The organism is Neobacillus sp. FW104-15D2, assembly GCF_058790155.1.
On the sequence record NZ_JBYTCJ010000006.1, the window covers coordinates 73,972 to 131,642 of the forward strand.

Consider the following 57,671-nt stretch of genomic DNA (forward strand, 5'->3'; position numbering starts at 1 on the left):
GCATTAAAGTAATGCTTTTTGCCGCTGATACTCTGCCAGCCCGTCACCATCATACCCGACGCATTAAAGTAATACTTCTTGCCGCTGATACTCTGCCAGCCCGTCACCATCATACCCGAAGCATTAAAGTAATACTTCCTGGCGCTGATACTCTGCCAGCCCGTCTGCATTTCTCCGTTTGCATTAAAGTAATGCTTTTTGCCGCTGATACTCTGCCACCCTGCCAGCATCACACCCGTTGAATTGAAGTAATACTTCTTACCACTTATAGTTTGCCAGCTCACCAGCATTTGACCCATATTATTAAAATAATATTTGACCCCTGAGATAGTTTGCCAGCCCGTTAGCATCACACCCGTTGAATTGAAATAGTGCTTTCTTCCCGCTATAAGCTGCCAGCCTGTCTGCATTTCTCCATCACTATTAAAGTAATACTTTAATCCAGATATAGTTTGCCAACCCGTTTGCATCGCCCCTGCAGAATTGAAGTAATACTTCTTTCTGTCTATAATTTGCCAGCCTGTCAGGCTTTTTCCATCATTATTAAAAAAATATTTTAACCCGTCTATAATTTGCCAGCCGTTTGGCTTAGTGCTTAATAAGCTACAAGAATATCTTCCGTTATTATCAGTAGCCAACCCAATTAATTTACCAGCCTTATAATAAATCTTTAGCCAGGTTAAATCCTTATCAATCGTATATAAATATTTATCTGAATTGTATTGGTATACATCAATCCCTTTGTCTTTCCGTGCAGCAAATGTCAGCTGATCTGGGAGACTAAAAGCATAATCTTTATAGCCAGCCTCTTCCTTTAAGCTAAATTTATAATGCATAGATAAATCAAAAACTACACCGCTGTTATTGAACAAGCTGGAACCATCCGGCGTAAATTTAGCATATGGTTCAAGAGAATAATCACCGTGGTAAGGAGAATCGCTGTGCTGCTTTAAAATACCGTCTTCAAACTGATATTCCTCTACGTCCCTAGGACTAAGATTAGTAGTAATGGCATAAATACTGGAAGTTTCACCATTATTATAAATGTAGGAATTATCATGGATATTAATGTCCATTGTATTAGGATTTGATATTTCTTCCCCTGTTGCCAGTGAGTACACTTTAAGGGGCCCATATTTTGATCCAGAGACAATATAAATATATCCCTGCTTTTCAATAGCGATATCAAATGGATCCGTATTAATATCTATTAATCTGGTTACTTTAAAAGTTTCCGTGTCGATCTCTGCAATTGCTCCGGTAAAAGATGATGCATAGGTATATCTGAGATGGGAGCTATTATGCTGAGTAACATAAAGTTTATTATTATAAGAATCGATTCGCTCTGCTGGATATGGCAAAGTTAATGTCTTAACCTCTCCTGTCGAAAAATTTACCGAATAGAGGTTCTTACTTCCAAACTTGGTAATATAGATAACAGGTTTTTCCGGATCCAAAACAGTATCATTCGGCTTAAATCCCAAATTTTCAAGAGATCCTAATGGGATTGTCTTCCCCGGTAAAGGGAAGTTAGCTGAAGGCTGGAAGTCTGTTTTGATTGGTTCAATAAAATATTTCCCACTGCTATCCTTATCAATGGTTATTAAGCTGCCATTTTGAAAGTGAAGCCTTTGAACATTTAAATCCTTTCTTAAGGAATATAAGAAATTAGTTGTCCCGTATTGATATACATCTATTCCACCCGTGGTATTTGCAGCAAAGGTTAATGATCCATCTGAGTTAAATTCAAAATCATTATAGGTCTTTCCTAAAGAAAAACTGAGTTCCATATCCCCTGACTGATAATTGGCAAGGCCAAATACAAGTCCGCTATTATTGTAATAAGTCAAACCTTCAGGAGACAATTTACCTGTTCCTTTTATCGTTTTATTCCAGACTGTGGGATATTGATAGTGATTCTTAATTGTACCGTTATTGATTTCATATGCTTCATAACCTAAAGAACCACCGTAATTAACATTCCCATATATTTTTGAGGTTGCTCCATCAAAAAGTATATTTGTTGATTCGAACATTTGAATCATATGGATATTTTTTACCGATTGTATTATCTCTTTATTTTCATCAATCGAGTATACTCTCAATTGTCCCCATTGTCCCGATCCAGGGGAAATATATATGTAGCCATTATCACCAACAGCTATATCATAGGGATCTTCATCAATATCCATGATTTTATTCAAGGTGAAACTATCAGTGTCTACCTCTGCAATCCCTCCAATATGTGAACCAAAGTTGTAATGGTCATGTTGTATTTTTTGCTGAGTAACATAAAGTCTATTATTCTTGATATCCAGTCTTTCTGCTGGGTAAGGCAAATTTAGAGAACTTATTTCTCCTGTAGAAAAATTAACAGCATAAATTGTTTTGCTGCCTAAACTTGTCATATAAACAACCGGCCTGTTGGGATCAATTGCTGTGTCATTTGGAGTAACGCCTAGACTGATAGGTGTTGTTGAAGCATGGACTTGATTGTTTTGAAAGAAAGGGTCGGAAAAAGATAACATTAAAAAAAGGATTAAGAGAGATTTTAAAAGCACCTTCAAGAATAGCCCACCTTTTAGTTTAATATCAAAATTTTACCAAATAATCCTTTAATATTACATGGGAATTTTAACCTATAAAATCACTGTACAAATATATTTAGCTATTAATTTACCTTATTTTGGTATCCCAGCCATATATTTTTCAGGACTTTTTCCCCTCTTTTTCATACCATTTATGGTTTATAGTGGTACTGTACTTAAAAACATACAAAATTAGACAAAAGGTGGGAAATGAGTGAAATTAGCATCATTGTTTAAGAGTTTCTTGTGTTTTCTTGTCCTATTTTCTCTTTTTATGGCATATGAGGGAAAGCCGGCAGAAGCTGCCTATTCGTATCAGGCAAAAGTGACTGCCTCAAATCTTAATGTTCGTTCTGGAGCTGGTACAGGATATTCCACTGTCGGCTCAGTTTCACAAGGAAAGATTGTTACAGTTGTTGCACAAAAAACTGGATGGTCCCAAATTGCCTATGGAACTTTAAAAGGGTGGGTATCCTCGCAGTATTTAACACTTTATACATGGACAGGCTATGTCAATGCTTCAAGTTTAAACTTACGACAATATGCAAGTGGCACAAGTAAAGTATTAGCTGCACTGCCGAGGAACACTGCTCTAACAGTTCAAGGATCAGATTCAAGCTGGCTTAAAGTATATGTGCCATCAAAAAGATTATTTGGATGGGTTTCATCCTCTTATGTATCAAAGAGTGCGATTATTACAACAAGCTCGGTTGTATATCCTCAAGTCGTATTAAAACAAGCTACGAGCATGAGGAAAGGCCCGGGGACTGGTTATGCTATCCTTTCCAATGAAACAGCTGGGACCACATACAGCAAAATTAGTGAAAATAATGGCTGGTTCCAAGTAAAAAAATCGAACGGGGTTACCGGATGGATTCTTGGAACACTGCTTAGGGATCCAGCTACAGTCCTTAAAGGTAAAGTGATTGTCCTTGATGCTGGTCACGGAGGTTACGACGTAGGAGCTGTAGGCCGCCTTTACTATGAAAAAAATCTAACCTTAAAAACAATTCTTCAGCTAGGTCCAGTATTACAAAAAGCTGGTGTTAAAGTTATTTACACAAGAAGTAATGATATATATCAAACCCTTGCATATCGCACTAATATCAGCAATGTAAACCTGGCCAATGCCTTTGTCAGTGTACACTATAATTCACTTAGCTCTACCAGTACAGGACTTATGACATTCTATTATAGTTCTTCAAAGGACCAGGCTCTGGCCTCATCCCTTCAAAAGGGAATTAGATCAAAAACAACAGCCCTTCCTGATAAAGGGGTTAAGTTCGGCGATTATCATGTTCTACGGGAAAATAAAAGACCGGCTGCCTTAATAGAACTGGGATTCCTTTCTAATCCTACAGAGGAAAAAGTCGTATCTTCTTCCTCGTTCCAGACAAACGCGGTAAATGGTATTTATAATGGTTTATTTAATTACTTTCTAACTCGATAATTAATTAAAGGGAGAATACCTTTCTATAGGATTCTCCCTTTTTCCGTATTATTTCGTTAATTCCTTCTGTTCGGCGTGTTCAAGGAATTGATCTTTCCTGTTTTTTTCAATTTTAATATTTGGAATTTCTGATATAAATAGGAGTCTGTTTTGCTTTTTGATCATAAAGCTCGAGAAGAGTTTCATGGCATCACTGGCAGTGAGATTTTGCTTTTCATCGTTTAGCTGGAGAGAACTATGCTGAAGTGTTAATTCAAGTTGTTTTTCGTGTATACAGAATGATTTTTCCTGCATGAGCGGGATATATTGATACGGAGAACAATTATGCGGAGCTTCTGGCTGTTTGGAAACACATAGAGCATCATAAAATACAGGTTTTCCGGTTAATATAATTTCCTTCTCGTTCGGCCTTTCGCCGATAAAGATGACGGAATCCGGAATGAAATTCCTTTTTGACATTCCTCTACCAACCCCTATATAACAATCTTTTACATATTTTTTTATTATTCGACATTATTTCAGAAAAACCTTTTTTTTAAAATTATAATTTATTAATTAAGACTGGCTAAGTATTTCTTCCAGATTAATTTTTTAACCAGGGGTCAAATAATTTTTCAGTAAAATAAAACAAGCGAAGCCGCTGATCGATTATCAGCGGCTTCTTATATTACAGGGGGGTTTTATATTAGTATTACCATTTTTCACTCTTATAAACATCATAAAGAAAAGTCCGGCGGGGGAAGCCGGAATCGACAATGAGGATATAAGAGGGTTTCATTGATTCTCTATAGGTGGATTTTGGGAGAAATTTTTTTGAGTGATTACACACTGACCATAAAGCGGCTGCCTGAAACAAGTTTTCCCGATTTTACACTGGGGGGAGTGTCCTGGAAATTTGCCAAACAGCATTCTTTTTTCTTTAGCTCCATTATTATGAATTCCATCTGTTCCACACGATTATTTAGGCTATCCACATGTTCATTGCTTTTGGCCACCATTCGAATAAGACTTTCAAGCAAGGCCTCCAGGCTATGGATGATATCTTTATTACTATCCAATTGGGATTTCCTCCTTCTTTGCAGGATCACTCCGTGCTTCCTGCGGCTTACCGCTCAGGAAGCGAACAGTCTCGGCGACTACGTCTGTGACATAGACCTTTTTGCCTTCCTGATTTTCATAGTTACGGGTTTGGATACGGCCCGTAATTCCGATTACAGATCCCTTTCGGCAATATTGTGCCGTATTTTCGGCCGTTTTTTTCCAAAGGGTACATTGGACAAAGTCAGCTTCAATTTCACCATGATGGTTCCGATAATGCCGATTGACAGCCAGAACTACATGGGTGACAGGGGTCCCTTCAGTTGTCATTCGGAGCTCGGGATCCTTTGTCAATCTTCCTACCAAGGTAACCTGATTGATCACTTTTTCTCATCTCCTCTCTTTGATGCTTTTATCATAGCCCTCTGGCTGCAGCTTTGTAAAAACGGCAAAATGCGATTTTAAAGTGCCTTTTTTCCTTAAAATTCGATTTTGCTTAGGTGAAAATTGAATTTTAAATCAAAAAATCATCTTTCTTTTCAAAAATGGCAGGTTGGGAAAAGATTTTTCGACAAACGGGTCATTGTTCTTGGAGAAGAAAAAGGGCTTCAGCCATTAGAAAAACTTGGCATTCGCCAAGTCCTTTTTGGCGGATGCGATAGTTTTGCTTATCACGCTCAAATCGGCACATCCTCGAAAAAGCGATGCTTTTTCTTCGTGCGAGGCAAAGCTGACGAAGCTTTCCTTGTCCTGTGCCTTTCGCCTGACTAGGACTTCCTCGGAAAAGCAGGTGCTTTTCCTTCGTGCGATGATAATGCTGACGAAGCCTTCCTTATCCTGTCCGTCGTGCGTTCAGAATTTATGGATATAAATTCTGATTAGCCAAAAAATCCGTACCGGAAATTCCGATACGGATCTTTTTTATGTGAGGCTGGCTGTTTCAGTCGGTGTTTCGTTCAAGTACTTTTTTACTTTACCTTTTAAGGACTGATCGAGTTGCAGTGCAGGTGCAATATAGGCGGTATCATAGCCAATCACGCTTTGATTGACTGCCTCTTTTATGGCAATAAACAGCGGCTGGCTGAATTCATAGATTGGCATAAGGGAAACAATTTTCTGATGCTGCTCCAGGGCAGTTTCATAATTGCCCTCTTTAAAGCTATTATAAAGCCTGACTGAGGCCTCCGGTGCAAAAATCGATGTTCCATTAATGCTGCCTGCTGCCCCTATTTGGAGTGCGGGGAATACCAATTCATCAAATGCTGCAAAAACAGCGAAGTCTTCTCTGACCTTTTTCGTCTCTGTTAACAGCTGCCTGATATGTGCCATGCTTTCAATAGTATCTTTTATGCCGACTATGTTTTCTCTGCTCTCAGCAAGCTTCGCAATGAGCTGCGGAGACAGGCTTTGTCCGGTCAGTAACGGGATATTGTAGATAATCACGGAGATATCGACACTGTCAGCAACTTGAGTGAAATATTCAAACAGCTGGTCATCACTAAACTTCCAATAGAACGGATTTACAACAAGAACTCCGTCTGCCCCGCTTTCCTGTGCATGCTTTGATAGATCAATAGTATCACTTGGCGAAGGGGTTCCGGTTCCGATCAGAACAGGGACTCTCCCATCTACATATTTAACCATTTGTTCTGTAAAGGTTTTGCGCTGTTCAATTGTTAGTGAAGAGAATTCACCTGTACTCCCCATAAATAAGATTCCATGAACGCCTTTTTTAATCAGAAAGTCGGTGAGTTTTTTATTAGCCTCCCAGTTAAAATCTCCATCTTCATTAAAGAGTGTTACAACAGGAGGAATTATGCCATGAAACTTGCATCCGTTTTGCTTCATTTTTCGTCATCCTTTCCTATGGTATTCTTATCCTTGAATTCTAGTTATCAGGGTTTCCAGGCTTCCCAAGCCCTCAATTTCCACCTTTATAACATCTCCAGCCTTCAGCCATTCCTTTTGGTCTTCTGGCAGCCCCATGATAACCCCTTCAGGTGTCCCTGTAAGGATTACATCACCAGGATAGAGTGTCATAAATTTAGAGATGTACGAAATGATTTCATCACAATAAAAGATCATGTCGGAAGTATTCGAATCTTGCCGAAGAACTCCATTATGATAGGTCCGAATTCCAAGTTTATTAGGATTCTTAATTTCGTCTGCTGTTACGAGATATGGACCTAAAGGGCAAAAGCCATCACTTGTTTTCCCTAAAAGCCATTGGGAGGTTTTAAACTGTAAATCTCTCGCTGAGAGATCATTGGCACATGAGTAGCCAAAAACATAGGATAGAGCGTCTTCCTTCTTAATATTTTTTCCTTCCTTGCCAATGACGATGGCTAGCTCTGCTTCATAGTCGCCCTGCTGGACCTCCTGCGGCAAATTCACATTTTCTTTATGTGCAGCAAGGGCATTGTTAAATTTATTAAACAATATCGGGGTTTCAGGCACAGCCATGCCGGACTCCTCTGCATGTTTGCGGTAATTAAGTCCCACGCATATAATTTTTCCAGGCTCCAGCACACTTGGTCCAAGTTCGAGCTCTTCCTCTTTTAAAAGCGCACCTTGAATTTCTTCCCTTAAAAGGACATCAACTGATTTTATGCTTTCATCCCCTCCGTTGATCAACTCAGTAATGGATGCAGTTGTATTGATTTCCAGTATGCCTTCCTCCCGCTTTACTCCCAGCACATATTTTCCATCCCTTTTAAAATTCAAAAACCTCACGTTTATTCCCCCTGCCTGTTTTTACACAAAATTCTCCCCTTGTTTAAAGGGGAGAAAAACAGCTTAAGCCTTTACAAAAACAGTTTTAATGGATGTGAAAAATTCAATCGCTGCCTGCCCCTGTTCTCTTGAATGAGAGCTTGACTGTTTCATTCCACCAAATGGCGCCTGCAGTTCAACGCCCGCTGTTTCTGCATTAACTCTTACCAGACCTGCTTCAATATCATTAACGAAGGCAAGGATTTTCCCAATATCCTTCGTATAAATGGCAGCACTAAGCCCAAATTCAGTATCGTTTGCAAGTTCTACTGCTTCTTCAAAGGAACGTACTTTAATCAAAGTAAGTACCGGGCCAAAAATTTCTTCTCTTGCAATGGCCATATTGATATCAACATTTTCGAAAATGGTCGGCTCAACATAAAATCCATTCTCCAGGCCATTTCCTGTACTTCTTTGTCCTCCGAAAATAAGATCGGCACCTTCAGCCTTTCCTTTTTCAATATAAGAAAGAACGGTGTTCAGCTGAGATTCACTTGCGCAAGGACCCATCCAAGATCCATTCTCCATTCCATGGCCAACCTTGATTTTCTTTGCCTGGGAGATCAGTTTTTCTTTAAAATCCTCGTAAATCTCTTCAGCAACAAATACTCTGCTTGTTGCTGTACACTTTTGCCCCGTAGACCTGAGTCCTCCGCTGATTGTTCCTTCGACGGCGAGGTCAAGGTCTGCGTCAGCTGCTATAATGACAGGGTTTTTCCCACCCATTTCCAGCTGATACTTGGCACCGCGTGCAAATGCGCCGGCCCCTACTCTTTTTCCTACATCATTGGAGCCTGTAAAGGTAATACCGTTAATATCGGGATGGTCAATAATGCCCTGGCCAATTACTGATCCTGATCCGGTTACCATGTTTACGACACCTTCAGGGAAACCAGCCTGATGGAAGCACTCAATTACTATAGCGGCTGTTACAGCTGTTTCGGTTGCAGGCTTTAGTACAACCGTATTTCCATAGATAAGAGCAGGGGCCATTTTCCAGATCGGAATGGCTACAGGAAAGTTCCATGGCGAAATAACTCCTACCACACCAAGAGGCGTTCTTGTCGTAAACATGAGCGCTTCACTGTCAGAGGAAGGAATTACATCTCCTACCTTGCGCATTCCTTCACCTGCATAATACCGAAGAATGGCAATACCACGGGCCGTTTCACCCTTTGCCTCTGGGAAGGTTTTCCCCATTTCCCTTGTCATGGACTCTGCAATTTCCTCTAGTCGCTGTTCCATAATATTGGCGGCCCGGTATAAAAACTCTCCCCTTGCTGCCCCGGAAAGCTTTCTCCAGTTTTTCTTAGCGTTTTTCGCCGCAGCAACGGCCTTATTGAGGTCTTCTTTTGAGGATTGCTGAATATAGCCCACTACTTCATTTCTATCAGCAGGATTTACACTTGCCGTTACATCATTGGTTTCTGATGCAACCCACTGTCCATTGATAAAATTTAAATAAGTTTTTGCCTGAGTCTGTACTGTCAATTTATTCTCCTCCTTCTACGCTTTTAAAAAGTAGGTCCAATTCGCCAGATTCCAAAGTCATGCTGCTTTAAAATTTCAGCCTTGGTCCATTTTCCAGAACTAACTCTCCCAATCTCTGAAAAAATTCTCCGGCCAACATCTTCGACTGATTCTTCTCCGTCTATGATGGTTCCAGCGTTGAGGTCCATATTATCTCTCATGTTATTAAACATTTGGGTATTGGTAGAAATTTTTATTACAGGGACAATCGGTGATCCGGTTGGTGTCCCCCTTCCGCTTGTAAAGAGTACAACCTGTGCTCCGCCAGCCGCCATTCCGGTCAGCTGTTCGATGTCATGTCCTGGGGTATCCATCCAAACAAGCCCTTTTTTTGTTGGAGCCTGTGCATAATCAATCAATTCTTCCAGCTGCCGTGTACCAGACTTGGCTGCTGCCCCCAGAGATTTTTCTTCCAGCGAGCTTAGTCCGCCTTTAATATTTCCCGGACTTGGGTTGCCTGTTCTAATATCGACACCCATCAGAATCGCTCGTTTTTCCATTGCGTTAATTACCTCATACACCCGTTTTGCAACACGGTCGTTAGCGGCTCGACTGGCCAGTAAATGCTCTGCTCCAATTAATTCGGTCGTTTCAGCCAAAATTGAAGTTCCGCCTGCATCAACAATCATATCGCTTACTGCGCCAACGGCAGGATTGGCGGAAAGTCCTGAACATGCATCAGACCCGCCGCATTCTGTACCAATTATCAGCTCGCTGAAGTAACACTCTTCACGCATAATGGCCGATGCATCCTGAACCATTCTTGCAGCGACTCTGGCCCCCTCTGCAATAGCAAATAAGGTTCCGCCGTGATCCTGGATGGAAACGACTTCTACTGGCTTGCCGCTTTTGGCTATTTCTCCCGCCACACTTCGTGCCTGGTGTGTTTCACAGCCAAGTCCCAGTACAACTACTCCATATAAATTCGGATTCAGTCCCATTCCCACATAGGTCTGAAAAGTCTGTTCGTAATCCACTCCCACCTGTGCGCACCCGTGCTGGTGGATAAAACTTACCGTTCCATGTACAAGCTGGGTAATCTGGTGTGCAGCCTGAGTTGCACACGTAATCGTTGGGAGGATTAATACATGGTTTCTAACCCCGACTTTGCCATCCGGCCTTCTATATCCTAAAAAGGTATTGCTTTGATTAGCTGCCAACTTTGTCCCCCCTTCCCCTTGTTCCTTCAAGATTATGAACGTGAACATGCTCTCCGGCTTGAATTGACCTGACTGCGCGCCCGATCACTTCTCCATATTTTATAATGTCTTCCGCTTGCTCAATTGGAACAACTGCAAATTTATGACCGAATTGAATATCATCAAGTAAAGTGACCTTGAAAGTTTTTCCTTGGCAGGTGACCTCTACTTCCTTGCCAGATGGAATGGGCTCGAGCGCCATGGCCACTTTATCAATCGGTTTCATCATCACTGTTTTAAAGGTTTGATTCCCCATATTCAAATTCCCCCATTATACCCGCTTAGGATGTTGCAGCTGTTTAAACACCGGAATATTCGGAATCTTTCAGTGCCGATGCAGCCTGTTTCTGGGCTTTTACCGGATTGGAAAGTACTCCTATGGATGAGACTTCAATTTCAATTCGATCATTATCCTCCAAAGTAAATTCATTAGGAGGGACAATACATGTGCCAGTTAAAAGAACTGTGCCATCAAAGACCACATTATCCTTTAAAAGGTACGAGACAAGTTCATCAAATTTTCTCTTTAGCTGTACTGTATTGGCGCTGCCCTGAACTGCCAGTTCGCCATCTCTTAAAATACGGCAGGTAATATCAAAATCGTACGGATTTTCAACTGTTTCAGCAAGGCGGATTGCAGGACCAATCGAGCAGGAGTTTCTCCAGATTTTTGCCTGTGGAAGATATAGCGGATTTTCTCCCTCTATATCTCTTGAGCTCATATCATTTCCAATCGTATAACCGGCAATTTTACCGGATTTCGTGATGACCAGTGCCACCTCTGGCTCTGGGATCTGCCAATTAGAATCACTTCTCAAATAAACAGGCACCTCAGGGCCAGCAGTCCTTGCTGCGGTGGATTTAAAGAAAATTTCCGGTCTTTCAGCATCATAAACTTTGTCATAGCACGTTTCCTGGTCATTCCTGCCGCCAGTAGCTTCATAGTTTCTGGCTTCCCTGCTTCTTTCATAGGTAACCCCGCAGGCCCATACTTCAGGTGCGACGATCGGTACCAGAAGCTCCAACTTTTCAAATGGTGTGGACAGAGGCTCTGATTCTTTCATTAAAGTCTCAATTAAATTTAAAGGAGAAATCGCCCGGCGTTCTGCTTCATTTACAAGCGCCATAAAGTCTTCATAAGGAAGTGCATAAACTTCATTTTGATCAGTTAAAGCTGCCATTACAGGTGTTGAATTGGTATCTAAAAAACGGATAATTCTCATTTTAAACCCTCCTGTTTTATATTATAAAACTCAGTTTTGTTATTTACTCATAACCCATCCAACAAAGGGATAGATTATAAGTTTTATTTGGCAATTGTACTCAGGTCATAACCTAATTCTTTGGAGATTTTTTCCGCAGCTTCCTTCAGCATTTCAACAGAACGTTCCAGTTGTTTCTGGTCGATCCTCATTGTAGGCTGGGACATACTCATGGCCGCAGCAACTGTTCCTGTATGATCCCAAATCGGAACAGCAAGACAGGTAATACCGGGTTCATTTTCTTCTTTATCAATGGCAAAGCCAGAATCCCTAACCTTTTCAAGATCTTCCAAATAAGTCTTTTCATCAGTTATAGTGTTGATGGTCTGCTTTTTATAAACGTATCCCTTCAGGATTTCCTGAAGCTCTTTTTTATTTTTAAAGGCAACTAAAGCTTTTCCGACTGCGCTGCTATGAACAGGTATTCTTCTCCCGATTCTTGAGTAGAGCACGGTGGCCGAAGGGCCCTCCACCTTATCGATGTAGATGCCTTCCTTCCCGTCCAAAATAACAAGATGTACGGTATTCTCTGTTTCAACTGACAATTTAATTAAGTGCTTTTTGGCAATTGTCCTGATATCCAGACTTCTAATCACCAAATTGCCCCGTTCAAACAGCTTCATACCAAGCCTGTATTTGCCGTTATCTTCATTTTGTTCGATATAGCCCTTTGACTGAAGCGTTTTCAATATTGAATGAACAGTGCTTTTGTGAAGCTGCATTCTTTCACTAATATCGGTAATTTTTAATTCTGTTTCATATTCATCAAATAAATCAAATATACGGAGTGCCCGGTCTACTGACTGAATAATAGGCATTATTTTCACCCTTTACAAGCTTTCATGTTTACCCTTACATTATCATACTAGCAGGAAATTTACTGGAATTAAAGCTTGGATACTCTTAGGAAAAGTTCCTGTTCGAAGGATGGGATTGTAAGGGTCAGCTTCGCTGGATAATGATACAGGCTCCCGACTTCGCCTTTTTAGCTAATCAGAAATTTATTTCCATAAATTCTGAACGCACGACGGACAGGATAAGGAAGGCTTCGTCAGCATTATCATCGCACGAAGGAAAAGCACCTGCTTTTCCGAGGAAGTCCTAGTCAGGCGAAAGGCACAGGACAAGGAAAGCTTCGTCAGCTTTGCCTCGCACGAAGAAAAAGCATAGCTTTTTCGAGGATGTGCCGATTTGAGCGTGATAAGAAAAACTAGAGCTTTCGCCTGAATAACTTGGTGAAGGCCAAGTTTTTCTAATGAAGCTTTGACAAATCCTTTGGTTCACCATCTTATTATATTCTGGCTGCAGCCCCTGCTGCCGGAACTGCCAATCCGAGGGCGCCTTTTGCTGATGTCTTAAGATGAGGTGCATACCTTTTTATCATATCCGCACCAATTCTTGCTCTCCTTACCCTTTCACGGGAAAGTGCTACAGACGTCTTTTCGAGATGTGTGCCCGAAGGATAAATATTCGGAGCATTCCTTAGGCCGAATTTAATATAGACCGGTGCTGCCACCCTGATGATTTCTGGAATTTCATAATGCCTGATAAAGCCTCCCACATCATCCGGAGCCTCAACATAAATATCAATCGGCATATCAATAGGCTGTCTGATGGCGGCAAGACGGGCAAGCGTTAAATCAGTTGGAACATTAAAGGTTGTTGCTCCTATATCCTCCATCAGCTTGATGGAAACTGGATTTGCCTGTGCCATCTGAACTGATATCTTTACTACCAGATCAGCAGGAAGCTCGCCTTTTTTCTTGAACTCATTCACAAGCCATAGCAAGCCTTCGTCCGCAACAAGAATACTTCTTATGCCAAATCTGCAGCCTCTTTTAATATCCTCAATCGAGTAAACAAGCTGATCCATGCTCTCAACCCGCAGGCCAGTAATTTTTCCTGCACTCGCCCAGGGCATTGCCGTGATATCCCAAGAGCCTCGTGGTCCTACAAAGAGGCTCACTTCAATATTGTTTTCTCTGCCAAGCTCAGCCATTTCACTTAATTCATCATCGGTTAAAAGCATGATACCGCTTCCCTGAGAAACCCGATGAATTTCCACTTCATAATCCCTTGATGCTTTAATTACTTCCCTAAATGACTCAGGTCCTTCGACACTCGGGATTTCAATTCTGCATTGGGCCCCATCCGGAAATGTTTTCTTTGAATCAGGAAGGTGATGCAGGTCGCCACCGGGAAATCCAAGGCTTTCAATTAAAATCCGCGTATTTTCCATTGCCTGTCTCTCCTTTATTATAAAAATTGATAATTATGATTGGCCGGCAAGATTTTTTCTCGCGGGCAAAATGATATCGCTCTTGTAATCGTACACTGCTTCTTCCGCCACCGCGATTGGAACGACACCGTTGGCGGCATCAGTATGTCCTGTCATTCTATTACTGGAGGCTACAAGCCGCTGACGGCTTCGTATACTGGCAAGTCTGCTTTCAGCAAGTGCTGCCCTTTCCTTCTTTGCTTTTTCAAAATCAAAAACAAGTCTGCCTTTCTTAAAGAACTCTTCATCCAAAAATTCGATTTTCTTTTCTCGGAGTTCGAGATAAAGCACATCACCTGTTTTCAGATAAAGAATGCCCCCTCCATTTTTTGCTTCAGGAGTCATGTGACCAATGGCTGCACCATATGTAACACCTGAATATCGACCGTCACTAATTAATGTAGCCAGCCTTTTCAGCTTCCGGTTGGCATTGATATGCTGCATTGGAGTAAACATTTCCGGCATTCCAAATGCTTCCGGGCCTTGACCGGATACAATGACGGAAATCTTCAAAGCTCCAGTTTCAGACATCTGGTCAAAAAGCTGATCATAATCCATATCATCACAGCTTTTAAACAATTCAGGGGCATTTTGCTTAGCTGCCGCTTTCATGGTTTCGAATTGAAAGCTGCGGTTCTTTTTAAGATTTTCCAGTAGATTTTCATCCAGCAGATTTTCATTAGCGCTGTCTTCGTTATCATAAAAAAGGACAAAGGCAGCTTTTTTATCAAAGTTATCAAGTTGATCTGTCGTCATTCCGCTGACTTTTACTACTGCACTTTCGAAAAAGTTTCCCTTGATTACATCGACACCGCTAAATGATCTTCTTGGCTTTGATAGAATAATAGGATTCTCCTCTACACCCAGAGCAGAAAGATCATGGGTTTCGGAAAGCCTTTTTCTCCATGTTTCTCCTGTTACTGTAGGGGCATCAATGTCCATTGGCACTCCATTTTCTATCAGTTCATAGAAAAGAGTTTCCATACCACGGATTTTCCCGCTGCAGCACTGCATTGCCAAAGCGAAGATATCACGCCCTTCGGTCAGACTATAATTGAACAGATCCGGAATCGGAACTTCATGATGAATTTCATCATAATCCCAAAGGTCAAATTTATAACCTCCATAAAGCATTCCGGCAACTATATGCATCATTAGATTGGTTGATCCGCCTGAAGCACTGTGGATGCGAATAGCATTTTTAATATTAGAAGCCAAAATGTTTGCTGCCCCAAAAACAGGATTGTTAATCATTCCTGCAAGTGAATCGAGAGCCTGATTGATTTCATTTTGCGTTGGGGGGGCAGTAAGCAGCTCGAGGGCCGGATGAACTAGACCCATTCCAGCAACCAGGTGACGTGAACTATTCCCTGTTCCGTTAAACGCACAGACGCCGCCTTGACCATCGCATGTAGCAACTGCAAGCTTCTTTTCATATAGATCATGCTGTTCCTTTGTAATAACCCCGCGTTCTCGGGCTCTTTCAAGAACTCCCTGAAAAGCTGTATTGGAGGAACACTGCAGAATATAGGAAAGAGCATCACGCAAATCATCAGCAACATCGGAAGCCCCTTCGGCCTCAGCCCTTATAGCTACCTCTTCAAGCTCAGAAAAAAGCGATGCCGGGATTGTTCCTCCCTTTAAAACATGCGCGGGTGCAAAGGTTGCAAAAAAAGGAGCCTCGTTCCTGTGCCTTCTAATTCGGTCCAAGTGGGCCATTGCACTTACAACCCCAAGAGGCTGCTTGTCACATCCCTGAATAACAAATGCACCATGATAGCTATGTGACTCCATTTGGCTGACAACCATTTGCGCAACCGCATTTCTGCTTTGAAGGGAGTAGCTCATCCCCTGGTTGCTTTGCGCTGTGCCGTCACACATAACAGGTGTAGAAAACTGAAAAGGAACCCCGCCATTTTGCCAAATTCGAATTGCCGCCCTAGCAATTGTCTGGAAATCCATAATATGAGCCGGATGGTCCGGTGATCCTCCAATAATGGCAATTCGTGGCGCATTATGGTGAAGCCTGTCATAAATCTCCTCAAGGGACCAGTCAGGCTGCAGCCCTTTAAGCTCAGTACTTAGAACTTGCTTGGAACGATCGAGAAGTCCGGCCACACAGATCGGCTCGTTTGCCTTTCCCTGGACATTATCACGGTAAGGATTTACCGCATTATCAATATAGGGATATTGAACTGCCATGTTAAAATCATCCTTTCTCTATCTCTGGGATTCACAGTTATCTATACTCTAACTCCGGAGAGCTCCATCTCAGCCGGTTCAGAAAGGATTTCGATGTTATCCATTTCTTTCGCTTCATCCAGCATTGATTCGGAGATCCAGATTTCTCGAATATCAAGCGTATTTTTGATTCGTACCACTCTGGCCTTGCTTAGATTAAACGCATTACAAGTTTTAATCGCAGCCTTTACAGCCAGTTCTTCGTTGTCTAAAATCATTGGAAGCTTTACAACGGATATTACAGTGCTTGTTAACGCATTTGCGTAACCTTTTTCCCAAATGATTTCATCCATTGCCTTCCTGGTTGACATATCGGCCATTCCAATTCCATTTGCATTGCCATGCGTCTTCTTCGTCAGCCCTAATACCACAATCCTGGTGATTTCTGGGCCGCCGCTGGCATACGGGGTTGCATATCTGCCGGTAATGTTTGGATCCATTCCGTCTCCGGAAATATCCTTGCCAATTTCATTTACAATGAGAACATCAATTGGGTCAAAAAGTAGTTTTGGCATTAAAGATTTTGCCTCAACTAGAAGCTCTGGCTCTCGCTGTTCGATTTCCTCTGCTGCTATCGCAACGATTTTCGCCGGCCGGTCATAGGCATTTTCCAATGATCCTATTCCAAAAATGATCGGCACTTTTTCCATTGCAATTCTTGCCATTTCAACTACATGCTGAGCCATATATTTAAAACTAAAAGCGTGGGCTGCCTCAGCACCTTTTTGCTTTCCAAGACCAATCGTAATCATTTTCATCAAACCACTTTCAACAGGCCCCCTAAAGGCAGTATGTGGTTTAATCCTATTGATCACAATTACCTTATCTGCTTCATAGGCGTTTTTGTCAATATAGATTGGAAGGCCGTTATCAAGCCTTCCAATCTCAACTACTTCCATACTTGAAATGATGGGCGCTCCAGTCGTTTCTTCAGTTACACCGAGCTCTTCAAGCACTTCCCTTTGTCCTTCAGCGGTAGCCCCTCCATGACTTCCCATTGCTGGTACAATAAATGGGGAGCCTCCCGCTTTCTTAACGGCATTAGCCGTTTCTCTGGCCAGAACAGGTATGTCAGCCACACCTCTTGAACCTACAGCAATTGCTACTCTGTCCCCTGGCTGGATCCTTTGAAGTACATTCGCTTCGTCAATCGCTTCCCGGACTGCCTCGGCAACATTTGTAATTTCAGGAGCCTCGAACCTTTGCCTTACCTTTACCAGCCGAGGTATGGCTATTTCACTTAAGAGTTCATTAATTATCGCCATTCTCCATCATCTCCAGCGTTCAATTTCTATTTGCGGACTTTCTCGATTTCTGCATTCATTTCGTTTACAAGATCTTTTCCAAATTTGTCTGCATATTTGTCTATGACTGGCTGAATAATCTTTTTCATTTTTGCCTTTTCTTCGGCACTTACTTCATTTACTTTCATGCCCTGGGATTTTAGTTCTTCCACTGCTTTTTTGTCCTCTTCACGGCTTAATTGGCGCTGATATTTTCCTGCCTCAACTGCAGACTCTTTTAAAATCGTTTTCTCTTGTTCTGAGAGACCGTCCCAGAACTTTTTGCTCACTAGGAATACAAATGGAGTGTAAACATGTCTTGTAAGGCTTAAATAGTCCTGTACTTCATTAAATTTGTTAGACTTAATAGTAGCAAGCGGGTTTTCCTGTCCATCAACCGTTTTGCTTTCCAAAGCGGTAAACACCTCGGAAAAAGCCATTGGAGTCGGATTTGCACCGAGCTCTTTAAATGCATCCAAATGAACCTCATTTTGCATGGTACGAATCTTAAGGCCTTTAAAATCTGCAGCTGTTTTAACCGGATGTTTACTGTTGGTTAGTTGGCGGAAGCCGTTTTCCCAATAGCCAAGACCGATTAACCCGTGCTCAGGAAGTTTATCAAGGAGCTGCTGGCCAATTTTCCCATCAAGAATCGCATCTGCTTCTTCCGGAGTATTGAATAGGAACGGAAAGTCAAAGATTCCATACTCTTTAATCATTCCAACAAGTGGAGAAGTAGATGGGATAGTAATTTCTTGCATGCCGCCCTGCAATGCTTCGGTCATCTTTTGGTCATCCCCAAGAGTAGCGCTGTAGAATGGCTGAACTTTAAGCTTGCCGTCACTCTTCTCTTTCACCAATTCCACAAATTTTTTCAGGCCAAGACCTTGCGGATGATCCGCATTTAATCCAATCCCTGCCTTAATCGTTCTCTCTTGAATTCCTTTTGTGTCTGCATTTGCTTTTGTTTCTCCGGCTCCGGATGATTTGGTTCCCGCGGAACATGCACCGAGGAGCAGCATACCTGGAATCAGTATTCCAACTCCGATTTTTTTCAGTAATTTTCTCACTTGAAATCCCCCTATTTTATAAAAAGTTTATTAAAGCCCCTGTTTACTTTTTAAACTAATTGAGAATATCTTTCCTGAGGTGTACTTTCCTCAAGTGATATCCTGTTCTTAACCTCTGAATTTACGATGTACTTTGGATACTCCTTATGAACCAGAACATCTGCCACTCCCATAGCTGCCTTGGATCTCATCTCCTCTTCTGCTTCCTCCGAATACCAGGCAACATGCGGAGTAAGAATGACATTATCCATGGACAGCAATGGATGATCCTGATGAATAGGCTCTTCTTCCAAAACATCGAGTGCGGCTCCGGATACCTGGCCGATCTTAAGGGCTTCTATTAAGGCTGCCTCATCTATTACAGGTCCTCTTGATGTATTAATAATAAGCGGCTTTTTTGCCATTCTCGTAAACTGTTCTTTTCCGATCATGCCTTTTGTTGCCGGAGTGAGAGGTGCATGGACGGAGATAATATCCGACTCCTCCACGAGAGTATCCAAAGGAACAATCGTAACCCCTCTTTTACTAGCCTCTGCCGGCGGAAAGAATGGATCTGCTGCAAGGATTTCGAATCCAAGTGGTTTTGCCTTTTCAGCAAGGGACTGGGGAATCCTTCCGAATCCAACCAGACCCAGAGTCCTTCCGCGGAGGCGATAAATGGGACGGGTAACTTTGAAATCCCAATTTCCTCTTTTAACCTCATTATTGGCAATGGTTACCTTTCGGGTCCAGGAAAGCAATAATGCAAGTGCATGATCCGAAACCTCATCCATACAGTAATCAGGTACATTTGCCACACAAATCCCTTTTTCAGTGGCAGCTTCCAGGTCAATCGTATTAACGCCTACTCCGTATCGGGTAATAACCTTACATTTTTCCAATGATTCTATTACTCTTCTGCTTAAGGGAGCATATTGATTGATAATCCCGTCCGCATTCCGGCATGCCTCAATGACATCCTCTTCTGTACGGCAATTTGCCCCTATGAATTCAATTTTTCCTGATTGGGAGAGAACCTTTTCTTCGTAGCGAAGGTCTTCAAACTCCCAGTCAGTCACTACCACTTTAAATTTATCCAATTTTATACAGCTCCTTTTATACCCGCTTCTAGTTACGTGAACCACTTAAGCGGTACAGTAATAATTGATGGGAAGAGAATAAGCAGAACAAGAACGATTACATGTACTAATACAAATGGCCATATTCCTTTGGTTAATTGCCCGATATTAATTTTGCTTATGCCGCAGCCTACATACAGGACAGTTCCAACAGGCGGCGTTAGCAGGCCGATACAAAGATTGATAACCATTACGATTCCAAAGTAGACGGGGTCAATTCCTGCCATCTTGGCAAGCGGCAAAAATACCGGAGTAAATATCAGAATAGCCGGTGTCAGGTCCATTACTAGGCCCACTGCCAAAAGAATAAGATTAATTAAAAGCATCAATGCTAAAGGCTGGTTGACTAATCCGCCAAGAAGCCTTGCCATTTCACCAGGTACGTCTGCCACTGTGATCAGCCAGGCTGATACCATCGCCGCGGCAGCAACAAACATAACGACAGATGTAGTTTTTGCAGCTGTAACAAGGACATGGGAGAGATCCTTCAATTCCATCTCTCTGTAAATAAACAAACCGACAAACAATGCATAGAAAGCGGCGACTACTGCAGCTTCTGTCGGGGTAAACATTCCTCCTCTTAGTCCGCCAATTATAATCACTGGCAGAAAGAGTGCCCAAAGCGCCTGTTTTACAGCCTGTAAAATTTCCTTCTTTGACTTCCGTTTAGGAAGCTCACTTTTATCTCTCCGTGCCATAAAAGACCAAGCGGCAATGAGCCCGCCCCCCATCATAATTCCGGGAATGATTCCGCCCATAAAGAGCTGTGTAATTGAAACACCTGCCGTTACTCCAAAGATGATCATTGGGATACTTGGCGGAATGACTGGCGCTATAATTCCCGCCGCACAAATCAAGCCTGTTGAGCGGCCAACTTCATAATTTCTGGCAATCATCATCGGAATCAGGATGGCTCCCAGTGCTGCTGTATCCGCAACTGCTGATCCGGACAAACCAGCGAAAAGAATACTTGCAATAATGGCAACATAGCCAAGGCCGCCACGGATATGGCCGACAAGCGCCATGGCGAACTCAACGATACGCTTGGAGATTCCTCCTGCATTCATTAGTTCCCCGGCCAGAACGAAAAAGGGGATGGCCATTAGTGAAAAGTTATTGGCACCATTGATCAGGTTTTGGGCAACGATTTGGGCATCCATCATGTTCATAGCAAACATAATAGCGACACCGCACAAAATCAACGCGAATGCGATAGGCACACCTAGTGCCAGCGTGCCAAACAGTGATCCTAAAAATACTCCTATCATCTCTTTTCCTCCCTCCTATATACTTGCTTTTTCCGAAAGGCCTGCGGGCCGTTCAGGATTTATCTGATGATTTTGCACATCCTCCAGTACTTCATCGGAGGATGAAACCATTACGAGTGCTGCATCCTTTGTGGTAAGAGCCTGAACCACTTTTACAATTACAATGGCAGCCATAGAAATGGCTGTGACTATCCCAATTCCGTATAGGAAGGAGAGAGGAAGCCCTGTGGCCGGCGCAGTACTGTTCATATTCAAAATCGTCATATCCCAGCTTCCAACGAGCAGAAGATATAAAACATATAAAACTAGTAAATTACTTATGATAAATACAACCTTTTTTGCTTTTTGCGGTAAAGCGTTTACAATAATATCCACTCCAAGGTGCATATTGTCTTTCAGTGCCGCAATGGCCCCAAGGAATACCATCCAGACGAAGAGGAATCTGGACATTTCCTCTGACCAGGTAATACCTGAATTAAATACGTACCGCAGGACAACATTCCCAAAAACGAGGATAGACATGAATGACAGAGAGATGGCAATAGCCCAGTTTAGAAGTTTACCAAAAAAATTGCTTATTTTTTGCAGCATTCTTTCTTCCTCCTTTTATTTAGCTTCATCTTTTATTCTCTTAACCAAGTCTTTGGCCCATGGATTTTGTTTATAGATATCATCGTATAAAGGCTGTGCCCTTTTCTCCATTTCAGCTTCGAATTCGTCGGATGGAGTTGTGAATTTAACTTTGTGTTCCTGAAGGAACTTCTTATCGCTTTCATAGCTCTTTTCAAGAAGATCAAATTCATAGTCTGCGGCTTCTTTTGATGCTTTTTCGACTATTTTTTGCTGTTCCTTCGTTAAGCCGTTCCAAAATTTACTGTTTATAATGTAAATGTTAGGACTAAACATATGCTTGGATTCCAAAACATCACTTTGAACCTCATACCAGCCTGATGCCCTTAGCGTTGCAATTGGGTTATCCTGCCCATCAACTACCTTCTGCTCCAACGCTGAAAATACTTCTGAAATTGGCAGTGGGGTTACGTTCGCGCCAAGCAATTTCCCAAGTGTGATGTAGTTGGGGATGTTCGGCATTCTAAGGCGCAGTCCCTTTAAGTCATCCATACCCTTAATAGTTTTATTGGAGGAAATCATTCTGAATCCATTGGCACTCCATGCTAGAGGCTTTACACCCTGCCCTTTTTCAAGATCAGCAGTTAATTCTTTGCCTATTGGCCCATTTAAAACTTTTTTTACATGGTTAAAATCCTTGAAAAGGAAGGGCCATTCAGGAACAGCCATTTTCGGAACGTCTGCCTGCATGATCAACCCTGGTATTCCCATTTCAATAGTCCCGTTCCGGACCCCATCATAAAATTCTTTTTCTGCACCTAATGTACTATTTGGGAAAATCTTAACTTGAAGGCTACCATGAGATTCTTTTTCAACAATCTTTTTGAATTTTTCTTTGAGGGCAATATTCTGAGGGTGATCTTCTGCAAAATAGTCAGCAACTTTTATAACCTTCGGAGGGCCACCGCCTGCTGTACTTTTTGTTTCAGCCTTTTGGGTTCCACTGCACCCAGTTAGAACCATAGATGTACTTAAAGCAATACCTGCGGCAATTGAAAATATTTTTTTCATTTCTTTAACACAGCCCCTTTTATTTGGTTTAATGTAAGCGGTATCACGAACCTGTAAAAAAATATATATTTAAGTAACTCCTCCTTTTTGTTTTATATTATAAAACACGGTTTTTAAAAACAAGGAAAAAAGAAAGCTAGATTTACCTTTCCTGCCACCGTTGTTTTACATTATAAAACTAAATACTATAATTTAAAATAATCCGTGCTTTTATAATAATACCAAATTTTCTGACTTGTCAATAATCTTATGGGCTTATTTCATATTTTTTCTCCACTTATGGAATTGATTTTTCAGTACCCCTTACTTATATAGACCTTTTAACCATAGCAGCGAAGCGCTTTTACTTTTATTATAAAAGAAGCCCAAGGAATATATCATCGTACCAAACAGCTAAAAAAATGATTTTATTTTTTGAATTTTTTTGTATTAACTGACTAATATTTAGAAGAACTTTATTTTACAGTGGAATTGGGCAGCGAATTCTTCGACCAAACCGAGCATTAATAATTGGAAAAAAAGAATCATCCTTGTTGAAATAATATTCGTTAAAGGGTATTAAATTAGATAACGAATCGTGAACTGAAGCGCCGCTGTGTTACGTTATTGATAAGATGCTTTTACATGTGAAAACTGGCATTACGGTTCTCCTATGTTATAATTTAAATATAAAATAGAAGTTTTCAAACAGGAGGTTAAAATGAAAACTTTTAAGTTAGTATCAATGGAAATATTGGAAAATGACATTGGAATTAATATTCCTCTCAAAGACGGCCTTATTATCAACAAGGAGGATGAAAACTCCACCTGGATTCTTGAGGCCTATACAGAACTTGAAAATTTTAACTATCTCCAATCTCTGCAGGAAAAAAAGAACGACATTATTGTTCAAGCGGTCATTACAAAAAAGGAAAATGACCCAGCTTATTTTCAGACCAGAATTATCTCATTAAAAAGATTTGAAAATAGTACGAGCCTGCTTCTTGAGGGGCATTTGCGCCGGGCTCGGAGTAATTATTCCGAATTACTGCTTGAAAGCTTAATTAAGAGAGATCTGGCTGGAGACGCACTTTTAACTGAATTTAAAGACAAAATGAAAAGCAAACCGCGAATAAAGTAGGAAAAGGACAGGGCAGCCTGTCCTTTTTGTTTTACTCGTCTTTTTTATCTTTGTCGTTCATGTCGTTGCGGTCTTCAATAATATCTTCAGGAGGTGTGTTATTATCCTTAGAAATGTCTCCATCGTTTGGAGTATTTTTGTCTTCTTTCTCAGGATAGTGATTCCGATTTAAGTTTTGATTAGGCGTATTGCGATTGTTCGGTGTGTTGTCCCTTAGATTATTATCACGAATATCATTCTTGTTTACATCATTATCCCTAACATCCGGAGTATTGGTGGTTGGAGGCGGCGGGTTGTTGTCATTCTTATTATTGGTACATCCAGCCAGCATTAACACAGATAAAAAGGCCCCTCCAATTAACATCGCTATTTTTTTCTTCATCGGTAAATCCCCTTTCATATTTGGTCTGATTTTAGATTGCCCAACAAAGAAAAAAAGTTGCGTTATTTGAGTAATGGTGGATTTTGGTACTAAAGAAAAAAACCGGCTGTTTAAGCCGGCCCCAATTATTATTCTTTTTTATCACCAAGTGCAAATGTGATTTCTGTTTCACAGACAATTTCTCCATCAACCGTGGCTGTTCCTTTACCTTTACCAATTGGACCGCGCAGACGTGTCATTTCGACTTCCAGTCGCAATTGGTCCCCAGGTCTAACCTGCTTTTTAAAACGGCAGCTATCAATACCAGCAAAAAATGCGAGGCGTCCACGGTTTTCTTCCTTTATCAGCATAGCGACCGCACCGACTTGGGCAAGTGCTTCTACAATCAGTACGCCAGGCATAACAGGGTAATCCGGAAAATGGCCATTGAAGAACTCTTCATTTGCCGAAACATTTTTGATACCAACAGCTCTTTTTCCTTCTTCAATCTCCAATATTCTATCTACTAACAAAAATGGATAGCGGTGTGGAATGATTTCTTTAATTTGTGTTACATCCAACATTTTAGTACCTCCTACTAGGAATAGGTGTTTAATTCATTTTACTATTATTACTATACAAAAAGGAAGGGAATTGTCCCTTCCTTTTTATTTTTCTTTGATAACTATATCGCGAATATGTGTATAGGTTGATTCCTTTAGAGCATCCATTGGCTTCCCATGTCCGACTACGCCATAGCCAACAACCAATCCGCCAAAAAAACAAACTACTATCAAGAAAAGTACAATAAGAACTCGCAGCCAAATAGGGAATTTGCGCTTTCTGCGCTTGATTTTAATAATTGCTTCGTTTTCCCTTTGTTCAGCTTTTTCCTTCTTAATTTGTTCTCTAGTTATAGGCTGATTTTGGTCCATCGGCATTTCCTTTATTCTCCCTTTAGCGGATTCCATTTACGAGCCCCATCATTTGATCAGCCATTGTTATCGACCTGGCCTGAAACTGGTAGGATCGCTGGACATTTAACAGGTCCGTCATTTCCTTAGACATATCGACATTCGATTGCTCCAGTATCCCCTGTCCGACAGAAGCCTGCTGGCGAAGTGTTCCATTTAATTCAGTAAAGACACCTTGAACCTGCCCGGCGTTTTGGGTTAGGCCAATTAAATTAGCCCCTTTTTGTTCAAAAAATTGCGGTTTATTAATTTGTATCATACCCAAATTAAATGATTGAGTAGTACCGTCAGTCATTTTTGCGGAAAGCCTGCCATTTTCATCAAACTTATACTCTGAAGCATTCCCTTGGATGATAATAGGTTTGTTGTTTTCATCAAGGACCGGATTTCCTGCTGCATTCACAAGCATAACCTCATTCTCGGCCACTGGTGAAACAGAAAGCGCCCCATCACGGGTGTATTGTACCGAGCTATCTGTTCCATTCTGAACAAGAACCTTGAAATACTGCCCTTCCTTTTGAAGAGCAACGTCCAGAGAGCGTCCTGTTGGTTTTAACGAGCCTATAGACATATTGATTTGAACCTGGCCGAGTCTTGCACCTGTTCCCTGTCTGATTCCATTTGGAGTTAGGCGGTTTGCTTCAGCCTTGGTATCAGGCTGGTTGTTAAACTCATTGTATAGCAGGTCGTTAAAATTCGCCTGCCTGCTTTTAAAACCTGTTGTGTCAAGATTAGAAAGGTTGTTACTTATTATGTCCATCTGTTTTTGTAATTGATTCAGCGTATTTGTTGCCGTAATCATTGTCTGATTCATAAAAATCCCCCTCTCTGTGGAATTTTATTAGTTCACTCTGCCGATTTCATTCGCTGCTTTTTCCATACTTTTATCATAAGCCTGAAGAATCTTTTGATTCGCTTCGAACGAGCGATAAGCGGTTAGCATATCTGTCATTGTCCTGCTTGCATCAACATTCGATCTCTCCAGGAAGCCCTGCTGGGTTTTAAAACGAACACCCTGCTGGCCATAGGCATTGGCAAGCGGTGTTCCGTCTTCGGTCCTGTAAAGGCCCTCACCTTCTTTAATCATACGAAGGGGATTATCTGAATAACCAGCTCCAAGGAGAGCTTTTTCCCCGTTTGCTCCAGTAATTTCTCCATTTTCGTCAATAGTAAATTGATCGCTGGAAAGCTGGATAGTACTGCCCTTTTCATCAAGTACGTAATATCCATTGCCCATTGTTAAATAGCCCTGTGAATCAAGTGTAAAGTTTCCGTTCCGAGTATAGCGGATATCACCGTTTGGATTTTGAACGGTAAAAAAGACTGAGCCTTTTTTTTGAGCGTCTGTCGGCATAAGTACATCGATTAATGCAACATCTGTTTTACTGCCGGTCTGCTGAACGTCTCCCTGGACGAAATTGGGCATAGCCTCCTGCATATAGACTCCGGTATTCAGGGGTCCAACTGTTTGATTGTCAGGTATTGAAAAACCATTTCCGGCTGGAACCTCTTTTTGTCCAAAACGTTCTAATAGCATTTCCGGGAAAGCTCTCATTGAAGATTGATCAGCTTTATATCCGGGAGTATTGGCATTAGCCATATTATTTGAAAGCATTTCCGTCCTGCGCTGCTGCGCCAGCATACCGGAAGCAACGGTATAGAATCCTTTAAACATCCTTTTACACCTCATTATCCACTTATAAATAGGCGGAATATATTTCCGTTCAAACCACTTACTCTCTATTATAAAAAATAATTCCTAAATAAACATTACTTTTTTGCAGAAAAAGACGATTTCCAGAAAAAACCTGTCGAAAATTTGTGATAATTTAGGATTAAACCATATAACTATTTTAGGTAGAGGGAAAACATGCAAGATTTTAGGCATAAAATTTATGTTGCCTTTATATCTACGGTTTTAATTAGTCTCATAATTTTGGGCCCGGCATTTTGGATTGTTACCCCTTTTGCATTTCCACTATTTTTAATTTTCAGTACCGGTTTTTCTTTTCTCATTGAAAAGTTATACAACTTCTTAAATATAAAGAAGTGGTCCTATTTTATTCATTTAGTTTTGTATTCAGCTGCCGGTTTCTTAGCTATATTAATTTTCTGTTCGACTAGCAACGAGGGTATTCATTCAGCCCCTTTAATGGCCTTATTTGGTGTTCCTGTATCTATCCTATATTTCCGTATACTAATGATGATAAGAAAATTAAGGTCTGCATTGAGCAAAAAGAAAAAAACCTGACGGGTTCCGCCAGGTCTGGTCATTAGCTTAATTTTCTTTTTGCAATGCGATCGATATTATCGAGCATGATTCCAGTTCCAATTGCAACACAATCCATTGGGTTTTCTGCTACAAGTACCGGAACCTTTAATTCTTCTGCTAATAGTGTATCAATTCCGTGCAGCAATGCGCCGCCTCCAGTCAGAATAACACCACGGTCAATAATATCCGCTGACAATTCAGGAGGAGTGCGTTCAAGAACACTTTTTGCAGCCTGTACAATAACCGATACTGACTCACGGAGCGCCTGTTCAACTTCCTCAGACCTCACAGTAATGGTGCGAGGCAGCCCGCTTACCATATCACGGCCGCGTATCTCCATTTCCTCCGAACGGGAACCAGGGAAAACAGTGCCAATGTTAATTTTAATATTTTCAGATGTACGCTCACCAATCAATAGCTTGTACTCACGTTTGATATAGTTAAGAATCTCATTATCAAACTTATCTCCAGCCATTTTAATCGAGGAAGAAGTAACGATATCACCCATTGATAAAACAGCGACATCTGTTGTTCCGCCGCCGATATCGACAACCATATTACCATAAGGCTGAAAAATATCCATTCCGGCACCGATAGCCGCTACTTTAGGTTCTTCTTCAAGATAAACCTTTTTGCCGCCGCTTTTTTCTGCAGCTTCCCTTATCGCTTTTTGCTCAACGCTTGTAATATTCGTTGGGCAGCAAATCAAAATGCGTGGCTTAGAAAGAAATCCTTTAACATTCAATTTATTAATAAAATGCTTCAGCATTGCTTCCGTCACATCAAAGTCTGCAATAACGCCATCTTTTAATGGGCGGATGGCCACTATATTTCCAGGTGTCCGGCCTACCATACGGCGAGCTTCTTCACCAACCGCTAAGACTTTGTTAGTATTTTTATCAATTGCTACTACAGAAGGTTCATTCAATACGATTCCACGGCCTTTAACATGAATCAGCACGTTGGCCGTTCCCAAATCAATCCCAATATCTCTAGCAAACATCCTTTATTCTTTCCTCCTTGGAACGATTCCTTTTACTTTCCCTAATTGTCTATTTTATCACAATGATTTCAAATTCAATACCTTTTGAGAAAAAATATGCATTTTTTTGGTATTAATTGTAGTAAAAAAGGAGGATTAATGATGGGTAAAACCCTGGGGATTTTAGAGGGGTGTTTTGTTTGGCGGCTTAGCCCTATGTTCTGCTAATTCAGCAGGATTAGTAAATCCTTTAACTAAGCCGCTTCATCTTAAGTAAATTTTTATTACTTAACAGGTTCACCTTCTCTTTCTTCTTTCTGGTACTTCATTTTTGTAGCCTCTCCGCCGCGCAAATGGCGTATGGATTTATGGTAATCTAAAATTCCCTTTACTTCATTGGCAAGGTCTGGATTGATCTCTGGCAGCCTTTCAGTTAAATCTTTATGGACTGTACTTTTGGATACGCCAAACTCCTTCGCTATAACGCGAACCGTTTTTCTCGTCTCCACGATATACTTTCCAATCTTGATAGTTCTCTCTCTGATGTAATCGTGCACACCACTCGCCCTCCCCAAATTGGATGTGAGAAGTGTGAAATGAGACCCGCTTATCACTCCGACGAAATTCTGCTTCCGCATATTCCCTCATGCGGCAGAAAGCAATGCTTTCTCAATATACAAGGATTAATCATGTCCCCGGCTAAATACCCGTTGCCTTCAAACGACTCTTCACCTCAAACACTCTCTTTGATAGGTTTGTAACATTGTATTAGCCTGTTTAAGGATATATGCACGAAAAACACAATCAGGACAAGGTATATGAGAAGTTTTTTGAAAATTGGACGTATTTGCAGATACCTGAGAAAAGGGAGGGTCTCAATATTGATGAAATTTTTTGCCAAGTTTCAACTATTTCCCGAGAAATTTGTCAAACACTGCAAAAAAAGGGCAAAAGAAAAAACACCACTTAGAAGTGGTGCTTTCGTCATTGCTCTTTCAGGCTATCGACAGAAACACTTTGTTTTTGATTAGGATTATCGAGTGGATGAATGGTGGCCATCCCTTTATCCTGGTCAACATGTTCGATATAAATGCTTGATCCGTTGTACATCACATTTGTCGTTTCTGATGAATCACAAATTTGCTGTGCCCTTTTTGCGTCCATTTTCCAAGCCTCCATTTCTTTTAAAACAATTAAAGTATTTGTCCCTTATCTGTTAAATATTCTTTAGAAGAAAAATCCCCGGCCAATTAAACCAGGGATTATCTTTGTATTATTTATTTTTTGCTTCCTCATAAACGGATCTAACCAATTTAACAGGCACCTGTGAGCCGCCGCTGTCCTGAACGCCTTCCACCAGCATTGCAACCAGCAGGCTCGGATTATCTGTATTGTAGGCTACGAAGAAACCATTTTCTGTTCCTTTTTCACCCTGTTTTTTCTTTAACTCTGCAGTTCCAGTCTTGCCTGAGAGTGGGTATCCTGGAATGTCAGCACGGTGAGCTGTACCCGCAGAATCACCGACAATCTTACGTAGAATTGGAGCGATGGTACCAACTGCTTGTGTAGAAATAACCTGCTCCTTCAACACTTGATTTTTCTGGTCGGACATAAGAAGGACCGGTTTAATCATATTCCCGTTATTTACGAAAGGAGTATAGGTATCCATTAAATGAACAATATTTGTTTGAATCTGCCCTTGTCCGTAGCCAGAGTCAGCGAGTGAAATTTCACTTCCCATTTCCCCCGTTTTAGGAGTTTCCAGCGGGAATGGAAAATCAGACTCTGTTTCAAAACTGAACTTTTTCAAGCCATCAATGAATTTATCTTTTCCCAGCTTTAATGCTGTTTGTGCAAAATAAATATTGTCAGATTGAATTAGCGCTGTTTCGAGATTGACCGGGTTTGCCTCATGTACACGTGTAACAAAATAGCCGCCCCAGGATTTATCCTTCTGCCACTGCTTGCCAGAAATATTGATACCCTCTGCTGGATTAATTGCATTATTGTTTAACGCGATTCCTGCCGTTACAGGCTTTAAAGTAGAACCTGGCGCATATCCCTGCTTGAAGCGTGTAATCAACGGTTTCTGCGGATTGTCCTCCAGCGCTTTCCACTGTGCCTGTGAAGCTCCTAGAGCAAGTGGATTCGGATCAAAGGAAGGTGAGCTTACTAATGCAAGCACTTCACCGGTTATTGGATTCATGGCTGAAGCTGCACCTGCTTTGCCCGCCATTTTTCCAAAAATATTCAGCTGAAGGTCGGCATCAATAGTCAACTGAACATCCTTTCCATCTTCAACTGGCTTTTCCGCTAATACATCCTGACTGCCGTCCTTTTTCTTAATGGCAATTTTAACACCACTCTGGCCTCTTAGCTGGTCTTCATAAACCTGTTCAAGACCCCTCTTACCAATCACATCGCCGGCTTCGTAGCCTTTATCCTTTAACTTCTCAATATCCTCAGCTGTTACTGGTCCAACATAGCCAATCAGCTGTGCAGCTGCTTCTTTATAGGGATAAACCCTCGCTTCGACCTTCTTTGTTTGAACGGGTTCAAGCTTAATTAGCTCCTGAATTCGCGCCTGGTCATCTTTTGCCACCTTTTTGAGGGGTACAAAGTATTCAGGTTTAACCCAGGTTGCGGTGATTGCCTTATTGATCTGATCTGGAGTCATGTCCAGGAGCTTGGATAATTGTGCGATGACCTGTTCCTTCTGATCGCCCATTTTCTCGGGAACAACTCCCACTTCGTAGGCTTCTCCATTAACGGCAAGCATTTTTCCATTGCGGTCAGCAATCGAGCCTCGCTTAGGGGTAGTTGAAGAAAGACCGATTTTATTTCCTTCTTTTAGCTGAGGAAAAATCTGTGTAGTATCCCAATCAACATACCAGTTCTTTTCTTCTTTTTTTAGCTTGGCTTTCTGGGTAAAATCAATTGGCCCCGCCACGCTGTTCATTTTTGCCGTATAGGAATAGATGACATTTTCGCCCTTCGGCTGATCATCTTTTTTCGGCTTTTTGTATTGCACCTTTAAATCCTTAATCTGCAGGTCTTCATATATCTTTTGATAACGGCCGACAAAATCTTTTTTGCTAATAGACTTTTTCGCATCCTTTGATAAAAATCCATACATCTTATCAAAGTCCTTTTTATTCCACGAATCGATATAGCTAGCAAATCGATCCTGCGGCAAGGGTTCCTTCGTACATCCGGCAGTTATCAAAAAAAACATGGCCGCCATAATTATTAGACTCCATTTTTTCATCAATCTTCCCCCTTTTTCCTCTATTTTAGCATAACGAAATTTGAGGGACTAATAAAAGGAAAATCCAAACAAAAGACAGCAGGATTTCTCCTGCTGTCCCGAAATTTTATTATGAGTTAGAGCTGTCTTTGGAAGATTCTTCTGAAGGAGTTTTGCTGTCATCAGATTTACTTTTTTCAGACTTGCTGTCGCTGGATTTTTCCTTTGACTTGCTATCGCTGGAATCTTTAGACTTTGTGTCAGTAGCATCTTTAGATTTAGAATCAGTTTTTTGATCCTTGGAATCGTCAGTTGCACCTTTTTCATCAGGAGTGCTGCTTTGGTCATCAAGTTTGCTGTCATGCCCTTGTACACCCTCATCAGATGCAGCTGGTGTTTCATCAGCCTCTACTAATGCACTCAGTGGCTTGTCCAGATAAGTTTCTGGGTTTACAGCAACACCGTCTTTGCGGATTTCAAAATGCACATGCACGCCTGCTTTTTCATTAAACAAGCTTTGACCGGCACTTGCAAGGACTTGTCCCTGTTCAACCTGATCGCCAACCTTAACCTTCACGTCTTTAACAGATTGATATTGAGTTACAATACCTTTGTCATGCTCCAATTCAATCACATTGCCAAGCAGCGAATCTTCCTCTACTTTTGTAACAGTACCGCTTAGAGCCGCAACAACGTCAAATGATTTACCATCCTTCGACTTTACATCAATACCAGAGTTAGGAACATACTTATTGTCGTAATAGACTAATGCTGCTTCCTGATCTGATTCTTTGCCTTTAAAGTCGTAGAACTTTTTCTCTATAACAGGGGCTACAGATTTACTTACTGGCATTACGAAATTTTCGAGTGCCCGGCTAACTTCTACTGCCGGATGATTATTATTTTTGCCGGCAATATCGTTTGCTTTGTAACCGAATTTGTCTGTCGCACTGTTACTGTTTTGGTACCATAGGACCGCCGTCAGGATAATTGCAGCACTTGCAATATAGATTGCTGGGAATACCCACCGCTTTTTGAATAAGCGTTTAAAACTGGAGCCTTGAGAAGATCTTTTTTCTTCCTCTCTCATTTTCATCACCTCAGCAATCAGTCTGAACAGATCGCTAGAATTATATACATTCGGCAAAAAAAATTTTTCTGATTATTTTTCGACAAAAGTTAAAAATATATGCATGGAGAGAGAAAATAATTTTTATGGTGCTTTAAAGTGGAGTCCGTGACGCTCGCCGATCCCTCTCTATTTACACTTTACTATGTTCACTACTCTTCTCTAACTATCAAGGAAAAGTTATATTCGCTGCCTTCTTGGTTGGCGGTTTTTATTTTGGATGGTAGGTTCGGCCTCGGCACTGACCGTCAGAAGCCAAATCTGCTGAAGCTAACAACCTATAAGCAATTTGATGGGAAGGTAAATCGGCGAATTGTTTAAATTCAGCATTATTAATAGATTTTTTAACGAGTAAAAAGTAGTCTTCCAATATGGAGAGATAGGCATTGCTGGATTTGAAGCCACAATTGACACACTTCCAGACTTTACATTTATAATTCATGGGCAATGCTCCACAAGTTGGGCACCTAGCGCCAGTTTTAATTTTATTTAATGGGATATGAAATTCTTCCAGAAGGTTTTGATCAAGAGGAATATGCCCGTTTAGCACCAGGCGGGAGATTTTGCGGATATCTTTGGGAGATAAACTTTCTTCCTTATAAATCCTTGAGAATTGGTTCATTTTCTGTAGCATACCATCGCTGTTACAAGACCTTCGAAAAACAATTTCATACCCAGGATCTGCACTTAAGATGGCCTTATCATTAGCATTCACAAAAAGAAACTCAATAGGTACATTTGAAAAATGATGTTTCTCAAGCCAGTTCTTCAGTTGCTCACTTTGCCACTGAACCTGCAAAACTGGATTTTTTCGCCTTTCCACCTTGTCATTGTTCTTTACAATTAGTTGATTGAAACTCTTGTCAAAATGAAGCTCTCCGGCCCAATTCTTTACTTCAATTACAAAAATACATCTCGAAGTTACAATCAGCTTATCCATTTGAAAAAACACATTGTTAAAACCAAGCCTAATTCCGTGGAAAATAAAATGATTACTGGAAGATAAACCTCTCAAGTAAAAATTGACTGCCTTCTCTCCTCTGTATCCGGCCTCCCTTCTTTGGAACTCCTCCCATATGGATTGGTAGGCTGGGAAATGGATGTCTAGTCTATTCATTAAGATATTCAGCTTTCGATTTCGTAACGGTCTTTCACATTTATTCATCTCCAAATATTCATCACCCCTTATTTATATCTTTTTTTCTACTTTCTATTAATAAAACCTTCCTTTTCATTGCAAGACCTATGTAATTTTTGTGTCAAAATTTGATTAATTAAGGTTTTATCAATCATTTAGAGAGTAATATCGATCACTTTGAATCATTAATCAATCATTTTGGCAGACATATCGATTAAGTTGAGAAACTTATCAATCATTCTGAGGGAAATACTATATCGCAGACAATCTTAGTCAGCTGAAAAGCCAGGCGGACGCCTGGCTCTGGTAATTTCATCTCTCACTCGATTAAAAGCAAATTACCTCTTTTTTAGGAAAACCCAATTTATCAATTAATTTTCACGATTAATCACTCATTTTGATCCATTTATCAATCATTTTGGCAGACATATCGATTAAGTTGAGAACTCTATCAATCATTTTGAGGGAAATACCATTTCTCGGACGATCTTAGACAGATGAAAAGCCAGGCGGAGGCCTGACTCTGGTAATATCAGCTCTTCCCCTACTAAAAGAATTTTAGGAACAATTTATCAATTAATTTTCAAAATAATCACTCATATTGATCCATTAATCAATCTTTTTCGGGAACATATCGATTAAGTTGCGGACTCTATCAATCATTTTCCCTAACTTATCGATCAAGTTGAACTTTTTATCGATTACTACGCTAGAAACTTCCATAAAAAACGCCAGACCCTCCGTGGGGCCCGGCATTTTATTTTTTTGCTGTAATCATGGCTAACATATTTTTTGCAGAGGAGATTTCTACTCCCTGGTAGTAATGTTTCACGATATCCTCACAGGTTTTGCCTTCTGCGGCCATTCCGTTGGCACCGTATTGACTCATCCCAACTCCATGCCCGTAGCCCCGCGTCGTAATTATTATGTTGTCTCCTTTTTTTTCCCATGTAAAGTCAGAGGAACGCAGATCCAGTTTTTCCCGGATTTCCTTGCCTGTAAGGACTTTACCATTAAAGTCTACTTTCCCTACACGTTTACCCGCTGTCCTTTCCACGATCTTTCCAATTGTATTACCGCTCTTCAGCCTTACACCGAGCAGTTTTTGAAAGTTACCTAAAGCAATAACCTTACTGCTTTTGTACTTTGGAGAGGTTTTATCCCAGGGGCTTGCAACGCTGCGTAAATAGGGGAAGGAATTGGACCAGTAATCCTCTGAGTTTTCAGTATAGCCATTGCTGGTTGAGAAAAAGGTCGCTGTAATTGCCTGGTTTTGATAGGTCAAAATTTCACCGGTTGTTGCCTGAACTGCCTCATGAACTTTCTTCTTCTTCCAGCTGTAGTCCATTCCCCAAGCTCGTTTTAATTCATCATCACTTTTATATACCTGATGGATTTCAGTATCCGTCACTTGCGCTCCCTTTGGGAGGCCGAGACTATCTTTACTTAGCATTTGCTTTACAATATAGGTTCTCGCAGTTAGGGCCTGAGCTTTTAAGGCTTCTATCTCAAAGTCTGCCGGCATTTCTGCAGCAACAACGCCCTCGAGATACTGGTCTAATGGGAGTGTCTCAATTCTCTTTTGTGCTGTGCGATAGACAGCCACCTCTGCAGCAGAATCCAAAGAAGGAACGACTGCCTTCTTTTCCTTATTCCTGTTCAGCTCTTCCCCCAGTTTGCCGTTTGCCTTGCCTTCCATAAAAGGTGCAACCATAATCGCCGGAACGATCAGGGTAATCGCAAAAATTATAGCTGCTAGGACTAATAGTGGTTTGAATTTTTTCAAGTAGAATACCCCCATATGAAAAGTAAAACGGCAGTACCGCTTCTTTTTAAACATATGGCAGGGGACAAGCATTTATGATTACAAAAAAGAAAAAACCGAAGCTCCAAAGTGTCAGACATCTGACAGCTTGGTTCTTCGGTCTTTTTCATCTATTAGGTTCTAAGCGTTCATGTCAGCAATAAAGCTTTCATTTTCAACAGTGATTTCCTGCTCGTCGTTAACGCGCTCAACATCTGCACCAAGTGCCTCAAGTTTTTTATGGAAATCAACATATCCACGATCCAGATGCTTAAGTTCTGTTACACGTGTATATCCTTCTGCAACTAAACCTGTCAAAATCAATGCAGCTGCTGCACGTAAATCAGTTGCGGCTACTTCTGCGCCTTGAAGGTTGCTCATACCATTTAATATAACAGAACGGCCTTCAATTTTGATATCCGCATTCATGCGGCGGAATTCTTCCACATGCATAAAGCGATTTTCAAAAACTGTTTCTGTAATCATGCTGGTGCCTTCTGCACGAAGCAGTAAAGCCATCATTTGGGATTGCATATCAGTTGGGAAGCCTGGGTGAGGCATTGTTTTAATATCAACAGCCTTCATCTTTTCTGGTCCGATTACTCGAATACCATCAGCTTCTTCGTGAATAATAACACCCATTTCCTGCATTTTTGCGATTAAAGAAGAAAGATGTTCTGGTACAGCACCTTTTACAAGCACATTTCCGCGAGTAAGGGCAGCAGCAACCATGAACGTTCCAGCTTCAATACGATCAGGAATAATTGCGTGTTCCGCACCAAATAATACGTCTACACCTTCAATGCGAAGTGTGCCGGTTCCGGCTCCTTTTACCTTTCCTCCCATTTTATTTAAAAGGTTGGCTAGGTCAACAATTTCAGGTTCTTTTGCAACGTTTTCAATGACTGTTGTACCCTCAGCAAGGGCGGCAGCCATCATTATATTTTCAGTAGCTCCTACGCTTGGGAAGTCTAGGTAGATCTTGGCGCCCTTTAAGCGGCCATCGACCTCTGCTTCAATAAATCCATTACCGACCTTCACTTTTGCACCCATTGCTTCAAAGCCTTTAAGGTGCTGGTCAATCGGGCGGGATCCAATTGCACAGCCGCCAGGCAAAGCCACACGAGCTCGCCCATTGCGTGCCAATAATGATCCCATAACAAGTACCGAAGCACGCATTTTTCGAACGTATTCGAATGGCGCTTCTTCATTTAACTCTCTGGATGCATCAACAACTACTGTATTATTTTCAAAAACCACTTCAGCGTTTAGGTTCCGTAATACTTCATTGATCGTATATACATCGGAGAGAGTCGGTACATCACGTATTACACTTTTTCCATCACTTGCTAATAATGTTGCAGCGAGTACAGGCAGAACAGAGTTTTTTGCACCTTCAACTTTAACTGTTCCATTTAACCTTTGACCGCCGCGGACGATGATCTTTTCCAAGAGTATTCCCCTCCGCGTCCAATTTCTCTATATTAATATTCAACCGTTATGATTGGTGTGCCAATTACAATCGTTTTCTTAGCGCCCAATCCTTCAGACCGCACAGCGACTTGTAAATTAAAACTTCCATTTTTTCCATCAATGGAGTTGGCAAACATTGGCGAAAATCCAGTTACTGACATAAATGAGTCTTCCTTTAACGCTTCTACTTCTTTTGCATTAAAAGCTGAAAGGACATTATTGACTTTATTAGGTAAAGCCTTAACCATCTTATCACCGTAAACGCCCTTTATACAAGAAAAAATTGCAGGTTTTTCACGAAATATGTCGCTTAGTCTAGCTTCAAATTTTCCACCTGTGAAAAAAGACTCAGTTGACGAATTCAAGACAGTTCCAGTTACTCGATATATAATATACGCATCTGCCTTTTGTTTTGTGAGGGTTGCCATAAGTTGAAGAGATTCTTTACGATTTTGATGACTTGGGGAAACAGCGGTGATCTCCCATTTTTGCCGGGATGTAGATGGGGTGGACCACTTCCAATCCGGAAACTTTTGTCGAAGATCGTTTGTGTAGGCCTGTATCTCCTTTTGGGTTTTCAGGTTTACCAAATGTTCCCTTGCATTTAAAGACCATTCGTCGAGTAAAATATTTTCGCTTTGCAAAACGGAAGCCAATTTAAGTAAGTCAAGCTCCTCTTTGGCTACAGTCGTTCTATTCCCAACTTGTAAAATAATAAAACCAATGATGGCAAACATTATAAAAAAAACTTTTATTTTTCTATTCATCTGTAATTCCTCCCCCTTAATAAACATTGTTGCCATTAGGGGAAGGAGCATACTTGGGAATTATCGTCACTTTTTGACACTTTACCTATGTATGCCAATCTTCGACACTTTTTTTACCAAACAAGGAACTTGTTAAAGGCTGAGCATAAATGCCCTATGTCTTCAGTTTGTAGGAATATGAGCTTTGCAAAGTTACAATATCGAATCTCTATTTTTTATAACAACTTTTAAAGTTTACCGAAAAAGATTGTATTTGGAAACCCGCAAAAGTACCTAAATATTTACCAGTTGGAAAATGAACGGCAGCTGTTTTGACCACTGCAAGTAATCCAGGAAGAAGTTGCTGACCGAGGATCCAATCATAATTGCCAATAATATATATAACACTCTTGCCTGGAGTACATGATTGGCGCGAAGTAATTTATCAAGATGAATTGCCTGGAGTGCCCACCAGGACAAAGCGATAAAAATCAAATGTGAAATAATGCTTAATAATGCCTGCTGTCCTAAATCGACCAAGCTTGCACCTCCTTTTTAACCAAGTTCCATCTTACCATATTGAGCCCATTTTATCGAACAATTCCCCCTAAAAATTGGAATTATTTCTTTTGCACAAAAATAAAGAGAAGAAAGCAAATTTGCTCTCTTCTCTTGTATATTGCCCATATTTATCGTGAGCCTTTAGGCTTCCTCCGAAGCTTGAGGCCTACTGTAAGAAATCAGTGAACTGATTGGTATGGTTATGCATAAAATCCAGTGCTGTATTTGGCAGAATACCCAAAATAACGGTTGCCGCAACGCAAATGGTTAACACAATCAGAATTCCAGCCGGAATATTGAATTTATTCTCCCGTGCTGCAGGGCGGAAGAACAATTGAGTCAGTATCCCGAAATAGTAGAAATACGATACTACTGTTGTCGCAATCATGATTGACGCCAATACATAATGAGGATTGTCTCCTGTAAATGCGCCAATAAAGATATTCAGCTTTCCAATAAAGCCGGCCGTACCTGGAAACCCAGCAAGGGATAGAATTAAAATTCCCATTGCTGCCGCCAGCCATGGTGAACGTTTATATAGTCCCGCAAACTGACTAATCTCTTCAGAGCCTTCTTTTTCAGAAACCAATTGAATGACCGCGAAGGCACCAAGGTTCATGAAAACATAGGCAAGCAGGTAAAACCAGATGGCATCAAACATGACAAAGCTTAGTGAGGCAAACGCCACTAGAATATAACCCGCGTGCGCAATGCTTGAATAGGCAAAAAGTCGCTTGATATTTGTTTGCCTTAAGGCAATTACATTTCCGATTATCATCGTTGCTCCTGCAATGAAGGAGATATAATCCTGCATATGCAGAAGGATAGGTATCGAGCCTGGTCCGTTTGACGGTGTTACGCCGAAAATGGACAGCAGTACACGCGTTATCAGGATAAAGCCGGCTGACTTTGAAACCACACTAAGGAATGCTGTAACAGGTGTTGGAGCTCCCTGGTAAACATCCGGTGCCCACATATGGAATGGGGCAGCCGCAAGCTTAAAGGCGAGTCCGATAAAAATCATAAGGAATGCCAGTCCAAGCAAATATGCATATTGTGGATTTCCCAAAGAGGCCAGCTGTCCGGCAATTCCCTTTAGGTTAGTCGTGCCACTTAAACCATATACATAGCTCATTCCGAACAATGTGATAGCTGTTGAAATTCCGCCGTTAATGACATATTTCATAGCCGATTCATTTGACTTTAGATTGCGTTTCTTGATTCCGGCAAGAATGTAGGAAGAAATGGACAACAGTTCAAGTCCTACAAACAAGGTAATTAAATCACCGCTTGAGGCCATCATCATAGCGCCAAGTAAAGCCGTTAAAAACAGGTAGTAAAACTCTCCCCGTGATTCTTCCATTCCTTCTTTTGGTTCATAGCTGACGGCCAAAAGGAGGACAAGTGCCGAACCGCCAAGCAAAATAAGTTTAAATACTTTTGAAAAAGCATCGAGGCGGAATGAATCATCCAAAATGGAAGCAACAGGATGGTCTATCATTCCCGCAAGAGCTGCTATAGCTGCTACAATCGCTGCTATACCTATATATCCGAAAACCTTACGATCCATTTTTTCAGGCATGAACAAATCGAATAACGAAAGCAGTGCCGCAACAGCCAGGATGATGAACTCTGGTGCCATGATTCCCCACTGAAATGATTGCAATGTCTCAAGACTCATCCTTCATCACCCTCCCAACCCAAGCATAATCGTTTCTAGCGCTGTCTTAAGTGGTGCACTCAGAACACTTGGGTAAACACCGATCAATACGATTAAAAACATTAGTGTAAGAACAGGAACAAACTCTGCTCCTTTTAAATCCATGGTCCCGGCAAATTCCCGGTGTGCCTGGCCGAATGTCATGCCCAGTACGGCACGCAGCAGGTAGGCAGCAGTCATGATAATTCCGATCGTTCCGACTGCAGCAAGAACTGGCATTTCTTTGAACAGCCCAAGGAATGCCATAAATTCACTGACAAAGCCGGACATACCTGGCAGGCCAAGTGAGGCCATTGCACCGGCAAGCAGGAACCCTGCGGCCAGCGGCATGCCTTTTGCAAGTCCTCCAAGGTTTTCAATAAGCGAGGTATCTGTTCGCTCGTAAAGTACCCCTACCAGGAAGAAAAGCAAAGCGGAAATTAATCCGTGTGATACGACTTGGAAGATGGCCCCTTGAATACCTGTTGCATTTAATGCACCAAGTCCGATTAGAACAATCCCCATATGGGAAATGGACGAATAGGCAAGAACCATTTTGAAGTCCTTTTGGATAAAGGCAAGAAATGCTCCGTATAAAAGGTTGATTACTCCGAAAACAGCGAGCACGCCTGCCACATCTTTAAATTGTTCCGGGAAGATTCCCATAGCAAAACGGATTAAACCGAATGCACCAATTTTTAAGAGAATACCTGAGTGAATCATAACAATAGATGGCGGTGCCTGAACGTGCACTCGAAGCATCCAGCTATGCAGCGGGAATATTGGAAGCTTTACACCGAATGCTATTAAAAGAGCAATCAGAAGCCCCATTTTCACTGAACCGGAAAGCGGACCTTTCGCAGCGTTAACAATCTGCTGCAAATCATGAATATTTGATGTTCCTGTTTTTGCAAAAAGGACCATGATTACTATCAGCAGAATGGCCGAACCCAATCCGTTAAAGATTAAAAAGCTAAAGGCGGCCTTTTCTTTTTCAAAATAACCCCATTTTCCGATCAGGAAGAACATGGGAACCAGCGTTACTTCAAAGAAGATAAAGAACAGGATCATATTTAAGGATGTAAAGACGCCAAGCATCCCTGTTTCTAACAGAAGGAAAAGCATGAAATAACCTTTCCACTCTTTTTTAATATGCATGGAAGCAACTGCTGCCAAGGTGGCAATGATTGCTGTTAATACAACCATAATTAGTGAAAAACCATTTAAACCAAGCTCATAAGCAACATGGAAATACTTTTTGTCGCCAACGAAGTTGATCCAGTTTGCTTTTACTGAAAAGTCTCCCAAGTCCTTGCCAGCCTGATAATGAAAATAGCAGGCCAGTGCAAGAAGAAGTGCAGGAAGTGTTGCAAGAAGTCCAACAAGTTTAATGGCTCTCTCCTGCGTGTTTTTCATAAAAGCCAGAACTGCAACGCCGAGTAAAGGGGAGAATATCAGAATTGACAGCACAGAAGATAAACTCATTTTAAGTACCCCCCAGTCAGCGCAAAGATTACCACCAGAACGGCAAGTCCGACGAATGCCATAGCACCGTAGGTTTGCACCTGTCCGTTCTGCATTTTTGATCCCATTTTGCCCAGCCCCTGTACAAAGCCCGCTACACCTTTGACAATACCTTCTACAAGGAATACATCGATAAAACGCAGGAAGTAGCTGATGCCTTTTGTCAGGCTAACGATGGTCAGCTGGTAAAACTCATCAATATAGTATTTATTATAAAGAATGGTATGCAAAGCGCCTCCTCTTCCGGAAAGCCAATCGCGTGACAAGGATTTCTTTCCGTAAATCAGCCAGGCAAGGAAGATACCTGCAAGTGATACTAATGTTGCAACAATCATAATCCAGGCTGGTCCTTCGACATGGCTGTGTCCAAGTGATTCATTGCCTTTAGTGAGCCAATCCCCAAGGAAGGTTCCAAACCAAGGTGTATTTACATAACCAGAAATAACGGCAAGAACACCAAGCACGATCATTGGAAGTGTCATCACGCCTGGAGATTCATGAACGTGTTTCATTTCACTTCGTGCTTCACCAGTAAAGACCATGAAAAACAATCTGAACATATAAAATGCTGTAAAGAATGCTGCAATCACTGCGAGCAGGAATAATATTGGATGTCCGCCCTCCCAGGCTGCTGCTAGTATTTCATCCTTACTGAAGAATCCGGATAGCAGCGGAACACCGCTGATAGCCAGAGTTCCAATCAAGAATAATGGGCCAGTCAGACGAAGCTTTTTCCATAGTCCGCCCATCTCTTCAATGTTTTGTGAATGAACAGCATGGATAACACTTCCTGCTGCCAGGAACAGCAAAGCTTTGAAGAATGCATGTGTCATTAAGTGGAACACGCCTGCAACATAACCGGCAGAGCCTAGTGCAAGCATCATGTATCCGAGCTGGCTGACCGTTGAGTAGGCAAGTACTCTCTTAATATCTGTTTGCACAAGGCCAATGCTGGCTGCAAAAATCGCTGTGAATGCTCCAATTATGGCAATCGTCAGCAGAGCCGTTTTGCTGGCTGCAAACAGAGGGAAGAGCGCCGCTACCAGATATACACCTGCCGCAACCATCGTGGCTGCGTGGATCAATGCAGATACTGGTGTCGGACCTTCCATCGCATCAGGAAGCCATGTATGAAGCGGGAACTGACCGGATTTACCGACTGCTCCTACAAAAATAAGAATGGCTGTAAGTGTAATCCAGCCTTGCGATATGGATCCTTCTCTTACTGCTTTAAAAATTTCATCATATTCAAAGCTGTTCGTTTGCCAGAATAATAGAATCATACCGATCAGGAGACCAACGTCTCCAATCCTTGTCATGATAAATGCTTTTTTGGCTGCCGCCTTTGCTTCTTCCTTGTAAAAATAGAATCCGATCAGCAGGAAGGAACCCACACCGACTAATTCCCAGAAGATATACGTTTGCAGCAGGTTTGGTGATAAAACCAATCCTAGCATGGAAAACGTAAACAGCCCAAGATACGCATAAAACACTGGAATACGCTCATCGCCGTGCATATAACCTTTTGAGTATGTATGTACCAGACAGCTGACAAGCGATACGATAACCAGCATCAAAGCATTTAATTGATTTACTTCAAAGCCCGCCGTTAAATGAAGATCTCCTATATTAAGCCATGCTGCTTCGCTCTTGTATGTCGGCGCTGTGAAACGCTCGAATAAAACAAGAATTGAATAGACCAGAGATGCAAGTGTAAGCAGGATACCTACGTATGCGCTGGCCTCTTTCAGCCGTCTGCCAAATAGAAGAAGGATCAAAAACGATAATAGCGGGAAAAGCGGTATGATCCATGCAGTTTCCATCATTATCACTATCCCCTTTTTTTCGCTCATCAAAATTTATCTTACGATAAACACTGAACGCTTGACGGACAAGGAAGTCCCAATCAGGCGAAAGGCACTGGATGTGCCGATTTTGAGCGTAGTAAGTGCCTCTGCGGTTCTGCCGCCGCTTTAGGCTCGGCAGCCGCCGGGTAATATTAGCCAGGCGACTATTTTTCGCATGGCAACAGGTATAAAACTTCGGCAGCTTAGCCGCCAATTTTATAAGAATCGCAGATTTTTAAGTTAATGTTTCATTGTATCCATTTCATCAATATTTACTGTTTTACGGTTGCGGTAAAGGGCAATCAGGATTGCAAGACCTACCGCTGCTTCCGCTGCGGCCACGGTAATGGCGAAAAGCGCAAAGATTTGGCCAGTAATTGAAGGCTTGATTCCGTATTTGCTGAAGGTTACCAGATTAATATTCACTGCGTTAAGCATAAGCTCTATGGATATCAAAACAATAACCGTATTCCTTTTTGACAGGGCACCGTATAAACCGATACAAAAAAGAATCAGGGCAAGCGCCAGAAACGCTGAAGCAGGAATTGAACTCATTCCTTATTCGCCCCCCTTCTCGTCTTTTTTTGCAAGAATAATAGAACCGACAAGGGCAACAAGCAATAACACAGAAGTTAGCTCAAAAGGGATAATATGCTTGGAATACAAGGCCTTACCGATTTGCATAGTATTGTTTTCATGCAGATGATTTGTCTGCGGTGCAAGATCAAGATTATAAATTCCGATATAAACGGCAAAGGCAAATCCCAGGACACCTAAAAGCAGGAACAGCCTCCTCCAGAGACTGGGTTTACCTTCGCTTGTATCGTTATGATTCGTCAGCATAATGCCGAATAGCATGATAATGGTAATCGCACCTGAATAAATCAGAATCTGTGCACCCGCAACGAATTCTGCTGAGAGCAGAACATAGATGCCTGCGATGCTTACAAAGGTAAATACCAATGCAATAATCATATGAACCACATTCGTAAGATTCAGTAAAAGTACGCCGCCTATGACTGCAGCTAAAGCTAGTAGCATAAATGCGATAAATTCACCTGAAAACGTCATGGCTTATTCACACTCCGTACGTTTTCGTCATTTTCATCCAGCCATTCAAGGTTTTTGAATAACCGGTCCCTGCTGTACTCTGCCAGCTCAAAATTATTGGTCATGATGATGGCCTCAGTTGGGCAAACCTCTGTACATAGGTCGCAAAGGATACAAATTTCAAAATTAATATCATACGTATCGATAATTTTGCCCTTTTTGGTTGGATCGGGATGTTTTTTGCCGACCAAATCAATACACTCCGTTGGACAAATATTCATGCACTGATTGCAGACGATGCACTTTTCCGGGTAAAACTTTTGAATTCCACGGAATCTGTCAGGCAGCGGTAGAGGTTTATTCGGATAATCGTAGGTGACTTTTTCCCTTGTTAATTGTTTAAGGGTATATTTCAAGCCTTTTGCCAATCCCAGCATGTATTTTCACCCCTTTGTAAAAGATGAGTTTTTTCAGGCAATGCCTTTTATGAGAAAAATAATGTTTTAATCAAAGCAGTCAGGAAAATGTTTGCTAAAGCAATCGGCAATAGCACTTTCCATCCAAACTCCATCAGTTTGTCAGCCCGGAAACGCGGGAATGCTACCCGGAACCAAATATAAATAAATAGAACTAATGTAAATTTCAACGAAAACCAGACCGCACCTGGAATAAATCCTAAGATCGATAGTGGTGGCAGCCAGCCTCCAAGGAATATGACGGTGATAAGTGCAGACATCGCGAACAAGTATACATATTCAGCGAGCATGAAAAATGCCCAGCGGAAACCCGAATACTCAACGTGATAGCCGGCAACTAGTTCGTTCTCAGCCTCAGGAAGGTCGAATGGCGTACGGTTTAATTCTGCAACCGATGCAATCAAGAAGATGATAAATGCAACCGGCTGTAGAAGGATATACCAGCCATGCTTTTGAGCCTCAACAATATCATTTAGGTTTAAGCTGCCTGATAATAGGATAATACCTAAAACAGACATTACTAACGGGATTTCATATGAAATCATCTGTGCTGCGGCACGCATACCGCCGAGCAGAGCATATTTATTGTTCGATGCCCACCCCCCGGCAACAACTCCTATTGTTGTCAAACCGGATACAGCAATATAGTACAGAAGGCCGATGCCGATATCGGCAAATTGAAATTTGTCAGTAAACGGAATGGTTGCCAGTACCATAAAGGATGGCGCAAACGCAATCACTGGAGCAAGAATAAATAGCGGCCTGTCAGCAAGCTTTGGAATGATATCTTCTTTTAATAAAAGCTTCAGAACGTCAGCAACCGTTTGTAAAAGGCCCCAGCGGCCTCCGACCTGGTTAGGTCCATGGCGGAGCTGCATGTAACCCATGACTTTCCGTTCAGCAAGTATTCCGTAAGTAACGAATCCCAATACAACCAGTAGCAGGACGGCTCCAAGAACGAAAAAGATTCCGAAATTGGCCCATCCGGGGTTTGATTGCAGTAAATCTTCAATCATTAGCCGTCAACCTCCCCTAGGACAATGTCAATTGCCCCTAAAATAGCAATAAGGTTTGCAATATTTTCGCCCTCTAAAAGTTTAGGGAGAATTTGAAGATTGTAGAAAGAAGGCCTTCTGAATTTCAGTCGGTAAGGCTCTTTTTTGCCGTCACTGGCAATATAGCAGCCGATCTCACCTCGAGGGGACTCAATCCTTACAAATGCTTCACCTTTTGGTGCCTTGATGATTTTTGGAACCTTAGCCAGAATTTCACCTTCTGCAGGGAATTGTTCAACAGCCTGCTCAATTATTTTCAGTGATTCTTCAATTTCAGCAAGACGTAATTGGTAACGTGCCCATGCGTCCCCGCCTTCATGAACAGGAACGTTAAAGTCGAATCGGTTATAGATCGAATATGGCTCATCTTTTCGAAGGTCCCATTTCACACCTGTTGATCTTAGGTTTACACCGCTAAGGGAGTAATTAAGGGCATCTTCCTTTGTATACCTTCCGACCCCTTTAACACGGTTTATAAAAATTTCATTTCCTGAAACAAGGTAATGATATCCTTCAAGCTGTTCGCGCATATAAGGGACAAAGTCTCTTACTTTCTCAATCCAGCCTTCCGGAGCATCCCATTTAACGCCGCCGACTCTCATATAGTTAAAGGTCAGTCGGGCACCAGATAACTCATTCAGCATATTGATAATCATTTCACGTTCGCGGAATGCGTACAGGAATGGGCTGACTGCACCAATATCCAGCAAGAAGGTTCCCCACCAGACAAGATGGCTTGCGACACGTCCTAATTCCATAGCAAGTACACGCAGATATTCAGCACGTTCTGGAATTTGAGTTCCCATCATCGTTTCAACTGCATGGCACAACACGTAATTGTTCGTCATAGCTGAAAGGTAATCAAGTCTGTCCGTATAAGGAATGATTTGTGTATATTGCAGATTTTCCGCCAGCTTTTCAGTTCCGCGGTGCAAATACCCAATGACTGGTTTTGCTTCTTTAATAATCTCACCGTCAATTTTTATTACAAGCCGGAAAACCCCGTGAGTACTAGGGTGCTGCGGCCCAACATTCAATAGCATTTCTTCTGTCCGTAACATTGGTTACACCTCCACATCATACTGCTCATAATCTTTACGCAGTGGATGGCCAACCCAATCTTCGCCTAGCAGGATCCTGTGCAGATTTGGATGTCCCATAAACTGGATACCCAGCAAATCATATGCTTCGCATTCTGGCCAGTTTGCCCCCGCCCAGACCGGCTGCAGTGAGTCGATTGATGGCTTATCACGGTCAATCTTTACTTTTAGGGCAACAGACTGACGATTTTTATATGAGAATAAATGTACATATACTTCCATATGGGTTTCAAAGTCGGTTCCATGAAGTTCAGATAGATAATCAAAACCGAGACGCTCATTATATTTCAAAAACTGGGCCAGTTTAAAATATGTATCAGGTTTTACTACAAGGGTAGGAACATCCTTTGAAAGTTTATTAATATAGCAGTCTTCTAAAACGTCCTTACCTAAGTTCTCTTCGATTACTTTTATATACTTATCAAGATATGGCTGATTGGGTGAAGGAGCTGCAGGTGCCGCTGGTGCTTCCTCAGCTCCAGCCTTTCCTGCTACTGCGGCCTTAGCTTTTGCTGCGGCGGCGGCTTTCGCTTTTGCGGCTGCAATAGCTTTAGCCTTTTCATCGTCTCCGCCTGCAGGAACATCACTTCCACCTTGTTTGGCTAGAGCGGCGGCTTTTGCCTTCGCTGCTGCGGCAGCCTTTGCTTTTGCGGCTGCAACTGCTTTTGCTTTCGCATCATCTCCACCTGCTTCTGCTGAGACGCCAGCTTCCTGTGCCTTCACTTTAGCTAGTGCAGCTGCTTTTGCCTTCGCTGCTGCTGCGGCTTTCCTTTTAGCAAGATCATCATCGCCGCTCGCTTCAACAGGTGCGGCATCTTCGCCCTGTTCTCTTGCCTTTTTTGCAAGTGCAGCGGCTTTTGCTTTCGCTGCTGCTGCGGCTTTCTTTTTAGCAAGATCATCATCGCCGGCATCAACAGTTGGTGGGGCTGCATCTACGGATTCCACCGTTTCTCCCTGTTCCCTTGCCTTTTTGGCTAGAGCAGCTGCTTTTGCTTTCGCTGCTGCGGCGGCTTTCCTTTTAGCAAGGTCATCATCGCCGGCATCAACAGTTGGAGGGGCTGCATCTACAGATTCCACCGTGTCTCCCTGCTCCCTTGCCCTTTTGGCTAGAGCAGCTGCTTTCGCTTTCGCTGCTGCGGCGGCTTTCCTTTTAGCAAGGTCATCGTCATCACCGTTTGCTGGCTCTTTTACTTCAGGTTTATCTGCCGGTTTTGATTCTTGTATTGGCGCAGATTCACCTGCGAGTTTCGCTTGTCTTTTTGCGAGGGCTGCTGCTTTTGCTTTTTCAGCCGCTTCCTTCTTTAATTGGTCCAGATCCTTTTCGCTCATAGGTTAGATCACCTTCTTCCCAGTCTTCGCTTCATAACGAATCTTTTCCCTTAACTTGTTGATTCCGTAAATTAAAGCAGCTGGGTTTGGAGGGCAGCCTGGAATATAAACATCGACTGGTACGATCTGGTCGACCCCTTTTACCACAGAATATGATTTTACATAAGGGCCTCCGGCGGTTGCACATGAACCCATGGCAATTACCCACTTTGGTTCTGGCATTTGGTCATATAAACGGCGCAGAATCGGAGCCATTTTTTTTGTTACAGTGCCGGAGACGATCATGCAGTCCGACTGGCGGGGAGATGTCCTGAAAAATGACCCAAAGCGGTCCAAGTCGTAGTGGGAAGATCCTACACCCATCATTTCAATCGCACAACAAGCCAGACCAAATGTCAGCGGGTAAATGGAATTACTCCTTGCCCATGCCTTAATTTGCTCTAGCGTTGTTACAAATACACTTCTTTGAAGTTCTTCCATTTCCTGAGGAGAGATACCATCCAATTTTAAGTCCATTTTAGCACCTTCTTTTTCCATGCATATACAAGTCCTAGGACTAGCATTAATACGAAAATCAACATCTCAATTAACGCAAAAATGCCCAGTTTATTATAGGCAACAGCCCATGGATATAAAAACACCGTTTCTACATCAAAAATAACGAACATCAGGGCAAAAATATAATAGCGGACATTAAACTGTACACGGGAATCGTGAAAAGGATCAATACCGCTTTCATATGTGGTATACTTCTCGTCACTTGGCTTGTGCGGACGTAAAAGCTTACCCAAAAATAATGCCACCACCGGCAGCAATACCCCAAGACACAGAAACACAAAAACTATCAGATAACTATTCTGATATACATTAAGAAGTTCCATGTCTATCCCTCCTCCAATGTTGTAAATTTTCATATTAATGAAACATGTAACCGAATTCATTATACCATTGTATTTTGGGTGTGTCGACAAGCCCTCTGACACATTCGAAAGCTTTTTTAAGGCAGTTTTCCTAGGTTTAATTCCTGTTTTAAAACGGCGAAGGACGGTTAATCCCTTTCGAATGAGGTATGAATAATTCGGAACACATACTTCCTTACTCCCATTTAATTACAAACAATTGAGCTTGTCAGTGAGGTTTGTCAACATTGTTAAAATTATTTCATTGGCCAATGAACTTTCCAATCTATTTTTCAATTACACAGGGCTCGCCTTACTATCTTAGTGGAAGAGGATGGTGAATATTCCATTTTCCTTCTATTGGAAAAAATAATAGCGGACAAGTTTTAGTAAGTTTCATTGTTATTTTAGAAATTGCTTGTTGATTCCCTTTCCGGCGCTCGCTTTCCTTGGGCAGTCCAGGAGTCCTCTCGGTTCTCAATCCTTCGGGGTTTCCCTTGGACTCGTTATTCCGCTGGAGTGTTCGCCTACCGCTTTAATCCACAGAGTACAATATCACCGGATAATCCTTAGCACATCCAATTTTATAAATCATATTTAATTGAAACAGATCCTCCTCGATCAAATATAACTTCATTTTAATCCCATATTCTCACATAGAAGTTTATTTCAATATATACGAATAGAAGTTAAAACTTCCGCAGGGCCCATTTCAATACAAAAAACGAAGGCCCAAAAGGACCTTCGCTCATATTATTATTTTTATTATCCTCTTCCTGTAACAGAAAGACGGTTGATGGCACGCTGCAAAGCCAGTTCGGCACGTCTGAAGTCGACCTCGTCCTGGTGATGTGCATGCAGACGCTGCTCAGCACGCTCTTTAGCACGGACTGCGCGGTCAATATCAATTTCAGTAGACAGCTCGGCTGCCTGAGCTAAAATCGTTACCTGCTCTGGACGGACTTCCAAAAGACCACCGCTGACTGCGATTAGATCTTCTTCTTTTCCACCTTTTTTCAGGCGAACAGCACTGATTTGCAGAGGTGCAACCATAGCAATGTGTCCTGGCAAAATACCAAGCTCACCACTTTGAGCTTTGGCAATGACCATTTCTACATCTGATTCATACACCGAGCCATCGGGAGTAACAACACTGACTTTCATCGTCTTCATTTTTTACCCTCCTGGCAGGTTTTATGCCTCTACACCCATGCGTTTGCCGGCTTCAATCACATCTTCGATACGTCCAACAAGACGGAAAGCATCTTCTGGAAGGTGATCATACTTACCTTCAAGAATTTCTTTAAATCCTTTAACAGTTTCTTTAACAGGTACATATGATCCAGGCTGGCCAGTGAACTGTTCAGCAACGTGGAAGTTTTGAGAAAGGAAGAACTGAACACGGCGGGCACGGTGTACAACTAACTTATCTTCATCAGAAAGTTCGTCCATACCGAGAATCGCAATGATATCCTGTAATTCTCTGTAACGCTGTAAAGTTTGCTGTACCTGGCGGGCTACTGAATAGTGTTCTTCGCCAACGATATCAGGTGAAAGTGCACGAGAAGTCGAAGCAAGTGGATCCACCGCAGGGTAGATACCCATTTCAGAAAGCTTACGCTCAAGGTTAGTAGTTGCATCCAAGTGAGCGAATGTTGTAGCAGGAGCCGGATCCGTATAGTCATCGGCTGGTACATAAATCGCCTGGATGGAAGTAACAGAACCTACGTTAGTAGATGTGATACGTTCCTGTAATCTACCCATTTCAGTAGCAAGTGTTGGCTGGTAACCAACGGCAGAAGGCATACGGCCTAAAAGGGCAGAAACCTCAGAACCTGCTTGTGTGAAACGGAAGATGTTATCCATGAAGAAAAGAACGTCCTGTCCTTGCTCATCACGGAAATATTCAGCCATTGTCAATCCTGTCAGAGCAACACGCATACGCGCACCTGGAGGCTCGTTCATTTGTCCGAATACCATTGCTGTTTGTCTGATAACACCTGAATCCGTCATTTCATGATAAAGGTCGTTACCCTCACGAGTACGCTCACCTACACCTGCGAATACGGAGATACCGCTGTGCTCTTGAGCGATGTTATTGATCAATTCCTGGATTAAAACGGTTTTACCTACACCGGCACCACCGAATAGACCGATTTTACCACCTTTAATATATGGAGCAAGAAGGTCTACTACTTTAATTCCAGTTTCAAGAATTTCTATCTCAGTAGAAAGCTGTTCGAATGTTGGAGCTTCACGGTGAATAGAATCACGGCGAGCACCAGCCTCGATAGGTGCATCAAGATCGATTGTTTCACCCAATACGTTGAATACACGGCCAAGTGTTATGTCACCAACCGGTACAGAAATTGGGGCACCAGAGTCAAGCACTTCCAAGCCACGTGTTAAACCGTCAGTTGAAGCCATCGCAATGGTACGAACTGTATCATCACCTAAATGAAGGGCTACTTCAAGAGTTAAATTGATGTCGACTCCTGACTCACTACCCGCTTGCGTGCTGATTGTTAAAGCGTTATAGATCTCAGGAAGCTGTCCGCTTTCGAATTTCACGTCAACAACCGGACCCATAACCTGAAGAACGCGTCCTTTGTTCATCCTTTTCCCTCCTAACGTACTCTTTTGAAGCATGAAGGAGCAGGGAAATGGATTCATTACCCTGTCCTTTCAAAAAAATACTATTCTAAGGCGGCTGCTCCGCCTACGATTTCGGTAATTTCTTGTGTAATTGCCGCCTGACGAGCACGGTTATAACTTAAGCTGTAGGAATTGATTAATTCCTTAGCGTTATCCGTTGCATTCTTCATTGCGGTCATACGTGCAGCGTGTTCACTGGCCTTACTGTCAAGCAATGCTCCATAGATAAGGCTTTCTGCATACTGAGGAAGGAGAACCTCCAAAATTTCCTCTGCAGACGGTTCAAACTCATAAGAAGTAAGCTTCTTAGTTGTTGAAATGTCTGAGAAAGGAAGAAGCTTCTTCTCAGTTACATCTTGTGTAATAGCGCTGCTATAGTGTGTATAGTACAAATACAATTCATCGAATGTTTCATCAGCAAACATACCAACAGTGTTGCTGGCTATTTCCTTGATGTCATTGAAAGAAGGCTGATCTGAAACGCCGACAATTTCTTGAACAACGTTCATTCCGCGCTTGGCAAAAAAGTCACGGCCAACTCTTCCGATTGCGATAATCGCAAATTCATCATTCGATTTATGGCGTTCTTGGATTGTCTGGAATACACGGCGAAGGACGTTACTATTGTAAGCCCCAGCAAGTCCGCGGTCAGACGTGATCACTAAATAGCCGGTTTTTTTGACTTGACGGGATTGAAGCATAGGATGGGCAATCCCTTTGCTGCCCATTGCGATTGCTGCTGTAACTTCCTGGATTTTTTCCATGTAAGGGACAAATGCTTTCGCATTCATTACTCCACGATTCCATTTAGCTGCAGAAACCATCTCCATCGCTTTTGTAATCTGGCTCGTCTTTTTTGTCGATGTGATCTTGGATTTTATATCGCGTAATGATGCCACAGGTTCTCACCACCCTTTTCAAAGTTTATCGTCAGACTAGTCATATCAATGTCTAGCTACAGCGCCTAGACCCTCAAGGCCGCTTCGGTCCCACCGCTGAAGTCAGAACTTCACCTCTAGGCCCTTCGACACACAGGAAGCGCTAGTGCCGGCTCTGCCACAGGACGTGGCGATTTTAGCCGGACAGCGCTTGTCAGGTCTTAGCAAGGCGCTATCACTTTTCTATTCAGAAACTGCAAACGTCTTTTTGAAGTCGTTGATTGCAGCTGACATATCATCATCGGAAGGAAGTTCCTTCGTAGTTGCGATATGGTCTAACAATTCTTTGCGGTTGTGGTCTAACCAGGAAAGGTATTCAGATTCAAAACGCTGGATATCCTGAACTGGAATATCATCAAGGAATCCGCGTGTTAATGCATAAAGGATTGCTACTTGTTTCTCAACGGCAAGCGGCTTGTGAAGGTCCTGTTTAAGAACTTCAACTGTACGAGCTCCACGAGCAAGTTTTGCTTGAGTTGCTTTATCAAGGTCAGATCCAAACTGAGCAAATGCTTCTAGTTCACGGAAAGATGCAAGGTCAAGACGCAGTGTGCCTGATACCTTTTTCATCGCTTTAATTTGGGCAGATCCACCTACACGTGATACAGAAAGACCAGCGTTGATCGCCGGACGAACACCGGAGAAGAATAGGTCAGACTGCAAGAATATTTGGCCATCAGTGATGGAAATAACGTTTGTTGGGATATACGCAGAAACGTCCCCAGCTTGTGTTTCAATAAATGGCAATGCTGTAATTGAACCAGCGCCTTTAGCGTCGCTCAATTTTGCAGCACGCTCTAATAAACGGGAGTGCAAGTAGAATACATCCCCTGGATAAGCTTCACGGCCTGGAGGACGGCGAAGCAGCAAGGAAAGTTCACGATATGCTGAAGCTTGCTTTGAAAGATCATCATATACTACAAGAACGTGCTTGCCATTGTACATGAATTCTTCACCCATTGTTACACCTGCATAAGGAGCAAGGAATAATAATGGAGCAGGCTGAGAAGCAGATGCAGATACAACAATAGTGTAATCCAATGCACCGTACTTACGAAGAGTTTCTACCGCATTACGCACAGTAGACTCTTTTTGGCCGATTGCAACATAGATACATACCATGTCTTGACCTTTTTGGTTAAGGATTGTATCGATTGCTACAGATGTTTTACCCGTCTGACGGTCACCAATGATTAACTCACGCTGTCCGCGTCCGATTGGAACAAGAGCGTCAATCGCTTTGATACCTGTTTGAAGTGGCTCGTGAACGGATTTACGATCCATTACACCGGGAGCTACAGCTTCAATAGGACGAGTTTTAGTAGTATTGATTGGACCAGCGCCATCGATTGGCTGTCCTAATGGATTCACTACGCGTCCGATTAGTTCTTCACCAACAGGAACTTCCATGATGCGTCCTGTACGGCGAACCTCGTCACCTTCACGAATCTCTGTATATGGTCCAAGAATGATGATACCGACGTTGTTTGCTTCAAGGTTTTGTGCCATACCCATAACGCCGTTTGAAAATTCAACAAGTTCTCCAGCCATGACATTGTCGAGGCCATGAGCACGAGCGATACCGTCACCAATCTGGATAACAGTACCTACATCACTCACTTGAATTTCCGACTGATAGTTTACAATTTGCTGTTTTATCAGCGCACTAATTTCTTCAGCTTTGATGCTCATGAGTTTCACCCCTATCTTCGAATCTTAGCTTAACAATTTACGTTCAAGACGAACCAGCTTGCCCCGCAGGCTGCCGTCATAAATTCTGTTCCCAATGCGGAGTTTAATTCCGCCTAAAAGATTTGTATCTACAATATTCTCAATTCGGAGCCATTGTTTGCCGATTTTCTCAGCAAAAGTCTGGGATATAGCAGCGCGTTCTTCATCCGTTAACGGACGTACGCTATATACCTTGGCTTCCGCAATTCCTCTTGCATCATTGGCAAGCTCAATAAATCCATCAACCACTTCAGAGATTTGATCTTCGCGGTGGCGGTCAATCAAAATCATTAATGTGTTTTGAACATATAGGCTTGTTGATGCAAATGCGCCTTTTAAAATCCCTTTCTTCTCTTCATTTGAGAGTTTTGGGGATTTTAAAACTGCTTTTAGGTCAGAGCTGCTGTTTAAAACTTCTTTAACTACACGAAGTTCTTCTTCCATACTGTCAAGAAGCTGCTGTTCTTTCGCGATTTGGAAAAGAGCCAACGCATAGCGCTTCGCTACCATGGAGTTGCTCATCGCTCTTCTCCTGCCTCTTGAATATATTCGTTAATAAGCTTATCCTGGTCTTCTGCACTAAGTTCTTTTTCAATCACTTTAGATGCAATCAATACTGACAAGGAAGCCACTTGTTCGCGAATGGCAGATACTGCCTTTTCCTTTTGCTGCTCAATTTCAAGCTTTGCAGCTTCTTTAATACGTTCACTTTCAGTACGCGCTGCTGCAATGATTTCATCACGCTGTACATCGCCTTGCTTTCTGGCGTTTTCCATTAGATGCTGTGCATCACTGCGCGCTTCTTTTAAAAGACTTCTTTGTTCTTCTAAAAGCTTTGCAGCTTCTAAACGGCTATTTTCAGCAGCCGAAATTTCACTGGAGATTAGTTCTTCACGCTGTTTCATGATACCCATTAATGGGCCCCACGCGAATTTTTTCAGAAGTGCAAGCAAAATAATGAACACAATCAACTGGAAAAAGATATCCCCAGTATTTAACTGCGCATGTTCCGCAGCACCCAATACTAAGCTGTCTGTTAACACGCTCGATTCACTCCTTTCAAGAGTCGTTCACTACGAAAACTAAGTTTATGGTTTGTCCCACACAACATCATTTACTTAAGACATAAATGAATGGCGAAGGTTTGATTTCTCCTCTCCGCCATTAGTATTCTTCGATAAAATTATCGATTAAGAACCATGAACGCGATAACTACGCCGATGATCGGAAGTGCTTCAACTAACGCAACCCCGATGAACATTGTAGTTTGAAGTAAACCACGTGCTTCAGGCTGACGTGCAATACCTTCTACTGTACGTCCAACGATTAGACCGTTACCAATACCTGCGCCTACTGCTGCTAAACCAATTGCAATTGCTGCTGCTATAAGATTCATTTTTTTGTTCCTCCCTGGAAATGTATAAATAAATTTTTTTGTTTTGCTCATAAAATGAACAGGTATATATTAATGGTCATGGCTCACTTTATGTGACATATAAACCATCGTTAACATTGTGAAAATGTATGCCTGGATAGAGCCAACAAAGATTGAGAACCCTTGCCAGATCATTGTTAATGGCACTGCTGCTATCATGCCAATAATACTTGTGTGCGCCAGGCTTCCTGCAAGTAGAGTAAGAAGTAATTCACCTGCATAAATGTTACCGTAAAGCCGCAGGCCAAGAGTAAGCGTATTAGCAAACTCCTCGATTACTTTAAGAGGGAATAAGAATCCCATCGGGCTGAAAAACCCTTTTGCATATCCTTTGCCACCCTGCAGCTTAATGCCGTAGTAATGGGAAAGACCCACAACCATAACAGAAAGCGTCAATGTGATAATTGGATCAGCTGTTGGTGATTTCCACCAAAGCTTTCCATCATAAACGATTGAAAATGGCAGGCCCAGCATATTTGATACAAAGATATACATTATAAGCGTAAGTCCAAGAATATGGAATCTTCCGCCTTCCTTCCAATCCATTGTTGAATTGATAATTCCGCGAACAAAGTCTAAGACCCATTCTAAAAAGTTCTGCATGCCAGTCGGCTTTAATGCCAGCTTTCGTGTAGCAAGAACTGCTATAAGAAAGACAATAGCACTGGCAATCGTGATCATTAGGATGTTTGCCAAATTGAAGTAAAGGCCCATAAATTTCACTATGGGTGCTTCGTGATGCATAAAATCTCACCTCGCTTCCTGTGTTATTTATGTAAAGATTGATGAAAATAATCTATCATAATGACAATATATGATGTCATTAGTCCCAATACTAGAGCGGGTATATTAAAATCCCCCGGATATCTTAATGCGATGATTACAGCAATTCCCGCTGTCGCCATTCTTGAAAGCGAACCTAACGAGCGGACTTTTTTCCCCTCTGAAACAGCTTTATCAAAGCTTTCTGTTTTTCTTACTAATAACCAGAGATTTAGAAAACTGAAGCAAGTTCCGAGGATTAAACCCAAAAAAATAGATTTATAAGAGGTAAAGCCCCAGCCTAAAACATATGCAGACAACAAAAAAAACACCAATCTCTGTTGCTTTTTGTACATTTGTCTGAAATCTGGCATGGTGGTTTATTCTCCTGAATAGAAATGGCGGATTGAAAGGAGCATTGAATATGTGCCAGCGGCTAAACCCAGCAACAATCCGATAATTAAGAAAAGCGGCTCTGTGTCCCAATGCCGATCCAGCCATCTGCCTAGGAAAATCCCTATCAGAATGGAGCCGACTAATTGAGAGACAATAGCTGACATGAGAGCCATTGATTGTAACGGATGGCGGTCATTTCGACGCATAATATCGCATCCTCTCATTTAGAG

At 41.9% G+C, this 57,671-nt stretch carries 57 protein-coding genes and 1 pseudogene; 3 read left to right on the forward strand and 55 right to left on the reverse strand.

The window, feature by feature from the left end; genetic code table 11:
* Positions 1 to 2,561: pseudogene (locus tag AC3WR0_RS06980) on the reverse strand (hypothetical protein); the annotation flags it as partial.
* Between the two features lie 241 nt (positions 2,562 to 2,802).
* Here AC3WR0_RS06980 and AC3WR0_RS06985 point away from each other — a divergent pair.
* Positions 2,803 to 4,038, forward strand: coding sequence for an N-acetylmuramoyl-L-alanine amidase family protein (locus tag AC3WR0_RS06985; RefSeq protein ID WP_492551625.1), 1,236 nt, complete (start codon positions 2,803 to 2,805; stop codon positions 4,036 to 4,038).
* A gap of 48 nt (positions 4,039 to 4,086) precedes the next feature.
* On the opposite strand, the gene AC3WR0_RS06990 is transcribed toward AC3WR0_RS06985, so the two are convergent.
* The 3 genes from AC3WR0_RS06990 to ssb form a co-directional block, all read right to left on the reverse strand.
* Positions 4,087 to 4,497: a hypothetical protein gene (locus AC3WR0_RS06990; RefSeq protein ID WP_492551626.1), complete on the reverse strand. Its 411-nt coding sequence runs from the start codon at positions 4,495 to 4,497 to the stop codon at positions 4,087 to 4,089.
* A 362-nt stretch (positions 4,498 to 4,859) separates the two neighbouring features.
* Positions 4,860 to 5,096: a hypothetical protein gene (locus tag AC3WR0_RS06995; RefSeq protein WP_492551627.1), complete on the reverse strand. Its 237-nt coding sequence runs from the start codon at positions 5,094 to 5,096 to the stop codon at positions 4,860 to 4,862.
* Positions 5,089 to 5,460: a single-stranded DNA-binding protein gene (gene ssb / locus AC3WR0_RS07000; RefSeq protein WP_492551628.1), complete on the reverse strand. Its 372-nt coding sequence runs from the start codon at positions 5,458 to 5,460 to the stop codon at positions 5,089 to 5,091. Before ssb ends, AC3WR0_RS06995 begins: the two co-directional genes overlap by 8 nt.
* Before the next feature lie 123 nt (positions 5,461 to 5,583).
* Here ssb and AC3WR0_RS07005 point away from each other — a divergent pair, with 123 nt between their 5' ends.
* On the forward strand, positions 5,584 to 5,847 hold the full coding sequence (locus tag AC3WR0_RS07005) for a hypothetical protein (protein ID WP_492551629.1): 264 nt from the start codon (positions 5,584 to 5,586) through the stop codon (positions 5,845 to 5,847).
* Positions 5,848 to 5,997: 150 nt separating this feature from the next.
* Here AC3WR0_RS07005 and AC3WR0_RS07010 read toward each other — a convergent pair whose 3' ends face one another.
* The 15 genes from AC3WR0_RS07010 to AC3WR0_RS07080 form a co-directional block, all read right to left on the reverse strand.
* Positions 5,998 to 6,924 carry a dihydrodipicolinate synthase family protein gene (locus tag AC3WR0_RS07010; protein ID WP_492551630.1) on the reverse strand — a complete coding sequence of 309 codons (927 nt, stop codon included), beginning with the start codon at positions 6,922 to 6,924 and terminating at the stop codon, positions 5,998 to 6,000.
* 27 nt (positions 6,925 to 6,951) lie between these two features.
* A complete protein-coding gene (locus tag AC3WR0_RS07015; RefSeq protein WP_492551631.1) occupies positions 6,952 to 7,809 on the reverse strand; it encodes a fumarylacetoacetate hydrolase family protein in 858 nt (285 codons plus the stop codon).
* 63 nt (positions 7,810 to 7,872) lie between these two features.
* Positions 7,873 to 9,339, reverse strand: a complete 1,467-nt coding sequence (gene gucD / locus AC3WR0_RS07020) for an alpha-ketoglutaric semialdehyde dehydrogenase GucD (protein WP_492551632.1) — start codon at positions 9,337 to 9,339, stop codon at positions 7,873 to 7,875.
* A 23-nt stretch (positions 9,340 to 9,362) separates the two neighbouring features.
* Positions 9,363 to 10,538, reverse strand: a complete 1,176-nt coding sequence (locus AC3WR0_RS07025; RefSeq protein ID WP_492551633.1) for a UxaA family hydrolase — start codon at positions 10,536 to 10,538, stop codon at positions 9,363 to 9,365.
* A complete protein-coding gene (locus tag AC3WR0_RS07030) occupies positions 10,528 to 10,833 on the reverse strand; it encodes a UxaA family hydrolase (RefSeq protein WP_492551634.1) in 306 nt (101 codons plus the stop codon). The genes AC3WR0_RS07025 and AC3WR0_RS07030 overlap by 11 nt, the downstream gene beginning before the upstream one ends.
* A 43-nt stretch (positions 10,834 to 10,876) precedes the next feature.
* The gene (locus tag AC3WR0_RS07035) at positions 10,877 to 11,800 is read right to left on the reverse strand and encodes a fumarylacetoacetate hydrolase family protein (RefSeq protein ID WP_492551635.1); all 924 of its coding nucleotides are present in this window, start codon (positions 11,798 to 11,800) and stop codon (positions 10,877 to 10,879) included.
* An 83-nt stretch (positions 11,801 to 11,883) separates the two neighbouring features.
* A complete protein-coding gene (locus tag AC3WR0_RS07040) occupies positions 11,884 to 12,657 on the reverse strand; it encodes an IclR family transcriptional regulator (protein ID WP_492551636.1) in 774 nt (257 codons plus the stop codon).
* Between the two features lie 473 nt (positions 12,658 to 13,130).
* Positions 13,131 to 14,078 (reverse strand): U32 family peptidase, encoded by a 948-nt coding sequence (locus AC3WR0_RS07045; RefSeq protein WP_492551637.1) that lies wholly within the window; start codon positions 14,076 to 14,078, stop codon positions 13,131 to 13,133.
* Between the two features lie 33 nt (positions 14,079 to 14,111).
* The gene (locus AC3WR0_RS07050; protein ID WP_492551638.1) at positions 14,112 to 16,319 is read right to left on the reverse strand and encodes a dihydroxy-acid dehydratase domain-containing protein; all 2,208 of its coding nucleotides are present in this window, start codon (positions 16,317 to 16,319) and stop codon (positions 14,112 to 14,114) included.
* Between the two features lie 41 nt (positions 16,320 to 16,360).
* Positions 16,361 to 17,623, reverse strand: coding sequence for a nickel pincer cofactor-dependent isomerase, group 22 (locus tag AC3WR0_RS07055; RefSeq protein WP_492551639.1), 1,263 nt, complete (start codon positions 17,621 to 17,623; stop codon positions 16,361 to 16,363).
* A gap of 26 nt (positions 17,624 to 17,649) precedes the next feature.
* Positions 17,650 to 18,663, reverse strand: a complete 1,014-nt coding sequence (locus tag AC3WR0_RS07060) for a TRAP transporter substrate-binding protein (protein WP_492551709.1) — start codon at positions 18,661 to 18,663, stop codon at positions 17,650 to 17,652.
* A gap of 98 nt (positions 18,664 to 18,761) precedes the next feature.
* Positions 18,762 to 19,790, reverse strand: coding sequence for a C-terminal binding protein (locus AC3WR0_RS07065; protein ID WP_492551640.1), 1,029 nt, complete (start codon positions 19,788 to 19,790; stop codon positions 18,762 to 18,764).
* A gap of 32 nt (positions 19,791 to 19,822) precedes the next feature.
* Positions 19,823 to 21,097: a TRAP transporter large permease gene (locus tag AC3WR0_RS07070; protein WP_492551641.1), complete on the reverse strand. Its 1,275-nt coding sequence runs from the start codon at positions 21,095 to 21,097 to the stop codon at positions 19,823 to 19,825.
* A 15-nt stretch (positions 21,098 to 21,112) separates the two neighbouring features.
* Positions 21,113 to 21,688, reverse strand: coding sequence for a TRAP transporter small permease (locus AC3WR0_RS07075; protein ID WP_492551642.1), 576 nt, complete (start codon positions 21,686 to 21,688; stop codon positions 21,113 to 21,115).
* Between the two features lie 15 nt (positions 21,689 to 21,703).
* Positions 21,704 to 22,738, reverse strand: coding sequence for a TRAP transporter substrate-binding protein (locus AC3WR0_RS07080; RefSeq protein WP_492551643.1), 1,035 nt, complete (start codon positions 22,736 to 22,738; stop codon positions 21,704 to 21,706).
* Between the two features lie 700 nt (positions 22,739 to 23,438).
* On the opposite strand from AC3WR0_RS07080, the gene AC3WR0_RS07085 reads away from it, so the two are divergent.
* A complete protein-coding gene (locus tag AC3WR0_RS07085) occupies positions 23,439 to 23,858 on the forward strand; it encodes a YwpF family protein (RefSeq protein WP_027322200.1) in 420 nt (139 codons plus the stop codon).
* 31 nt (positions 23,859 to 23,889) lie between these two features.
* Here the strand turns inward: AC3WR0_RS07085 and AC3WR0_RS07090 are convergent, their stop codons facing one another.
* From AC3WR0_RS07090 to AC3WR0_RS07265, 36 genes are all read right to left on the reverse strand, one after another.
* Positions 23,890 to 24,240 (reverse strand): hypothetical protein, encoded by a 351-nt coding sequence (locus AC3WR0_RS07090; RefSeq protein ID WP_492551644.1) that lies wholly within the window; start codon positions 24,238 to 24,240, stop codon positions 23,890 to 23,892.
* 128 nt (positions 24,241 to 24,368) lie between these two features.
* The gene (fabZ, locus tag AC3WR0_RS07095; protein ID WP_492551645.1) at positions 24,369 to 24,803 is read right to left on the reverse strand and encodes a 3-hydroxyacyl-ACP dehydratase FabZ; all 435 of its coding nucleotides are present in this window, start codon (positions 24,801 to 24,803) and stop codon (positions 24,369 to 24,371) included.
* Between the two features lie 84 nt (positions 24,804 to 24,887).
* The gene (locus AC3WR0_RS07100) at positions 24,888 to 25,190 is read right to left on the reverse strand and encodes a DNA-directed RNA polymerase subunit beta (protein ID WP_492551646.1); all 303 of its coding nucleotides are present in this window, start codon (positions 25,188 to 25,190) and stop codon (positions 24,888 to 24,890) included.
* Complete coding sequence (locus tag AC3WR0_RS07105) at positions 25,177 to 26,007, reverse strand: flagellar hook-basal body protein (RefSeq protein WP_492551647.1); 831 nt, start codon at positions 26,005 to 26,007, stop codon at positions 25,177 to 25,179. Before AC3WR0_RS07105 ends, AC3WR0_RS07100 begins: the two co-directional genes overlap by 14 nt.
* Before the next feature lie 27 nt (positions 26,008 to 26,034).
* Entirely contained in the window at positions 26,035 to 26,868 is an 834-nt protein-coding gene (locus AC3WR0_RS07110; RefSeq protein WP_492551648.1) for a flagellar hook-basal body protein, read from the reverse strand.
* A gap of 598 nt (positions 26,869 to 27,466) precedes the next feature.
* Complete coding sequence (locus tag AC3WR0_RS07115; protein ID WP_492551649.1) at positions 27,467 to 28,468, reverse strand: rod shape-determining protein; 1,002 nt, start codon at positions 28,466 to 28,468, stop codon at positions 27,467 to 27,469.
* 263 nt (positions 28,469 to 28,731) lie between these two features.
* Positions 28,732 to 29,004 (reverse strand): sporulation transcriptional regulator SpoIIID, encoded by a 273-nt coding sequence (spoIIID, locus tag AC3WR0_RS07120; protein WP_492551650.1) that lies wholly within the window; start codon positions 29,002 to 29,004, stop codon positions 28,732 to 28,734.
* A 427-nt stretch (positions 29,005 to 29,431) separates the two neighbouring features.
* Positions 29,432 to 29,611 carry a small acid-soluble spore protein H gene (locus AC3WR0_RS07125; RefSeq protein ID WP_492551651.1) on the reverse strand — a complete coding sequence of 60 codons (180 nt, stop codon included), beginning with the start codon at positions 29,609 to 29,611 and terminating at the stop codon, positions 29,432 to 29,434.
* A 109-nt stretch (positions 29,612 to 29,720) separates the two neighbouring features.
* Positions 29,721 to 31,715, reverse strand: coding sequence for a penicillin-binding transpeptidase domain-containing protein (locus AC3WR0_RS07130; protein ID WP_492551652.1), 1,995 nt, complete (start codon positions 31,713 to 31,715; stop codon positions 29,721 to 29,723).
* Between the two features lie 109 nt (positions 31,716 to 31,824).
* Positions 31,825 to 32,784: a stage II sporulation protein SpoIIQ gene (spoIIQ, locus tag AC3WR0_RS07135; protein WP_492551653.1), complete on the reverse strand. Its 960-nt coding sequence runs from the start codon at positions 32,782 to 32,784 to the stop codon at positions 31,825 to 31,827.
* A gap of 250 nt (positions 32,785 to 33,034) precedes the next feature.
* Positions 33,035 to 33,988 carry a nuclease-related domain-containing protein gene (locus AC3WR0_RS07140; RefSeq protein WP_492551710.1) on the reverse strand — a complete coding sequence of 318 codons (954 nt, stop codon included), beginning with the start codon at positions 33,986 to 33,988 and terminating at the stop codon, positions 33,035 to 33,037.
* Positions 33,989 to 34,718: 730 nt separating this feature from the next.
* Complete coding sequence (gene spoIID / locus AC3WR0_RS07145) at positions 34,719 to 35,747, reverse strand: stage II sporulation protein D (RefSeq protein WP_492551654.1); 1,029 nt, start codon at positions 35,745 to 35,747, stop codon at positions 34,719 to 34,721.
* Positions 35,748 to 35,906: 159 nt separating this feature from the next.
* Positions 35,907 to 37,217 carry a UDP-N-acetylglucosamine 1-carboxyvinyltransferase gene (gene murA, locus AC3WR0_RS07150; protein ID WP_492551655.1) on the reverse strand — a complete coding sequence of 437 codons (1,311 nt, stop codon included), beginning with the start codon at positions 37,215 to 37,217 and terminating at the stop codon, positions 35,907 to 35,909.
* 32 nt (positions 37,218 to 37,249) lie between these two features.
* Entirely contained in the window at positions 37,250 to 38,005 is a 756-nt protein-coding gene (locus AC3WR0_RS07155; protein ID WP_492551656.1) for a YwmB family TATA-box binding protein, read from the reverse strand.
* 273 nt (positions 38,006 to 38,278) lie between these two features.
* Positions 38,279 to 38,524: a DUF1146 family protein gene (locus AC3WR0_RS07160; protein WP_492551657.1), complete on the reverse strand. Its 246-nt coding sequence runs from the start codon at positions 38,522 to 38,524 to the stop codon at positions 38,279 to 38,281.
* 187 nt (positions 38,525 to 38,711) lie between these two features.
* Positions 38,712 to 40,226: an NADH-quinone oxidoreductase subunit NuoN gene (gene nuoN / locus AC3WR0_RS07165; RefSeq protein WP_492551658.1), complete on the reverse strand. Its 1,515-nt coding sequence runs from the start codon at positions 40,224 to 40,226 to the stop codon at positions 38,712 to 38,714.
* Between the two features lie 6 nt (positions 40,227 to 40,232).
* Positions 40,233 to 41,729, reverse strand: a complete 1,497-nt coding sequence (locus AC3WR0_RS07170; protein ID WP_492551659.1) for an NADH-quinone oxidoreductase subunit M — start codon at positions 41,727 to 41,729, stop codon at positions 40,233 to 40,235.
* Positions 41,726 to 43,594, reverse strand: a complete 1,869-nt coding sequence (gene nuoL, locus AC3WR0_RS07175; protein WP_492551660.1) for an NADH-quinone oxidoreductase subunit L — start codon at positions 43,592 to 43,594, stop codon at positions 41,726 to 41,728. The genes AC3WR0_RS07170 and nuoL overlap by 4 nt, the downstream gene beginning before the upstream one ends.
* Before the next feature lie 261 nt (positions 43,595 to 43,855).
* A complete protein-coding gene (gene nuoK, locus AC3WR0_RS07180) occupies positions 43,856 to 44,170 on the reverse strand; it encodes an NADH-quinone oxidoreductase subunit NuoK (protein ID WP_027323453.1) in 315 nt (104 codons plus the stop codon).
* A 3-nt stretch (positions 44,171 to 44,173) separates the two neighbouring features.
* The gene (locus AC3WR0_RS07185) at positions 44,174 to 44,686 is read right to left on the reverse strand and encodes an NADH-quinone oxidoreductase subunit J (protein WP_027323454.1); all 513 of its coding nucleotides are present in this window, start codon (positions 44,684 to 44,686) and stop codon (positions 44,174 to 44,176) included.
* Positions 44,683 to 45,102 carry an NADH-quinone oxidoreductase subunit NuoI gene (gene nuoI / locus AC3WR0_RS07190; protein WP_027323455.1) on the reverse strand — a complete coding sequence of 140 codons (420 nt, stop codon included), beginning with the start codon at positions 45,100 to 45,102 and terminating at the stop codon, positions 44,683 to 44,685. The genes AC3WR0_RS07185 and nuoI overlap by 4 nt, the downstream gene beginning before the upstream one ends.
* A gap of 47 nt (positions 45,103 to 45,149) precedes the next feature.
* The gene (gene nuoH / locus AC3WR0_RS07195; RefSeq protein ID WP_492551661.1) at positions 45,150 to 46,157 is read right to left on the reverse strand and encodes an NADH-quinone oxidoreductase subunit NuoH; all 1,008 of its coding nucleotides are present in this window, start codon (positions 46,155 to 46,157) and stop codon (positions 45,150 to 45,152) included.
* A complete protein-coding gene (locus tag AC3WR0_RS07200; protein ID WP_492551662.1) occupies positions 46,157 to 47,257 on the reverse strand; it encodes an NADH-quinone oxidoreductase subunit D in 1,101 nt (366 codons plus the stop codon). Before AC3WR0_RS07200 ends, nuoH begins: the two co-directional genes overlap by 1 nt.
* Positions 47,258 to 47,260: 3 nt before the next feature.
* Positions 47,261 to 48,625, reverse strand: a complete 1,365-nt coding sequence (locus AC3WR0_RS07205; protein WP_492551663.1) for an NADH-quinone oxidoreductase subunit C — start codon at positions 48,623 to 48,625, stop codon at positions 47,261 to 47,263.
* Positions 48,626 to 48,628: 3 nt separating this feature from the next.
* Positions 48,629 to 49,141, reverse strand: a complete 513-nt coding sequence (locus tag AC3WR0_RS07210; protein WP_027323459.1) for a NuoB/complex I 20 kDa subunit family protein — start codon at positions 49,139 to 49,141, stop codon at positions 48,629 to 48,631.
* Positions 49,132 to 49,506 carry an NADH-quinone oxidoreductase subunit A gene (locus AC3WR0_RS07215; protein WP_027323460.1) on the reverse strand — a complete coding sequence of 125 codons (375 nt, stop codon included), beginning with the start codon at positions 49,504 to 49,506 and terminating at the stop codon, positions 49,132 to 49,134. The genes AC3WR0_RS07210 and AC3WR0_RS07215 overlap by 10 nt, the downstream gene beginning before the upstream one ends.
* A 783-nt stretch (positions 49,507 to 50,289) precedes the next feature.
* Positions 50,290 to 50,697 (reverse strand): F0F1 ATP synthase subunit epsilon, encoded by a 408-nt coding sequence (locus AC3WR0_RS07220; RefSeq protein WP_027323461.1) that lies wholly within the window; start codon positions 50,695 to 50,697, stop codon positions 50,290 to 50,292.
* Between the two features lie 21 nt (positions 50,698 to 50,718).
* On the reverse strand, positions 50,719 to 52,140 hold the full coding sequence (gene atpD, locus AC3WR0_RS07225) for a F0F1 ATP synthase subunit beta (RefSeq protein WP_492551664.1): 1,422 nt from the start codon (positions 52,138 to 52,140) through the stop codon (positions 50,719 to 50,721).
* Positions 52,141 to 52,220: 80 nt separating this feature from the next.
* Positions 52,221 to 53,078, reverse strand: coding sequence for an ATP synthase F1 subunit gamma (gene atpG / locus AC3WR0_RS07230; protein ID WP_492551665.1), 858 nt, complete (start codon positions 53,076 to 53,078; stop codon positions 52,221 to 52,223).
* Between the two features lie 222 nt (positions 53,079 to 53,300).
* Complete coding sequence (gene atpA, locus AC3WR0_RS07235) at positions 53,301 to 54,809, reverse strand: F0F1 ATP synthase subunit alpha (RefSeq protein WP_492551666.1); 1,509 nt, start codon at positions 54,807 to 54,809, stop codon at positions 53,301 to 53,303.
* Between the two features lie 24 nt (positions 54,810 to 54,833).
* Complete coding sequence (locus AC3WR0_RS07240; protein WP_492551667.1) at positions 54,834 to 55,370, reverse strand: F0F1 ATP synthase subunit delta; 537 nt, start codon at positions 55,368 to 55,370, stop codon at positions 54,834 to 54,836.
* Positions 55,367 to 55,891, reverse strand: coding sequence for a F0F1 ATP synthase subunit B (atpF, locus tag AC3WR0_RS07245; protein ID WP_492551668.1), 525 nt, complete (start codon positions 55,889 to 55,891; stop codon positions 55,367 to 55,369). Before atpF ends, AC3WR0_RS07240 begins: the two co-directional genes overlap by 4 nt.
* A gap of 140 nt (positions 55,892 to 56,031) precedes the next feature.
* The gene (gene atpE / locus AC3WR0_RS07250; RefSeq protein ID WP_027323467.1) at positions 56,032 to 56,244 is read right to left on the reverse strand and encodes a F0F1 ATP synthase subunit C; all 213 of its coding nucleotides are present in this window, start codon (positions 56,242 to 56,244) and stop codon (positions 56,032 to 56,034) included.
* Between the two features lie 69 nt (positions 56,245 to 56,313).
* The gene (gene atpB, locus AC3WR0_RS07255) at positions 56,314 to 57,027 is read right to left on the reverse strand and encodes a F0F1 ATP synthase subunit A (RefSeq protein WP_492551669.1); all 714 of its coding nucleotides are present in this window, start codon (positions 57,025 to 57,027) and stop codon (positions 56,314 to 56,316) included.
* Between the two features lie 23 nt (positions 57,028 to 57,050).
* Entirely contained in the window at positions 57,051 to 57,419 is a 369-nt protein-coding gene (locus AC3WR0_RS07260; RefSeq protein WP_492551670.1) for an ATP synthase subunit I, read from the reverse strand.
* Between the two features lie 6 nt (positions 57,420 to 57,425).
* Positions 57,426 to 57,647: an AtpZ/AtpI family protein gene (locus AC3WR0_RS07265; protein WP_492551671.1), complete on the reverse strand. Its 222-nt coding sequence runs from the start codon at positions 57,645 to 57,647 to the stop codon at positions 57,426 to 57,428.
* Positions 57,648 to 57,671: the final 24 nt, after the last annotated feature.

What these genes read in the sequence shown, in the direction of transcription:
- AC3WR0_RS07170 (WP_492551659.1), bottom strand. Translation starts at nt 41,729, where the DNA reads ATGAGTTTATCTTCTGTGCTGTCAATTCTGATATTCTCCCCTTTACTC.
- AC3WR0_RS07050 (WP_492551638.1), bottom strand. Translation starts at nt 16,319, where the DNA reads ATGGCAGTTCAATATCCCTATATTGATAATGCGGTAAATCCTTACCGT.
- AC3WR0_RS07205 (WP_492551663.1), bottom strand. Translation starts at nt 48,625, where the DNA reads ATGAGCGAAAAGGATCTGGACCAATTAAAGAAGGAAGCGGCTGAAAAA.
- AC3WR0_RS07060 (WP_492551709.1), bottom strand. Translation starts at nt 18,663, where the DNA reads ATGCTGCTCCTCGGTGCATGTTCCGCGGGAACCAAATCATCCGGAGCC.
- AC3WR0_RS07075 (WP_492551642.1), bottom strand. Translation starts at nt 21,688, where the DNA reads ATGCTGCAAAAAATAAGCAATTTTTTTGGTAAACTTCTAAACTGGGCT.
- atpD (WP_492551664.1), bottom strand. Translation starts at nt 52,140, where the DNA reads ATGAACAAAGGACGCGTTCTTCAGGTTATGGGTCCGGTTGTTGACGTG.
- AC3WR0_RS07100 (WP_492551646.1), bottom strand. Translation starts at nt 25,190, where the DNA reads ATGGAATCCGCTAAAGGGAGAATAAAGGAAATGCCGATGGACCAAAAT.
- AC3WR0_RS07110 (WP_492551648.1), bottom strand. Translation starts at nt 26,868, where the DNA reads ATGTTTAAAGGATTCTATACCGTTGCTTCCGGTATGCTGGCGCAGCAG.
- AC3WR0_RS07115 (WP_492551649.1), bottom strand. Translation starts at nt 28,468, where the DNA reads ATGTTTGCTAGAGATATTGGGATTGATTTGGGAACGGCCAACGTGCTG.
- AC3WR0_RS07040 (WP_492551636.1), bottom strand. Translation starts at nt 12,657, where the DNA reads ATGCCTATTATTCAGTCAGTAGACCGGGCACTCCGTATATTTGATTTA.
- AC3WR0_RS07210 (WP_027323459.1), bottom strand. Translation starts at nt 49,141, where the DNA reads ATGGACTTAAAATTGGATGGTATCTCTCCTCAGGAAATGGAAGAACTT.
- atpA (WP_492551666.1), bottom strand. Translation starts at nt 54,809, where the DNA reads ATGAGCATCAAAGCTGAAGAAATTAGTGCGCTGATAAAACAGCAAATT.
- fabZ (WP_492551645.1), bottom strand. Translation starts at nt 24,803, where the DNA reads ATGTTGGATGTAACACAAATTAAAGAAATCATTCCACACCGCTATCCA.
- AC3WR0_RS07105 (WP_492551647.1), bottom strand. Translation starts at nt 26,007, where the DNA reads ATGAATCAGACAATGATTACGGCAACAAATACGCTGAATCAATTACAA.
- atpE (WP_027323467.1), bottom strand. Translation starts at nt 56,244, where the DNA reads ATGAATCTTATAGCAGCAGCAATTGCAATTGGTTTAGCAGCAGTAGGC.
- nuoI (WP_027323455.1), bottom strand. Translation starts at nt 45,102, where the DNA reads ATGCTGGGATTGGCAAAAGGCTTGAAATATACCCTTAAACAATTAACA.
- AC3WR0_RS07200 (WP_492551662.1), bottom strand. Translation starts at nt 47,257, where the DNA reads ATGTTACGGACAGAAGAAATGCTATTGAATGTTGGGCCGCAGCACCCT.
- AC3WR0_RS07155 (WP_492551656.1), bottom strand. Translation starts at nt 38,005, where the DNA reads ATGAATAGAAAAATAAAAGTTTTTTTTATAATGTTTGCCATCATTGGT.
- AC3WR0_RS07130 (WP_492551652.1), bottom strand. Translation starts at nt 31,715, where the DNA reads ATGAAAAAATGGAGTCTAATAATTATGGCGGCCATGTTTTTTTTGATA.
- AC3WR0_RS07260 (WP_492551670.1), bottom strand. Translation starts at nt 57,419, where the DNA reads ATGCCAGATTTCAGACAAATGTACAAAAAGCAACAGAGATTGGTGTTT.
- AC3WR0_RS07185 (WP_027323454.1), bottom strand. Translation starts at nt 44,686, where the DNA reads ATGACGTTTTCAGGTGAATTTATCGCATTTATGCTACTAGCTTTAGCT.
- AC3WR0_RS07055 (WP_492551639.1), bottom strand. Translation starts at nt 17,623, where the DNA reads ATGGCGATAATTAATGAACTCTTAAGTGAAATAGCCATACCTCGGCTG.
- AC3WR0_RS07265 (WP_492551671.1), bottom strand. Translation starts at nt 57,647, where the DNA reads ATGCGTCGAAATGACCGCCATCCGTTACAATCAATGGCTCTCATGTCA.
- AC3WR0_RS07085 (WP_027322200.1), top strand. Translation starts at nt 23,439, where the DNA reads ATGAAAACTTTTAAGTTAGTATCAATGGAAATATTGGAAAATGACATT.
- nuoN (WP_492551658.1), bottom strand. Translation starts at nt 40,226, where the DNA reads ATGAGTCTTGAGACATTGCAATCATTTCAGTGGGGAATCATGGCACCA.
- nuoL (WP_492551660.1), bottom strand. Translation starts at nt 43,594, where the DNA reads ATGATGGAAACTGCATGGATCATACCGCTTTTCCCGCTATTATCGTTT.
- AC3WR0_RS07215 (WP_027323460.1), bottom strand. Translation starts at nt 49,506, where the DNA reads ATGGAACTTCTTAATGTATATCAGAATAGTTATCTGATAGTTTTTGTG.
- AC3WR0_RS07220 (WP_027323461.1), bottom strand. Translation starts at nt 50,697, where the DNA reads ATGAAGACGATGAAAGTCAGTGTTGTTACTCCCGATGGCTCGGTGTAT.
- AC3WR0_RS07080 (WP_492551643.1), bottom strand. Translation starts at nt 22,738, where the DNA reads ATGAAAAAAATATTTTCAATTGCCGCAGGTATTGCTTTAAGTACATCT.
- AC3WR0_RS07035 (WP_492551635.1), bottom strand. Translation starts at nt 11,800, where the DNA reads ATGAGAATTATCCGTTTTTTAGATACCAATTCAACACCTGTAATGGCA.
- spoIIQ (WP_492551653.1), bottom strand. Translation starts at nt 32,784, where the DNA reads ATGAGAGAGGAAGAAAAAAGATCTTCTCAAGGCTCCAGTTTTAAACGC.
- nuoH (WP_492551661.1), bottom strand. Translation starts at nt 46,157, where the DNA reads ATGATTGAAGATTTACTGCAATCAAACCCCGGATGGGCCAATTTCGGA.
- AC3WR0_RS07070 (WP_492551641.1), bottom strand. Translation starts at nt 21,097, where the DNA reads ATGATAGGAGTATTTTTAGGATCACTGTTTGGCACGCTGGCACTAGGT.
- AC3WR0_RS07240 (WP_492551667.1), bottom strand. Translation starts at nt 55,370, where the DNA reads ATGAGCAACTCCATGGTAGCGAAGCGCTATGCGTTGGCTCTTTTCCAA.
- AC3WR0_RS07045 (WP_492551637.1), bottom strand. Translation starts at nt 14,078, where the DNA reads ATGGAAAATACGCGGATTTTAATTGAAAGCCTTGGATTTCCCGGTGGC.
- AC3WR0_RS06990 (WP_492551626.1), bottom strand. Translation starts at nt 4,497, where the DNA reads ATGTCAAAAAGGAATTTCATTCCGGATTCCGTCATCTTTATCGGCGAA.
- nuoK (WP_027323453.1), bottom strand. Translation starts at nt 44,170, where the DNA reads ATGAGTTCAATTCCTGCTTCAGCGTTTCTGGCGCTTGCCCTGATTCTT.
- AC3WR0_RS07030 (WP_492551634.1), bottom strand. Translation starts at nt 10,833, where the DNA reads ATGGGGAATCAAACCTTTAAAACAGTGATGATGAAACCGATTGATAAA.
- AC3WR0_RS07140 (WP_492551710.1), bottom strand. Translation starts at nt 33,988, where the DNA reads ATGAATAAATGTGAAAGACCGTTACGAAATCGAAAGCTGAATATCTTA.
- atpB (WP_492551669.1), bottom strand. Translation starts at nt 57,027, where the DNA reads ATGCATCACGAAGCACCCATAGTGAAATTTATGGGCCTTTACTTCAAT.
- AC3WR0_RS07090 (WP_492551644.1), bottom strand. Translation starts at nt 24,240, where the DNA reads ATGAAGAAAAAAATAGCGATGTTAATTGGAGGGGCCTTTTTATCTGTG.
- AC3WR0_RS07125 (WP_492551651.1), bottom strand. Translation starts at nt 29,611, where the DNA reads ATGGACGCAAAAAGGGCACAGCAAATTTGTGATTCATCAGAAACGACA.
- AC3WR0_RS07010 (WP_492551630.1), bottom strand. Translation starts at nt 6,924, where the DNA reads ATGAAGCAAAACGGATGCAAGTTTCATGGCATAATTCCTCCTGTTGTA.